Source organism: Pseudomonas sp. SMN11 (genome assembly GCF_052041945.1).
In the GTDB taxonomy this organism is placed as follows: domain Bacteria; phylum Pseudomonadota; class Gammaproteobacteria; order Pseudomonadales; family Pseudomonadaceae; genus Aquipseudomonas.
In genome coordinates, this window is sequence record NZ_JBKGGW010000020.1 from 1 (window position 1) to 53003 (window position 53003).

Annotated in this window: 63 protein-coding genes and 5 tRNA genes (1 of these 68 running past the window's edge); 28 read left to right on the forward strand and 40 right to left on the reverse strand. The window is 61.8% G+C overall.

The features are described from left to right. Positions 1-345 precede the first annotated feature (345 nt). The gene (locus ACLEJU_RS17040; protein WP_435425159.1) at positions 346-1245 is read left to right on the forward strand and encodes an HNH endonuclease; all 900 of its coding nucleotides are present in this window, start codon (positions 346-348) and stop codon (positions 1243-1245) included. Positions 1246-1415: 170 nt separating this feature from the next. Here the strand turns inward: ACLEJU_RS17040 and ACLEJU_RS17045 are convergent. The 9 genes from ACLEJU_RS17045 to thrS form a co-directional block, all read right to left on the reverse strand. Continuing rightward, positions 1416-1492: transfer RNA gene (locus ACLEJU_RS17045), tRNA-Pro, on the reverse strand. A 116-nt stretch (positions 1493-1608) separates the two neighbouring features. Beyond that, complete coding sequence (locus ACLEJU_RS17050; protein WP_008100384.1) at positions 1609-1965, reverse strand: MerR family transcriptional regulator; 357 nt, start codon at positions 1963-1965, stop codon at positions 1609-1611. Continuing rightward, positions 1946-2248 (reverse strand): integration host factor subunit alpha, encoded by a 303-nt coding sequence (ihfA, locus tag ACLEJU_RS17055; protein ID WP_003250679.1) that lies wholly within the window; start codon positions 2246-2248, stop codon positions 1946-1948. Before ihfA ends, ACLEJU_RS17050 begins: the two co-directional genes overlap by 20 nt. 4 nt (positions 2249-2252) lie before the next feature. Then, a complete protein-coding gene (pheT, locus tag ACLEJU_RS17060) occupies positions 2253-4634 on the reverse strand; it encodes a phenylalanine--tRNA ligase subunit beta (protein WP_435425158.1) in 2382 nt (793 codons plus the stop codon). Positions 4635-4667: 33 nt separating this feature from the next. Then, positions 4668-5684, reverse strand: a complete 1017-nt coding sequence (pheS, locus tag ACLEJU_RS17065) for a phenylalanine--tRNA ligase subunit alpha (RefSeq protein ID WP_054887103.1) — start codon at positions 5682-5684, stop codon at positions 4668-4670. Between the two features lie 109 nt (positions 5685-5793). After that, on the reverse strand, positions 5794-6150 hold the full coding sequence (gene rplT / locus ACLEJU_RS17070; RefSeq protein WP_003250671.1) for a 50S ribosomal protein L20: 357 nt from the start codon (positions 6148-6150) through the stop codon (positions 5794-5796). A 27-nt stretch (positions 6151-6177) separates the two neighbouring features. Continuing rightward, entirely contained in the window at positions 6178-6372 is a 195-nt protein-coding gene (rpmI, locus tag ACLEJU_RS17075; protein ID WP_003250667.1) for a 50S ribosomal protein L35, read from the reverse strand. 61 nt (positions 6373-6433) lie between these two features. Beyond that, positions 6434-6985 carry a translation initiation factor IF-3 gene (gene infC, locus ACLEJU_RS17080; protein ID WP_012052879.1) on the reverse strand — a complete coding sequence of 184 codons (552 nt, stop codon included), beginning with the start codon at positions 6983-6985 and terminating at the stop codon, positions 6434-6436. Then, positions 6985-8907, reverse strand: a complete 1923-nt coding sequence (thrS, locus tag ACLEJU_RS17085) for a threonine--tRNA ligase (protein ID WP_435425157.1) — start codon at positions 8905-8907, stop codon at positions 6985-6987. Before thrS ends, infC begins: the two co-directional genes overlap by 1 nt. Before the next feature lie 330 nt (positions 8908-9237). On the opposite strand from thrS, the gene ACLEJU_RS17090 reads away from it, so the two are divergent. Together ACLEJU_RS17090 and ACLEJU_RS17095 are read left to right on the forward strand one after the other, a co-directional pair. Then, a complete protein-coding gene (locus ACLEJU_RS17090; RefSeq protein ID WP_110638674.1) occupies positions 9238-9540 on the forward strand; it encodes a hypothetical protein in 303 nt (100 codons plus the stop codon). Positions 9541-9702: 162 nt separating this feature from the next. Then, positions 9703-9915 (forward strand): cold-shock protein, encoded by a 213-nt coding sequence (locus ACLEJU_RS17095; protein ID WP_003250656.1) that lies wholly within the window; start codon positions 9703-9705, stop codon positions 9913-9915. Positions 9916-10126: 211 nt separating this feature from the next. Here the strand turns inward: ACLEJU_RS17095 and ACLEJU_RS17100 are convergent, their stop codons facing one another. Beyond that, positions 10127-10447 (reverse strand): I78 family peptidase inhibitor, encoded by a 321-nt coding sequence (locus tag ACLEJU_RS17100; RefSeq protein ID WP_435425156.1) that lies wholly within the window; start codon positions 10445-10447, stop codon positions 10127-10129. Positions 10448-10708: 261 nt separating this feature from the next. On the opposite strand from ACLEJU_RS17100, the gene ACLEJU_RS17105 reads away from it, so the two are divergent. Continuing rightward, positions 10709-10921, forward strand: coding sequence for a hypothetical protein (locus tag ACLEJU_RS17105; RefSeq protein ID WP_103446789.1), 213 nt, complete (start codon positions 10709-10711; stop codon positions 10919-10921). On the opposite strand, the gene ACLEJU_RS17110 is transcribed toward ACLEJU_RS17105, so the two are convergent. The 7 genes from ACLEJU_RS17110 to ACLEJU_RS17140 all read right to left on the reverse strand — a co-directional run bounded on the left by ACLEJU_RS17110 (position 10893) and on the right by ACLEJU_RS17140 (position 17941). Beyond that, the gene (locus ACLEJU_RS17110) at positions 10893-11900 is read right to left on the reverse strand and encodes a nucleoside hydrolase (RefSeq protein ID WP_435425155.1); all 1008 of its coding nucleotides are present in this window, start codon (positions 11898-11900) and stop codon (positions 10893-10895) included. The two genes, ACLEJU_RS17105 and ACLEJU_RS17110, sit on opposite strands and share 29 nt — an antisense overlap. Before the next feature lie 178 nt (positions 11901-12078). Then, the gene (gene rbsD / locus ACLEJU_RS17115; RefSeq protein ID WP_435425154.1) at positions 12079-12477 is read right to left on the reverse strand and encodes a D-ribose pyranase; all 399 of its coding nucleotides are present in this window, start codon (positions 12475-12477) and stop codon (positions 12079-12081) included. Continuing rightward, positions 12474-13382, reverse strand: coding sequence for a ribokinase (rbsK, locus tag ACLEJU_RS17120; protein WP_435425153.1), 909 nt, complete (start codon positions 13380-13382; stop codon positions 12474-12476). Before rbsK ends, rbsD begins: the two co-directional genes overlap by 4 nt. 9 nt (positions 13383-13391) lie before the next feature. Beyond that, the gene (locus ACLEJU_RS17125) at positions 13392-14414 is read right to left on the reverse strand and encodes a LacI family DNA-binding transcriptional regulator (RefSeq protein WP_435425152.1); all 1023 of its coding nucleotides are present in this window, start codon (positions 14412-14414) and stop codon (positions 13392-13394) included. A 4-nt stretch (positions 14415-14418) separates the two neighbouring features. After that, a complete protein-coding gene (locus ACLEJU_RS17130; protein ID WP_435425151.1) occupies positions 14419-15414 on the reverse strand; it encodes an ABC transporter permease in 996 nt (331 codons plus the stop codon). Then, positions 15411-16964, reverse strand: coding sequence for a sugar ABC transporter ATP-binding protein (locus tag ACLEJU_RS17135; RefSeq protein WP_435425150.1), 1554 nt, complete (start codon positions 16962-16964; stop codon positions 15411-15413). The genes ACLEJU_RS17130 and ACLEJU_RS17135 overlap by 4 nt, the downstream gene beginning before the upstream one ends. Positions 16965-16984: 20 nt before the next feature. Then, on the reverse strand, positions 16985-17941 hold the full coding sequence (locus ACLEJU_RS17140) for a sugar ABC transporter substrate-binding protein (protein ID WP_435425149.1): 957 nt from the start codon (positions 17939-17941) through the stop codon (positions 16985-16987). A gap of 403 nt (positions 17942-18344) precedes the next feature. On the opposite strand from ACLEJU_RS17140, the gene ACLEJU_RS17145 reads away from it, so the two are divergent. Together ACLEJU_RS17145 and ACLEJU_RS17150 are read left to right on the forward strand one after the other, a co-directional pair. Then, on the forward strand, positions 18345-19433 hold the full coding sequence (locus ACLEJU_RS17145) for an asparaginase (protein ID WP_435425148.1): 1089 nt from the start codon (positions 18345-18347) through the stop codon (positions 19431-19433). 134 nt (positions 19434-19567) lie between these two features. Next, positions 19568-19810: a DUF1654 domain-containing protein gene (locus tag ACLEJU_RS17150; RefSeq protein WP_435425147.1), complete on the forward strand. Its 243-nt coding sequence runs from the start codon at positions 19568-19570 to the stop codon at positions 19808-19810. Positions 19811-19813: 3 nt separating this feature from the next. Here the strand turns inward: ACLEJU_RS17150 and ACLEJU_RS17155 are convergent, their stop codons facing one another. The 4 genes from ACLEJU_RS17155 to ACLEJU_RS17170 all read right to left on the reverse strand — a co-directional run bounded on the left by ACLEJU_RS17155 (position 19814) and on the right by ACLEJU_RS17170 (position 21379). Continuing rightward, on the reverse strand, positions 19814-20239 hold the full coding sequence (locus ACLEJU_RS17155) for a GTP pyrophosphokinase (RefSeq protein ID WP_159411225.1): 426 nt from the start codon (positions 20237-20239) through the stop codon (positions 19814-19816). A gap of 62 nt (positions 20240-20301) precedes the next feature. Beyond that, positions 20302-20874 carry an SPOR domain-containing protein gene (locus tag ACLEJU_RS17160; RefSeq protein WP_435425146.1) on the reverse strand — a complete coding sequence of 191 codons (573 nt, stop codon included), beginning with the start codon at positions 20872-20874 and terminating at the stop codon, positions 20302-20304. 172 nt (positions 20875-21046) lie between these two features. Then, a tRNA-Val gene (locus ACLEJU_RS17165) sits at positions 21047-21123 on the reverse strand. A 179-nt stretch (positions 21124-21302) separates the two neighbouring features. Next, a tRNA-Val gene (locus ACLEJU_RS17170) sits at positions 21303-21379 on the reverse strand. 202 nt (positions 21380-21581) lie between these two features. On the opposite strand from ACLEJU_RS17170, the gene ACLEJU_RS17175 reads away from it, so the two are divergent. After that, positions 21582-22865, forward strand: a complete 1284-nt coding sequence (locus ACLEJU_RS17175) for an NAD(P)/FAD-dependent oxidoreductase (RefSeq protein WP_103446777.1) — start codon at positions 21582-21584, stop codon at positions 22863-22865. A 61-nt stretch (positions 22866-22926) separates the two neighbouring features. Here the strand turns inward: ACLEJU_RS17175 and ACLEJU_RS17180 are convergent, their stop codons facing one another. Continuing rightward, positions 22927-23670 (reverse strand): peptidase C39 family protein, encoded by a 744-nt coding sequence (locus ACLEJU_RS17180; RefSeq protein WP_435425703.1) that lies wholly within the window; start codon positions 23668-23670, stop codon positions 22927-22929. Between the two features lie 156 nt (positions 23671-23826). Here ACLEJU_RS17180 and ACLEJU_RS17185 point away from each other — a divergent pair, with 156 nt between their 5' ends. Continuing rightward, positions 23827-24006 carry a hypothetical protein gene (locus tag ACLEJU_RS17185; RefSeq protein ID WP_435425702.1) on the forward strand — a complete coding sequence of 60 codons (180 nt, stop codon included), beginning with the start codon at positions 23827-23829 and terminating at the stop codon, positions 24004-24006. A gap of 63 nt (positions 24007-24069) precedes the next feature. Here the strand turns inward: ACLEJU_RS17185 and ACLEJU_RS17190 are convergent, their stop codons facing one another. Beyond that, a complete protein-coding gene (locus tag ACLEJU_RS17190; RefSeq protein WP_103446775.1) occupies positions 24070-24822 on the reverse strand; it encodes a TerC family protein in 753 nt (250 codons plus the stop codon). Between the two features lie 30 nt (positions 24823-24852). Beyond that, on the reverse strand, positions 24853-25092 hold the full coding sequence (locus tag ACLEJU_RS17195; protein ID WP_435425701.1) for a hypothetical protein: 240 nt from the start codon (positions 25090-25092) through the stop codon (positions 24853-24855). A 132-nt stretch (positions 25093-25224) separates the two neighbouring features. On the opposite strand from ACLEJU_RS17195, the gene nhaR reads away from it, so the two are divergent. The 3 genes from nhaR to ACLEJU_RS17210 all read left to right on the forward strand — a co-directional run bounded on the left by nhaR (position 25225) and on the right by ACLEJU_RS17210 (position 28225). Then, positions 25225-26118 carry a transcriptional activator NhaR gene (nhaR, locus tag ACLEJU_RS17200; RefSeq protein ID WP_435425700.1) on the forward strand — a complete coding sequence of 298 codons (894 nt, stop codon included), beginning with the start codon at positions 25225-25227 and terminating at the stop codon, positions 26116-26118. 74 nt (positions 26119-26192) lie between these two features. Further along, positions 26193-27404: a serine/threonine transporter SstT gene (sstT, locus tag ACLEJU_RS17205; RefSeq protein WP_435425699.1), complete on the forward strand. Its 1212-nt coding sequence runs from the start codon at positions 26193-26195 to the stop codon at positions 27402-27404. Between the two features lie 173 nt (positions 27405-27577). Next, positions 27578-28225 carry a YceH family protein gene (locus ACLEJU_RS17210; protein WP_440776687.1) on the forward strand — a complete coding sequence of 216 codons (648 nt, stop codon included), beginning with the start codon at positions 27578-27580 and terminating at the stop codon, positions 28223-28225. 5 nt (positions 28226-28230) lie between these two features. Here ACLEJU_RS17210 and ACLEJU_RS17215 read toward each other — a convergent pair whose 3' ends face one another. The 8 genes from ACLEJU_RS17215 to ACLEJU_RS17250 form a co-directional block, all read right to left on the reverse strand. Beyond that, positions 28231-28419: a hypothetical protein gene (locus ACLEJU_RS17215; protein ID WP_060513461.1), complete on the reverse strand. Its 189-nt coding sequence runs from the start codon at positions 28417-28419 to the stop codon at positions 28231-28233. A gap of 166 nt (positions 28420-28585) precedes the next feature. Further along, complete coding sequence (ahpF, locus tag ACLEJU_RS17220) at positions 28586-30163, reverse strand: alkyl hydroperoxide reductase subunit F (protein ID WP_440776688.1); 1578 nt, start codon at positions 30161-30163, stop codon at positions 28586-28588. A 125-nt stretch (positions 30164-30288) separates the two neighbouring features. After that, positions 30289-30852 carry an alkyl hydroperoxide reductase subunit C gene (gene ahpC, locus ACLEJU_RS17225; RefSeq protein WP_004375926.1) on the reverse strand — a complete coding sequence of 188 codons (564 nt, stop codon included), beginning with the start codon at positions 30850-30852 and terminating at the stop codon, positions 30289-30291. Positions 30853-31165: 313 nt separating this feature from the next. Then, positions 31166-32521, reverse strand: coding sequence for a glutathione-disulfide reductase (gene gorA / locus ACLEJU_RS17230; RefSeq protein WP_440776689.1), 1356 nt, complete (start codon positions 32519-32521; stop codon positions 31166-31168). 99 nt (positions 32522-32620) lie between these two features. Then, the gene (gene galU / locus ACLEJU_RS17235; RefSeq protein WP_012273146.1) at positions 32621-33460 is read right to left on the reverse strand and encodes a UTP--glucose-1-phosphate uridylyltransferase GalU; all 840 of its coding nucleotides are present in this window, start codon (positions 33458-33460) and stop codon (positions 32621-32623) included. A 196-nt stretch (positions 33461-33656) separates the two neighbouring features. Beyond that, positions 33657-34577, reverse strand: coding sequence for a c-type cytochrome (locus tag ACLEJU_RS17240; RefSeq protein ID WP_440776690.1), 921 nt, complete (start codon positions 34575-34577; stop codon positions 33657-33659). Next, positions 34574-35224, reverse strand: coding sequence for a c-type cytochrome (locus tag ACLEJU_RS17245; RefSeq protein ID WP_440776691.1), 651 nt, complete (start codon positions 35222-35224; stop codon positions 34574-34576). The genes ACLEJU_RS17240 and ACLEJU_RS17245 overlap by 4 nt, the downstream gene beginning before the upstream one ends. Before the next feature lie 145 nt (positions 35225-35369). Further along, positions 35370-35729: a hypothetical protein gene (locus ACLEJU_RS17250; protein WP_440776692.1), complete on the reverse strand. Its 360-nt coding sequence runs from the start codon at positions 35727-35729 to the stop codon at positions 35370-35372. 159 nt (positions 35730-35888) lie between these two features. Between ACLEJU_RS17250 and ACLEJU_RS17255 the strand changes: the two genes are divergently transcribed. The 8 genes from ACLEJU_RS17255 (at position 35889) to csrA (ending at position 41654) form a co-directional block, all read left to right on the forward strand. Further along, positions 35889-36191: a DUF1883 domain-containing protein gene (locus ACLEJU_RS17255; protein ID WP_008090281.1), complete on the forward strand. Its 303-nt coding sequence runs from the start codon at positions 35889-35891 to the stop codon at positions 36189-36191. An 8-nt stretch (positions 36192-36199) separates the two neighbouring features. Then, positions 36200-36370 (forward strand): hypothetical protein, encoded by a 171-nt coding sequence (locus tag ACLEJU_RS17260; protein WP_165837353.1) that lies wholly within the window; start codon positions 36200-36202, stop codon positions 36368-36370. A gap of 24 nt (positions 36371-36394) precedes the next feature. Further along, the gene (locus ACLEJU_RS17265) at positions 36395-37471 is read left to right on the forward strand and encodes an NAD(P)H-dependent flavin oxidoreductase (RefSeq protein WP_440776693.1); all 1077 of its coding nucleotides are present in this window, start codon (positions 36395-36397) and stop codon (positions 37469-37471) included. Between the two features lie 119 nt (positions 37472-37590). After that, a complete protein-coding gene (gene modA / locus ACLEJU_RS17270; protein ID WP_440776694.1) occupies positions 37591-38349 on the forward strand; it encodes a molybdate ABC transporter substrate-binding protein in 759 nt (252 codons plus the stop codon). Further along, positions 38349-39029: a molybdate ABC transporter permease subunit gene (gene modB / locus ACLEJU_RS17275; RefSeq protein WP_440776695.1), complete on the forward strand. Its 681-nt coding sequence runs from the start codon at positions 38349-38351 to the stop codon at positions 39027-39029. Before modA ends, modB begins: the two co-directional genes overlap by 1 nt. A gap of 1 nt (position 39030) precedes the next feature. Beyond that, on the forward strand, positions 39031-40122 hold the full coding sequence (gene modC, locus ACLEJU_RS17280; protein ID WP_440776696.1) for a molybdenum ABC transporter ATP-binding protein: 1092 nt from the start codon (positions 39031-39033) through the stop codon (positions 40120-40122). 57 nt (positions 40123-40179) lie between these two features. Further along, the gene (locus ACLEJU_RS17285) at positions 40180-41202 is read left to right on the forward strand and encodes a DNA topoisomerase IB (protein WP_440776697.1); all 1023 of its coding nucleotides are present in this window, start codon (positions 40180-40182) and stop codon (positions 41200-41202) included. Positions 41203-41456: 254 nt separating this feature from the next. Further along, complete coding sequence (csrA, locus tag ACLEJU_RS17290) at positions 41457-41654, forward strand: carbon storage regulator CsrA (protein WP_012315047.1); 198 nt, start codon at positions 41457-41459, stop codon at positions 41652-41654. Positions 41655-41724: 70 nt separating this feature from the next. Here the strand turns inward: csrA and ACLEJU_RS17295 are convergent, their stop codons facing one another. The 4 genes from ACLEJU_RS17295 to ACLEJU_RS17310 all read right to left on the reverse strand — a co-directional run bounded on the left by ACLEJU_RS17295 (position 41725) and on the right by ACLEJU_RS17310 (position 44990). Beyond that, entirely contained in the window at positions 41725-42078 is a 354-nt protein-coding gene (locus tag ACLEJU_RS17295) for a response regulator (protein ID WP_103446759.1), read from the reverse strand. Between the two features lie 12 nt (positions 42079-42090). Then, on the reverse strand, positions 42091-43536 hold the full coding sequence (locus ACLEJU_RS17300; RefSeq protein WP_440776698.1) for an ATPase domain-containing protein: 1446 nt from the start codon (positions 43534-43536) through the stop codon (positions 42091-42093). A 5-nt stretch (positions 43537-43541) separates the two neighbouring features. Continuing rightward, on the reverse strand, positions 43542-44702 hold the full coding sequence (locus tag ACLEJU_RS17305) for a two-component system sensor histidine kinase NtrB (RefSeq protein WP_440776699.1): 1161 nt from the start codon (positions 44700-44702) through the stop codon (positions 43542-43544). An 84-nt stretch (positions 44703-44786) separates the two neighbouring features. Then, positions 44787-44990 (reverse strand): hypothetical protein, encoded by a 204-nt coding sequence (locus ACLEJU_RS17310; RefSeq protein ID WP_440776731.1) that lies wholly within the window; start codon positions 44988-44990, stop codon positions 44787-44789. A 284-nt stretch (positions 44991-45274) separates the two neighbouring features. Between ACLEJU_RS17310 and ACLEJU_RS17315 the strand changes: the two genes are divergently transcribed. Next, a tRNA-Leu gene (locus ACLEJU_RS17315) sits at positions 45275-45359 on the forward strand. 104 nt (positions 45360-45463) lie between these two features. Then, complete coding sequence (locus tag ACLEJU_RS17320) at positions 45464-45877, forward strand: DoxX family protein (RefSeq protein ID WP_440776700.1); 414 nt, start codon at positions 45464-45466, stop codon at positions 45875-45877. 1 nt (position 45878) lies between these two features. Here ACLEJU_RS17320 and ACLEJU_RS17325 read toward each other — a convergent pair whose 3' ends face one another. Further along, positions 45879-46073 carry a hypothetical protein gene (locus tag ACLEJU_RS17325; RefSeq protein ID WP_103446755.1) on the reverse strand — a complete coding sequence of 65 codons (195 nt, stop codon included), beginning with the start codon at positions 46071-46073 and terminating at the stop codon, positions 45879-45881. Positions 46074-46690: 617 nt separating this feature from the next. Here ACLEJU_RS17325 and ACLEJU_RS17330 point away from each other — a divergent pair. Further along, positions 46691-47365, forward strand: coding sequence for a polysaccharide lyase family 7 protein (locus ACLEJU_RS17330; RefSeq protein ID WP_440776701.1), 675 nt, complete (start codon positions 46691-46693; stop codon positions 47363-47365). Positions 47366-47420: 55 nt separating this feature from the next. Here the strand turns inward: ACLEJU_RS17330 and ACLEJU_RS17335 are convergent. Together ACLEJU_RS17335 and sohB are read right to left on the reverse strand one after the other, a co-directional pair. Beyond that, positions 47421-47494, reverse strand: a tRNA-Cys gene (locus ACLEJU_RS17335). A 153-nt stretch (positions 47495-47647) separates the two neighbouring features. After that, positions 47648-48667 carry a protease SohB gene (gene sohB / locus ACLEJU_RS17340; RefSeq protein ID WP_294324806.1) on the reverse strand — a complete coding sequence of 340 codons (1020 nt, stop codon included), beginning with the start codon at positions 48665-48667 and terminating at the stop codon, positions 47648-47650. Between the two features lie 195 nt (positions 48668-48862). On the opposite strand from sohB, the gene ACLEJU_RS17345 reads away from it, so the two are divergent. The 4 genes from ACLEJU_RS17345 to ACLEJU_RS17360 all read left to right on the forward strand — a co-directional run bounded on the left by ACLEJU_RS17345 (position 48863) and on the right by ACLEJU_RS17360 (position 51989). Then, positions 48863-49573, forward strand: a complete 711-nt coding sequence (locus ACLEJU_RS17345) for a histidine phosphatase family protein (protein ID WP_440776702.1) — start codon at positions 48863-48865, stop codon at positions 49571-49573. A 54-nt stretch (positions 49574-49627) separates the two neighbouring features. Next, positions 49628-49945 (forward strand): SCP2 sterol-binding domain-containing protein, encoded by a 318-nt coding sequence (locus ACLEJU_RS17350; RefSeq protein ID WP_085676114.1) that lies wholly within the window; start codon positions 49628-49630, stop codon positions 49943-49945. 185 nt (positions 49946-50130) lie between these two features. Beyond that, positions 50131-51198, forward strand: coding sequence for a phosphotransferase family protein (locus tag ACLEJU_RS17355; protein ID WP_440776703.1), 1068 nt, complete (start codon positions 50131-50133; stop codon positions 51196-51198). Between the two features lie 23 nt (positions 51199-51221). After that, positions 51222-51989, forward strand: coding sequence for an SDR family oxidoreductase (locus tag ACLEJU_RS17360; protein WP_110638716.1), 768 nt, complete (start codon positions 51222-51224; stop codon positions 51987-51989). A 104-nt stretch (positions 51990-52093) separates the two neighbouring features. Here the strand turns inward: ACLEJU_RS17360 and ACLEJU_RS17365 are convergent, their stop codons facing one another. Then, the gene (locus tag ACLEJU_RS17365; protein ID WP_440776704.1) at positions 52094-52444 is read right to left on the reverse strand and encodes a hypothetical protein; all 351 of its coding nucleotides are present in this window, start codon (positions 52442-52444) and stop codon (positions 52094-52096) included. A gap of 103 nt (positions 52445-52547) precedes the next feature. Between ACLEJU_RS17365 and ACLEJU_RS17370 the strand changes: the two genes are divergently transcribed. After that, positions 52548-52841: an RcnB family protein gene (locus ACLEJU_RS17370; protein WP_440776705.1), complete on the forward strand. Its 294-nt coding sequence runs from the start codon at positions 52548-52550 to the stop codon at positions 52839-52841. Between the two features lie 159 nt (positions 52842-53000). Then, positions 53001-53003, forward strand: partial view of a hypothetical protein gene (locus ACLEJU_RS17375; protein WP_440776706.1) — the start only. 177 nt of this gene lie beyond the right edge of the window; 3 of the gene's 180 nt are visible here — the first part of the coding sequence; the start codon lies at positions 53001-53003; the stop codon falls past the right edge of the window.

The following is a 53003-nucleotide window of genomic DNA, read 5'->3' on the forward strand; positions in this document are numbered from 1 at the left end:
ATTTCAAATGACGCACCAGGCGGCGCACTGGATACAGCTACCGGATATCGCGAGTCCCCAACAATGCTCGCGCAACCCTGAGTACCCAGCATTGCTACTACTACCGCTGCCCCAATCAACTTCCGAACCATCATCAGGAGTGCTCCATTGCGCCGTCATTGGCAAGGCCGGTCATCGGCCGGACGCAACTATACGCAAGGTGATATCACTTTGATACTACTCATACCATGGAGGAGCCTACGCACTACAGCCACCGCCCCCTATGTTGACTGTAGGAAATTTCCTTTCTCCACATAGGAACTCGCGCTAAAGTCACTGGCGACAGGCCATCATTTAGGACGCGAGATGCAATTTTTTTGGGTGAACCTCGGCGCGACCCACAAGGAAGCCAAGAACGGACAATTTCTTTGGGCCCCACTTAGCTCACAATCCAAGACTGGAAAAGAGCAATTTCGGCTCCACTGGGATAACGTCGCCAAAGTCCAAACTGGTGATTTGATTTTTTGCTACCACGACAATTACATCCGAGGCATTGCGACTGCCAAGGATGACGCCCACATAGCCGACCGCCCTCCTCGACCATCATTTAGAGAGTGGCAGAACAAGGGTAACCGTGTAGATATTAATTACAACGAACTGAAGCGCCCCGTGCGCAGCGATGACATTGCCGAACTCTACATGATGCAATTCGACTCTCGCACTAAACCTCGACTATTCAACAGCGCGGGTGGTATCAATCAGATCTATATGGCTTCTCTGCCTGCTGATGCGGGCCTATTTCTGCTAGAGCAAGCTGGGATCCTCATAGAATATGAAGATCGCATGATTGACAACGGCTCATCTCAAAAAGTGAGCAATACAACCAGAACAGCGCTGATCGAAGCCAGGGTCGGTCAAGGGGCATTCAGATCAGGATTGCTAAGCCGCTGGGCTAGTAAGTGCGCCCTCACCGGCCTGCAAAACCCTAATCTTCTGGTTGCCTCTCATATCCACGCATGGAGCCTTGCTGATAATACCGCACGCCTAGACACCGATAACGGCCTGCTCTTAGCTGCACACATCGATCGCCTATTTGATTCGGGGCTAATTTCATTTTCTCAAAATGGTGAAATTCTTATCAGTGACATGCTGAATGAAGAAGAACGCCACATTTTACGATTGGACGAATACACAAAAATCGACAAATTGAACGATGGGAACCGAATGTATCTTGCGAAGCATCGAAAACGTTTTAGCTTCAGTTGAGTAACGTTACACCCTAGCTATAGAAAGGCTTTGATAGAAAGCGGCTGAGAGAGCCACCGAGTACCACAGTCGCCTTCAACATTGCCGGCCGAAATGCACTTGAATTAATGCCAATCCGCAGCCAACAAAAAAGCCCAATCGTTTCCGACTGGGCTTTTTCGTTTCAATAATGGTCGGGACGGAGTGATTCGAACACTCGACCCCTTGCACCCCATGCAAGTGCGCTACCGGGCTGCGCTACGCCCCGACTGGGCTTGAAGCATGTTCTCAATCCTGCCGAGAACGTTGAGGAATGTACCCTAACCTCCTGATAAATGAAACCTTTTTCTCAAAAAATTTTCCATTCACCAAAACCGCAAAGGCTCACTTCTTCAACACCACCAACACATCCTCCAATTCAACAATCATCTGCCGAATCAGCTGCTTGTACTGGCTCGACTCATCCTTCACCTCATCACTGGAGAGCCGCAACCGCGCCCCGCCAATGGTAAACCCCTGGTCATACAGCAGGGCCCGGATCTGGCGGATCATCAGCACATCCTGCCGCTGATAATACCGCCGATTCCCCCGCCGTTTCACAGGGTTGAGCTGAGGAAACTCCTGCTCCCAATACCGCAGCACGTGTGGCTTCACAGCACACAACTCGCTGACTTCACCGATGGTGAAGTAGCGTTTGCCCGGTATGGGGGGCAGTTCGTCGTTATGGCTTGGTTCCAGCATAGGCCTCAACCCGGGCCTTCAACTTCTGCCCTGGACGAAAGGTGACGACGCGCCGTGCAGTGATCGGGATCTCTTCCCCAGTCTTGGGGTTGCGGCCCGGCCGCTGGCGTTTGTCGCGAAGGTCGAAGTTGCCGAAACCGGACAACTTGACCTGCTCGTTCTCTTCAAGTGCGTGCCGAATTTCTTCAAAAAACAGCTCGACCAGCTCCTTGGCCTCACGCTTGTTAAGCCCCAGCTCCTCGTACAGCCTTTCGGCCATCTCAGCTTTCGTCAGAGCACCCATGCCGTTATTTCCTTAACGTGGTGTTCAACCTTTGTTCGAGCGAGGTGAGGATGTTTTGCAGGGTAGTGTTCACCTCATCGTCGTTAAGAGTGCGCGATGGATGCTGCCAGGTCAAGCCGACGGCGAGGCTTTTTCTATCAGGATCAATGCCTTTACCTTGGTAGACATCAAACAGCCTGAGGTCTGTGAGCCATTCGCCTGCATTGTCACGAATTACTTCAAGCACGTCTTGAGAAGCTACATCACGTCCTGCGATCAAAGCCAGGTCGCGACGGGTTTCCGGGAACTTGGAGAGTTCGCTGAATTTCGGCAGGCGGCCTTCGACCACGTCACCCAGTACCAGCTCGAAGACGAACACCGGGCGGTCCAGGTCCAAGGCCTTGGCCAGCTCCGGGTGGATGGCGCCGAGGTAGCCGACGTCCTTGCCGTCGCGCTGGATCACAGCGGTCTGGCCAGGGTGCAGGGCTGGGTGTTTGCCGGCGGCGAAGGTGAAGTCGCTCAGGGCGCCGCTGTAGCCCAGCAGGGCTTCCACGTCGGCCTTGACGTCGAAGAAGTCGATGGTGTCGCGCCCGTTCGCCCAGCCTTCTGGCAGGCGGCTGCCGGTGACAACGCCGGCGATCATGGGCTGCTGCTGCAGGTTACCGAGCTGGCCGACGAAGCGCAGGCCGCTTTCGAACAGGCGCACGCGGTCTTGCTGGCGGTTGAGGTTGTGCTGCAGTGCCTTGACCAGGCCCGGCCACAACGAGGCGCGCATGGCGGCCATGTCGTTGGAGATCGGGTTGGCCAGCAGCAGCGGCTCGACGCCTGGGCTGAACAGCTCGAACAACTTCGGGTCGATGAAGCTGTAGGTGATGGCTTCCTGGTAGCCGCGGGCGACCAGCAGGCGGCGCAGGTTTGGCAGCTCACCGCGGGTTTCCGGGCGGGCTTGCGGCGCGAGGCGAGCTTGCGGGTAGCGCACTGGCAGGTTGTTGTAACCGTACAGGCGGGCCAGTTCTTCGATCAGGTCGACTTCTAGGCTGATGTCGAAGCGGTGGCTTGGGACGTTGACGGTCCACTGCCCTGCCCCGTTAGCTTGGGTAGCCAGGCCGAGGTTGTTGAGCAGCTGCTCGACCTGGGTCGGGTCCATCTCCATGCCGAGCATCTGGGTGATGCGGTCGGCGCGCAGGGTGACCGGGGCGACGTTTGGCAGATGCTGTTCGCTGACGGCTTCGACCACCGGGCCGGCTTCGCCGCCGACGATGTCGAGGATCAGCTGGGTGGCGCGCTCCATGGCTTCGCGGGCCAGCTGCGAGTCGACGCCGCGCTCGTAGCGGTGCGAGGCGTCGGTGTGCAGGCCGTAGGAACGGGCTTTACCGGCGACGGAGATCGGCTCGAAGAAGGCGCTTTCGAGGAACAGGTCGCGGGTTTTTTCGGTGTTCACACCGCTGTGCTCGCCACCCATGACGCCGGCGATGGCCAGGGCGCGGGTGTGGTCGGCGATCACCAGGGTGTCGGCACGCAGGGCCACTTCCTGGCCGTCGAGCAGGACGAGTTTCTCGCCCTCTTCGGCCATGCGCACGCGGATGCCGCCGTTGATTTCGGCAAGGTCGAAGGCGTGCATCGGCTGGCCGAGTTCGAGCATCACGTAGTTGGTGATGTCGACGGCGGCGTCGATGCTGCGCACGTCACTGCGGCGCAGGCGCTCGACCATCCACAGCGGGGTCGGCTTGCTCAGGTCGACGTTGCGGATGACGCGGCCGAGATAACGCGGGCAGGCCGCCGGGGCGCTGACTTCGACCGGGCGCACTTCGTCATGGGCCGGGGCAACGGCTGGCACCACCGGGCGGGTGACCGGGGTGTCGTACAGGGCGCTGACGTCGCGGGCGAGGCCGGCGATGGACAGGCAGTCACCGCGGTTCGGCGTCAGGCCGATCTCGATGCTGGCGTCGTCCAGGCTCAGGTACTGACGGATGTCGTCGCCTACCGGGGCGTCTGCAGCCAGTTCCAGCAGGCCGTCGTTTTCTTCGCTGATCTGCAGCTCGGCGGCCGAGCAGAGCATGCCGAACGACTCGACGCCGCGCAGCTTGGCCTTCTTGATCTTGAAGTCGCCTGGCAGTTCGGCGCCGATCATGGCGAACGGGATCTTGATGCCTGGGCGGGCGTTAGGCGCGCCGCACACGACCTGGAAGGTTTCCTGGCCGTTGCTCACCTGGCACACGCGCAGCTTGTCGGCGTCCGGGTGTTGTTCGGTGGCGAGGATCTCGCCCACGACGATGCCGCTGAACTGGCCGGCAGCGGGGGTCACGCTGTCGACTTCGAGGCCGGCCATGGACAGGCGGGCGACCAGTTCGTCACGGGAGACTTGCGGGTTTACCCAACCGCGCAGCCACTGTTCACTGAATTTCATGCTGTTCTCCTGAAAGTTGCGTCGGGCATTGACCTAGCGGAATTGCGCGAGGAAGCGCAGGTCGTTGTCGAAGAACAGACGCAAATCGTTGACGCCATAGCGCAGCATGGCCAGGCGCTCGGCGCCCATGCCGAAGGCGAAGCCCTGGAATTCTTCAGGGTCGATGCCAGACATGCGCAGCACGTTCGGGTGCACCATGCCGCAACCCATGACTTCCAGCCAGCCGGTCTGCTTGCACACGCGGCAGCCCTTGCCGGAACACATCACGCACTGGATGTCGACTTCGGCGGACGGCTCGGTGAACGGGAAGAACGACGGGCGGAAGCGCACGGCCAGTTCTTTTTCGAAGAACACGCGCAGGAATTCTTCGATGGTGCCCTTGAGGTCGGCGAAGTTGATGCCGCGGTCGATCAGCAGGCCTTCGACCTGGTGGAACATCGGCGAGTGGGTGATATCCGAGTCGCAGCGGTAGACGCGGCCCGGGCAGACAATGCGGATCGGCGGCTGGGTGGACTCCATGGTCCGCACCTGCACCGGCGAGGTGTGGGTGCGCAGCAGCATGTTGGCATTGAAGTAGAAGGTGTCGTGCATCGCCCGGGCCGGGTGGTGGCCAGGGATGTTGAGCGCTTCGAAGTTGTGGTAGTCGTCTTCGACCTCAGGGCCTTCGGCGATGCCGTAGCCGATGTGGGTGAAGAACTGCTCGATGCGCTCGAGAGTACGGGTGATCGGGTGCAGCCCGCCGGTGGTCTGGCCACGGCCTGGCAGGGTCACGTCGATGCATTCGGCGGCCAGGCGAGCGCTGAGTTCAGCCTCTTCGAAGGCGGCCTTGCGTGCGTTGAGCACGACGGTGACGCGCTCTTTGGCGTCGTTGATCAGCGCGCCGACTTTCGGACGCTCGTCGGCTGGCAGGTTGCCCAGGGTCTTCATCACCTGGGTCAGTTCGCCCTTCTTGCCGAGGTACTGAACCCGGATCTGTTCCAGGGTATTGATGTCTTCAGCGCGCTCGACGGCCTCCAGGGCTTGTGAGACCAGCGCATCCAGGTTTTCCATGTACAGACTCCAGATACGAAAATAGGGGAAGAGCTTTGAAGGCTCTTCCCCTATCGATGACGTTCAATGCCCGGCGCCGCAAGCGCCGCCGGGTGATTGTCGCGGGTACTTAAGCCAGAACGGCTTTAGCTTTCTCGACAATCGCAGCAAACGCCGCTTTTTCGTTCACTGCCAGATCGGCCAGAACCTTACGGTCGATTTCGATCGAAGCCTTTTTCAGGCCAGCAATCAGACGGCTGTAGGACAGACCGTTGGTGCGGGCACCGGCGTTGATACGAGCGATCCACAGTGCGCGGAACTGACGCTTCTTCTGGCGACGGTCGCGGTAGGCGTATTGGCCTGCCTTGATGACCGCTTGCTTGGCTACGCGGAATACGCGCGAGCGTGCACCGTAGTAACCTTTAGCCAGTTTCAGAATTTTCTTGTGACGCTTACGAGCGATGACGCCACGCTTAACACGAGCCATGAGTAACTTCCTCTATCTAAACCAGAATTAACGTACGCGCAGCATGCGCTCGACTTTTGCCACGTCAGACGGGTGCAGCAAGCTGGCACCGCGCAGTTGACGCTTACGCTTGGTCGACATTTTGGTCAGGATGTGGCTCTTGAAAGCGTGCTTGTGCTTGAAGCCAGAAGCTGTCTTCAGGAAGCGCTTCGCAGCACCGCTCTTGGTTTTCATTTTTGGCATGTTGAACTCCGCATTCGAAAAAAATTACACAATAATCATCAGGCCTGCCGTGCCCGGGAGATTACTTCTTCTTTTTGGGGGCGATGACCATCATAAGCTGGCGTCCTTCCATCTTCGGATGCTGCTCAACGGTGCCGTATTCGGCGAGGTCAGCTTCGACCCGCTTCAACAGCTCCATGCCCAGCTCCTGGTGGGCCATCTCACGACCGCGGAATCTCAGAGAGATCTTGGCCTTGTCCCCATCGGTAAGGAAACGTACCAGGTTGCGTAGTTTTACCTGGTAATCCCCATCCTCCGTCCCTGGACGAAACTTGATTTCTTTAATCTGAATCTGCTTCTGGTTTTTCTTGGCTTCGTTAGCCTGCTTCTTCTTCTCGAAGAGGTGCTTGCCGTAGTCCATGACCTTGCAGACAGGTGGTACCGCGTCTGCAGAAATTTCTACCAGATCCAGCTTCGCTTCATCAGCGATACGAAGCGCTTCATCAATCGAGACGATGCCAACCTGCTCGCCATCAGCGCCAATTAACCGAACCTCGCGGGCCGAGATATTCTCGTTGATCGGGGCCTTCGGTACAGCACGCTTATCGTTTCTCATTTCACGCTTAATAGTCATTACTCCGATTCTTGGCGACCACGCCGGGAAACCGCTTGTGTCAGGAGCTCAGCGAACTGGGCGACGGGCATGGAGCCCAGGTCTGCGCCTTCGCGAGTACGCACAGCGACGGTTTGCGTTTCGACTTCGCGATCCCCTATAACCAAAAGGTACGGGACCTTGAGCAAAGTATGCTCGCGGATTTTAAAGCCGATCTTCTCATTTCTCAAGTCCGACTTGGCACGGAAACCGCTGCCGTTCAGAGCTTTTTCCACTTCAAGGGCGAAATCGGCCTGTTTGTCGGTGATGTTCATGATCACCGCCTGGGTCGGTGCCAGCCAAGCTGGGAAGACGCCGGCGTAGTGCTCGATCAGCATGCCGATGAAGCGTTCGAACGAACCGAGAATGGCGCGGTGCAGCATGACCGGGCGAACTCGGCTGTTATCTTCGGCGATATAGCTGGCATCCAGGCGCTCTGGCAGGTTCGGGTCGTACTGCAAGGTACCGCACTGCCAGTTACGGCCGAGGCAGTCGCGCAGGGTGAACTCGATCTTCGGACCGTAGAACGCGCCCTCGCCCGGCTGGTATTCCCACTCCAGGCCCGACTCGTTCAGGGCGTCGGCCAGTGCGCCTTCGGCACGGTCCCACAGCTCTTCGGAGCCGACACGCTTGGCCGGACGGGTGGACAGCTTCATGGCGATGTCGGTGAAGCCGAAGTCCTTGTACACGTCCAGGGTCAGCTTGATGAAGTCGGCGGCTTCTTTCTTCACCTGTTCTTCGGTGCAGAAGATGTGCGCGTCGTCTTGCACGAAGCCACGCACGCGCATGATGCCGTGCAGGGCGCCGGACGGCTCGTTACGGTGGCAGGCACCGAACTCGGCCAGGCGCAGCGGCAGGTCGCGGTAGCTCTTCAGGCCCTGGTTGAACACCTGCACGTGGCACGGGCAGTTCATCGGCTTAACCGCGTAGTCACGGCTTTCCGACGAGGTGGTGAACATGTTTTCGGCGTAGTTCGACCAGTGGCCGGAACGCTCCCAGAGGATGCGATCGACGACTTGCGGGGTCTTGATTTCCGAGTAGCCGTTTTCGCGCTGGACCTGGCGCATGTACTGCTCGAGCACCTGGTACACGGTCCAGCCGTTAGCGTGCCAGAACACCATGCCCGGGGCTTCTTCCTGCAGGTGGAAGAGGTCGAGCTGCTTGCCGATCTTGCGGTGGTCGCGTTTTTCGGCTTCTTCGATGCGCTGGATGTAGGCGGCCAGCTGCTTCTTGTCGGCCCAGGCGGTGCCGTACACGCGTTGCAGCTGCTCGTTCTTGGCATCGCCGCGCCAGTAGGCGCCGGACAGCTTGGTCAGCTTGAATGCCTTGAGGAAACGAGTGTTCGGCACGTGCGGGCCACGGCACATGTCGACGTATTCTTCGTGGTAATACAGGCCCATGGCCTGCTCGTCCGGCATGTCTTCGACCAGGCGCAGCTTGTAGTCTTCGCCACGGGCCTTGAACACGTCGATGACTTCGGCGCGCGGGGTGACCTTCTTGACCACGTCGTAGTCTTTTTCGATCAGCTCCATCATGCGCTTTTCGATGGCGACCATGTCTTCAGGGGTGAAGGGGCGCTCGTAGGCGATGTCGTAATAGAAGCCTTCGTCGATAACCGGGCCGATCACCATCTTGGCGGTCGGGTACAGCTGTTTCACCGCATGGCCAACCAGGTGGGCACACGAGTGACGAATGATCTCCAGTCCCTCTGCATCTTTAGGGGTGATGATCTGCAGGGTGGCGTCGTTGTGGATCAGGTCGCATGCATCGACCAGTTTGCCGTCGACCTTGCCGGCCACGGTGGCCTTGGCCAAGCCTGCGCCGATGGAAGCGGCGACGTCGGCGACGGATACGGCGTGATCAAACGAACGTTGACTGCCATCGGGAAGAGTAATAACGGGCATGGCGCCTCCTCTCCTAGTGGTGACCCCTACCAAAGGTCACGTGGGTTGGGATGAGCCAGTACAAGATCCGACCTGCCTTCCCTGCGGGGAAGCCTGCCTCACAGTGGCAGAAGCCTTTCGGCTTGCCAGGGACGAACCAGAGTGACTGGAAAGAAAAAAGCTCGCAGCAAAGCCTTTGCTGCGAGCCAGGCATGCTAGCACGCGGGTTGCGTGGCTCGTAGAAATATTTGGAAATTACGCCGCTGCGGTGAACTATCGCGGAAAAATTCCTATCAGACCTTGGGAAGCAACCTACTCTTGTTGAGACCTTAACCCAAGGAGTAACTGGTTATGCGAGTACCGTCTCTTCTGGCCCTGGCGGCCGCTGGCGCCCTGCTGCTGCCGATGGCTGCCAACGCTGGCAACTTCCCTGCCGGGAAGGAGGCCCACTACATGACCCAGTGCCAACAGGTGGCCAGCGGCCAGGGCGTCGACGCCGCGACCGCGAAAAAGCACTGCGACTGTGGTGCCCAGGCCATCAAAAAGAATTTCACCGATAAGGAGATCGCAGATCTGGACAGCACCGACGGCGTGGACGCCAAGCTGATGCAGAAAGCACAGACGGTTGTGCAGGCTGCCTGCAAGCCGAAATGAGCCGTGCGCAGGGTGTGATCGACGCATCATTTGCCCTGGATCAACATCCTGCGAAGGTAAAAGGCGCTAGATGCGCAGAATTAGACTATGATGTTGCCCGTGCTCCGTAGCCTCGGCCACATTGCACCACTGAAAAATCTAAATGTTCTGGAGATTCACCTCATGTCCAATCGCCAACAAGGCACCGTCAAATGGTTCAATGATGAGAAAGGCTACGGCTTCATCACCCCAGCAGGCGGCGGCGACGACCTGTTCGTACACTTCAAAGCCATCGAATCCGACGGCTTCAAGAGCCTGAAAGAAGGCCAGACTGTTTCCTTCGTCGCCGAGCGCGGCCAGAAGGGCATGCAGGCTGCGCAGGTTCGTCCGGAGTAATTCGGGCAGCTGTAAAAAAACCCGCCACTTGTGGCGGGTTTTTTTATGGGTGTTTCCCAGCGTGACGTTTTTTTGTAGGAGCGGCCTTGTGTCGCGAAAGGGCTGCGAAGCGGCCCCAGGATCTCAGCTTCGCCGCATAAATTGCCGGGGCCGCTGCACGGCCCTTTCGCGACACAAGGCCACTCCTACAAGGGGCCGCGTTGCAGCGGGGTCAACCGCAGTTGACGCGGGTCACCACACCCTGCTCGTCCACATTCAGGTTCAGGCGCTCGGAGCGATACTCAAGGGTCACCACGTCGTGCGGCTTGAGAATGCGCGCCATCTGCGAACCACTGGCCTTGCGTGCCTGCTCCAGCAGGTCGGCGCTGCCCGGCTTGCCGATGGCGAAGTCGGCACCGCTGGCCTCGCAGCGGCCATCGTTGCCGGCCGACGCCTCAGGCGCCTTGCCACCCCCGGCGTTACCGCCAGAGCTGCAACCAGCCAGAACAGCAGCCACCGCCAGGGTTGCCAGGAAAGCGCGGGTACGGAACATGAATCCTCCTAAAATCTATCTGGGAACTGTCTGATCCGACAGCTCCGCCAGGAATTTGTTGCAAAACCGCGCAAGTCTGCCTGAACACGCCACGCCGACGCCAAAGGCAATCGTGACCGAATTTTACCGCTCAACCGACGAGCCGCTTGGTTTGCGCCGCAAAGTCATGATTTACTTTAGGAAGTGAAGGCATAATGCCTCCTTCGAACACCAGGATTCGGTGTTCGCCCCTCCGCCCCGGGCCCGCAGCGAGAGCCTTTCATGAGCAGCCACAGCATCGACGCCGATATCAAGGTCAAATGGGCCGAAGGCCAGAGCGCCTACAGCCCCAGCACGCCCGAAGAGTTGCTGTTGATCGCCATCGACCTGCTGGTGCGCGACCGCGGTGGCGAGGCGGCACGCAGCTTCATCGACCAGGTGTTCGAGCGCTACGCACCGCACACGGCTATTGCAATCGAGCCAGGCGCGCGCTGAGCAGGTCGAAAAAGCCCTGGGCGTCACCCTCGTTCACCCACAGTACATTGGCCGGCTGCTTGAGCACCCCGTACCAGTCGGCGATGGTCTGGCCGAAGGTCGGGCCTTCGCGGCTGTCGACGCTCATGTGGATGCGCCGGCCGCTGAACAGCTCGGGTTTGAGCAGGTAGGCGATGACGCTGGCGTCATGCACCGGGCCACCGGGCATGCCGTACACGTCCATGTCGTGCTTGACGTAGGCTTCCAGGATATCGACCACCTTCTTGCTTGCTTGGTTGTTCACGGCCGCTAGCTGCTTGAAGCGCGTGTCGCTGGTAATGATCTTGTGGGTGACATCCAGCGGCAGGTAAGTCAGCTGCACGCCGCTGGCCAGCACCACCTCGGCGGCATGCGGGTCGGCATAGAGGTTGAACTCGGCAACGGGGGTCATGTTGCCGCCGTTGAAGTGGGCGCCGCCCATGACCACCACTTCCTTGATGCCTTTGGCGATCTCGGGTTGCTGGATCAGCGCCAGGGCCAGGTTGGTCTGCGGGCCGAGCATGGCGAGGGTGATGCTGTGGGGCTTGGCGCTGCCCAAGGTGTCGACCAGGTATTGCACGGCGTTGCCCTGGGCCAGGGGCATCTTCGGTTCGTGCACCTGGATACCGGTCAGGCCTTCTTCGCCGTGGACATCGGCGGCGTAGATGGGCGCTCGTACCAGTGGGCGCCCTGCCCCGGCGTATACCGGGATGTCTTCGCGGCTGGCCCATTCGCGGGCCAGGCGGGCGTTGCGCGAGGTCTTTTCCAGGCGCACGTTGCCGGCGACGGTGGTGATGGCGCGGATGTTGAGCTCTTCGGGTGAGGCCATGGCCAGGAACAGCGCGACCACGTCGTCGGCGCCGGGGTCGGTGTCGATGATCAGGTCACGCGGGGCGGCCTGGAGAGTGGTGGTGGCAGCTGCGGCCATGAGGGTGAGTCCTTGTAGCAGGGGTTTGAGCATGGGGGCACTCCTGTTGCCATGAAATGTGATGCGATAACTGTAGGAGCGGCGTTGTGTCGCGAAAGGGCCGCAAGGCGGCCCCGGCAATTCAGGCGGCGAAGCTGGAAATGTGGGGGCGCTTCGCACCCCTTTCGCGACACAAGGCCGCTCCTACAAAAAGCGCACCGCGTTTCGCTTGCTAGAAGGTGACGCCAGAAATCAGGGCGATGTTGCTGTAGGGCTGGCATTCGCCGGTGCGGACAATCGCCCGCGCATTGCGCGACAGCTCCTTGAAGGCTTCATGGCTCAGCCATTCGCGCTTACCCAGCTTGCCCTTCAAGCGCTCGACCTCGACCAGCGCTGGCGGCACCACCTTCTGCATCTCTTCGGCCAGCAGGTGCCGCTCCACCTGCAGCTCGCTCAACACCGCGCGCAGCACGCTGGCAAAATCCGGTATCCCCGCCGTCAACGCCAGGTCGATCAGTTCGACACCTGGCGGCACCGGCAACCCGGCATCGCCGATCACCAGGATGTCGCCATGGCCCATCCCGGCAATGGTCCGCGACAGGGCGACGTTGAGCAGCGTGGTCTTTTTCATGGGGTCAGCTCCGCCAGATAGGGAATCGACGGCTGGGCACCGGCGCGGGTGACGGACAAAGCTGCGGCGCGCTGGCCGAAAGCGATGGCCTCGCCCTCCCCCTTGCCCTGCACCAATGCAGCAGCAAAACCGCCGATGAAGGTGTCGCCTGCCGCCGTGGTGTCCAGCGGCTGCACCTGGGGCGCCGGGAAATGCTGGCTGCCGTCGCGACTGACGAACAATGCCCCTAGCGCGCCCAAGGTGACGATTACCTTGCCGGCACCTAACTGCAGCAGACGCTCACCGGCACGACGGGCGCTTTCGAGGTCGGTGACCGACTCACCGGTTAGCGCCTCGGCCTCGCTTTCGTTGGGGGTGAGGTAGTCGATATGGGCGAACCAATCGGCCGGCAGCGGACCGGTGGCCGGCGCCGGGTTCAGGATCACTTGCTTGCCCAGTTCGTGCCCCCTGGCCAAGGTCCAGGCCACGGTTTCGGCTGGCACCTCGAGCTGGCAGATGATCACCTCGGCCGCTTGCAGCAAGGCATCGAAACGCTGCACCGACTCAGGTGTCAGCAGCCCGTTGCCGCCCGGAATGATGACGATGCAGTTCTGGCTGGCAGCGTCCACGGTAATCAGCGCCACGCCACTGGACACGCCTGGGCACACGCTGACCGCCTGGCAATCGATGCCTTCCACTTCCAGCGCCTGGCGCAACTGCTGGCCGTAGGCGTCATCGCCGACATTGCCCACCATCGCCACACTACCCCCCAGCCGCGCCACCGCCACCGCCTGGTTGGCGCCCTTGCCGCCGGGCACGGTGAAAAAGCTTTCCCCGGCCAGCGTTTCGCCGGCTCGTGGCAGCCGCTGGGCGCGGGCCACCAGGTCCATGTTGAGGCTCCCGACCACCACTACCTTGGCATGCATGGCAATTCCTTAGCGGTAATCATTGAACAGGTCCGGGCGCGGCCCGGTGGATTCGCGCAGCACGATGCGCGGGGCGACAATGCGCTGCTCGGCCGCATCGCGACGTGGCGTGACGATGCGCGACAGCAGCAAGGCGGCGGCATTCTCGCCCAGCTCGCGAATCGATTGGCCGACGGTGGTCAGCGGCGGGTACACATAGCGGCTCAGCTCGATGTCGTCGAAGCCGATCACCGACAGCTCGCCCGGCACGTTGATGTTGCGCTCGGCAGCGGCGCGCAGCACGCCGAAACCGATCATGTCGTTGCCGGCGAAAATCGCCGTCGGCCGCTCGCCATCGAGTAGCTGTGCGGCGGCGGCATGGCCACCCGGGCTGGTGAAGTCGCAATGCAGCACACGCCCCGCCAGCACCTCGGCCTCGGCTTCGGCCATCGCCCGGCGATAGCCGCTCAGGCGCAACTGGGTAACGCCGGTCTCGGCCGGGCCGCCGATGTAGGCGATGTCGCGATGGCCCAGCTCCAGCAGATGGCGGGTCGCCAGGTAAGCACCGTGTTCGTGGTCGATGCGCACCAGGTCGGCATCGACGCCTTCCAGTTCACGGTCGACGATGACCATCGGCGTGCGCACGTTGGTCAGGCTCTGCAGCAGGTCGGCATCCTCGCCCACCGACGCCACCACCAGGCCGTCGATGCGCTTTTCCAGCAGCACGCGCAGATAGCTGCGCTGCTTCTGCGGGTTGTCGTCGGAGTTGCACAGGATCACGCAATAGCCGTTGCGCTCGCAGGCATCCTCGATGCCCCGAGCCAGCTCGGCGAAGTACGGGTTGACGCTGTTGGGCACCAACAGACCGATGGTGGCCGTGCTGCGCGCCTTGAGTGAGCGGGCCACGGCGCTGGGCACGTAGTCGAGTTCAAGGATGGCTGCTTCGACCTTGAGCCGTACCTGTTCGCTGACCGGGCGGGTCTTGTTCAGGACATGGGATACCGTGGTGTAGGAAATGCCCGCGAGGGCTGCGACGTCTTTGATGGTTGCCATGTTGTCAGTTCCGCCGGCCTGCACGCCGGCTACGATAAGTGTCGAGCACCACGGCGATGACGATCACCGCCCCGGTGATGATGCGTTTGGTGGGTTCCGACGCGCCGATCTGCGCAAGGCCCGCGGCCAGCACGGAAATGATCAGCACGCCGAAGAACGTACTGATGACCGAGCCGCGCCCGCCCATCAGGCTGGTGCCGCCGATTACCACGGCAGCAATCACCTGCAGCTCCAGGCCGGACCCGGCATTGGGGTCGGCGGCTTCCAGGCGCGAGATCTGGAACAGTGCGGCCAGGCCGGCGAGCAGGCCCATCAGGGCGAATACCAGCACCTTGTAGGGGCGCGGGTCGATGCCGGCCAGGCGCACGGCCTCTTCGTTGGTGCCGATACCGATCAGGTAACGGCCGAATACCGTGCGGGTCAGCACCAGCTGGGCCAGCACTATCACCAGCAAGGCGATGATGAAGGCCGGCGAGATGCCGAAGGCGACCGGGTCGGAGAACCAGGCGTAGGCATCGCCGATATAGGCAGTGCGCGAGTCGGTGAATTGATAGGCCAGGCCGCGGGCCATCTCCAGCACGCCGAGCGAAACGATGAACGACGGGATGCGCCAGGCCACGGTGACGCCACCGGTGATACTGCCGGCCAAGGCAGCGACGGCCATGCCGAGCAAGGCTGAAGGCAGCACGCCCCAGCCCCAGCCGAGGATCGCCACGCTGACCGTGGAGGCCGCCAGGGCCAACACCGAGCCTACCGACAGGTCAATGCCGCCGATGATCAGCACGAAGGTCATGCCCACGGCCAGCACCATCAGGTCGGGGATCTGGTTGGCCAGGGTGCTGAAGGTAGCGTATGACCAGAAGTGGCTGCTCAGGAACGAGAACAGTACGATCATCGCCAGCAAGGCGCCGGCCAGGCCCAGGTAGGTGCCCAGGCCAAAATAAGTGCCGCTGCGGCGCACCGGCGCGCCGCTTGGAGTATCGAGGGGTGTGGTCTTCATGCATCCATCCTGGGCGCTGCTTCGTGCAGCAGGGCATCACGGTTTTGATAGCCGGCGAAGGCGGCTGCCAGCAGTTGATCCTGGCTCCAGTGTTCGCGGTCGAAGGTATCGATCAGGCGGCCGGCGGAAAGCACGGCGATGCGGTCGCAGATCAGCATCAGTTCACGCAGGTCGCTGGACACCACCACCAGGGCCTTGCCCTGGCGCGCCAGCTCGGCCAGCAGGCCATAGATGTCGAACTTGGCGCCGACGTCGATGCCACGAGTAGGCTCATCGAACAGCAGCACCTGGCAGTCGCGCTCCAGCCAGCGGCCGATCACCACCTTCTGCTGGTTGCCGCCGGACAGTTCGCCGACCGCCTGGGCCGGGCTGGCGCTGCGGATGCGCATGGCGCTGATCTGGCGTTCAGCCAGGGCCTGTTCTGCCTCGCCGTCGAGCACCCCGGCGCGGGACACGGCGGGCAAGTTGCCCAGGGCGATGTTGGCGCTGATAGATTGGGTTAGCAACAGGCCTTCGCCCTTGCGGTCCTCGGTGATCAGGGCGATACCGGCTTTTACCGCCGCCTTGGGCGAATCGATGGTCACCGCCTTGAGCGGCTGGCCGATCTCGATGCTGCCGCTATCGGCGCGGTCAGCACCGTAGATCAGCCGCAGCAGCTCGGTACGCCCGGCGCCGATCAACCCGGAGATGCCAAAGATCTCCCCTGCCCTGACCTGCAGCGATACATCGCGCACTTTGTCGCCGCGGCGCAGCTTGTCGACCTTGAGCAACGGCGCGCCGATGGTGCGGCGGCCCAGGTCGATATGCTCACCCAGTTCGCGGCCAACCATCAGGTTGACCAGCTCAGCGCTGCTGTAGCGCTGGATCGGCTCGTCGCACACCAGTTGGCCGTCGCGCAGCACGACGATGCGCTGGGCCACGCGCTGCAACTCTTCAAGGCGGTGGGAGATGTAGACGATGGCCACGCCGCGCTGGCGCAGGCGCTTGATCTGGGTGAACAGCAGCTCCACTTCGCGGGCGGTGAGCATCGCCGTGGGCTCGTCGAAGATCAGCACATGGCAGTCGCCGATCAGGTTGCGGGCGATCTCGACCATCTGCTGATGGCCGATGCCCAGCTCGCCGACCGGGGTGTCCGGGTCGATGGCGTCCAGGCCGACCTGGGCCATGGCGGCCGTGGCCAGCTGGCGCAGGCGCTTGTGGCTGATCCAGCCGAAGCGGCTGGGCAGGTTGTCGAGAAACAGGTTTTCCGCCACGGTCAGGGTCGGCAGCAGGTTGAGTTCCTGCATGACCATGCGCACGCCGAGGCGCTCGGCCTCGCTGCGGCTGGCCGGCGCGTAGGCCTGGCCGCGGTAGGTCATGTGCCCGGTAGTCGGGGTTTCCAGGCCGCAGATGAGTTTGGACAGCGTGCTCTTGCCCGCGCCGTTCTCGCCGGTCAGCGCCAGCACTTCGCCGGCGCGCAGGGCCAGGCTGACCTCGGCCAGCACCGGCTGGGCGTAGCTCTTGCCCAGGCCGCTGGCGACAAGCACCACTTCATTGGCCGATGCTGACATGGCCATCTCTCCTGCTGGGGTCAGGGCTTGGTGATGAGTTCGACCGGGGTCTGGATGACGTTGTCGGCGTCCACGTCCGGTTTCTCGCCCTTGAGCACTTTCAGCGCTGCCTGGATGCCGTACACGGCCTGCTGGCTGGCGGCCTGGTCGAGGGTGGCAAGCACGCGGCCATCCTTGAGCATCGGCTTGATGGCGTTGATGTTGTCGTAGCCCACCACTTGCACCTGGCCGGTCTTGCCGGCGGCGCGCACGGCCGAGACGGCGCCCAGTGCCATGCTGTCGTTACCGGCCAGCAGCGCCTTGAGGTCGGGGTATTCGTTGAGCATGGAGGCGGCGACGGCGTTGCCCTTGTCGATTTCCCAGTTGCCGGACTGCACCGAGACGATCTTCATCTTCGCGGCTTCCATCGCATCCTTGAAGCCAGCGGTACGCTGCTGGGCATTGGTGGTGGTCGGCACGCCTTCGATGATACCAACCTGGTCACCGGCCTTGAGCTTCTGATTGGCCAGGTAATCACCGACCAGGCGGGCGCCCTTGCGGTTGTCGGGGCCGACGAAGGGCACGCTGATGCCCTTGCTCTTGAGCAGTTCAGGGTCCAGGCGGTTGTCGATGTTGATGACGATGACGCCCTGGTCCATCGCCTTCTTCACGGCCGAGACCAGCGCCTTGGAATCGGCCGGCGCGATCACCAGGGCCTTGGCGCCGGAGTTGACCATTTGCTCGACGATGCGGATCTGTTCACCGGTATCGGTTTCGTTCTTGATACCGTTGGCAACCAGGTCGAAATCGCCAGGGTGGGCTTTCTGGTAGTCCTTGGCGCCGTCTTCCATGGTGCGGAAGAATTCATTGGCCAGCGACTTCATGACCAGCGCGACCTTGGGTTTTTCTTCCGCGTGGGCGGCAGACAGCGGCATGGCGAGGGACAGCGAGGACAGGACGGCGAGCGCCAGCAGACGACCGGGGAACGGCAGCTTCATGGGAGATGACTCCGAATCTTGTGATTTTTATCGGATCGCAAACGTTTGCGTTGAGTAACTATGGAAACAAGACCTGGTTTTGTCAAATCCGTTTCGCTGGCGGGGGCAAGACGCGGCTGGTACTGATTATCCGGAATTTTTCCGAAAAACCGAACACCTTTTCCTATGCTTGTTCGGGGTTCCGAAGGGGAATACGCCCTTGTAGGAGCGGCCTTGCGTCGCGAAAGGGGTGCGAAGCGCCCCCGGATCTCAGCTTCGCCGCTTGAATTGCCGGGGCCGTACTGAGGCCCTTTCGCGACACAAGGCCGCTCCCACACGCGACCGCGCACAGCTGGTACGGAATCTGCCTGTCGTCCTGTGCGACACAGCAACCATCTCATTAGGAAGAGAGAGAACAATAATTATGAATGCTGCACTGAAGTCCTTCGCCCCCAGCGCCCTGGCGCTGCTGCTGATCCTGCCCGCCACGGCCTCGGCAAAGGAAGCCGAAACCCAGCAGAAACTGGCCAATGTGGTCATCCTCGCCACCGGCGGCACCATTGCCGGCGCTGGCGCCAGCGCTGCCAACAGTGCCACCTACCAGGCCGCCAAGCTCGGCGTCGACAAGCTGATTGCCGGCGTGCCGGAACTGGCCGACCTTGCCAATGTGCGTGGTGAGCAGGTGATGCAGATCGCCTCTGAAAGCATCACCAACGACGACCTGCTGAAACTGGCCAAGCGCGTCGCCGAGCTTGCCGACAGCAAGGACGTCGATGGCATCGTCATCACCCACGGCACCGACACCCTGGAAGAGACCGCCTACTTCCTCAACCTGGTGGAGAAGACCGACAAGCCGATCGTGGTGGTCGGCTCCATGCGCCCGGGCACGGCGATGTCTGCCGACGGCATGCTCAACCTGTACAACGCCGTGGCGGTGGCCAGCGATAAGCAATCACGCGGCAAGGGCGTGCTGGTGACCATGAACGACGAGATCCAGTCCGGCCGCGACGTGAGCAAATCGGTGAACATCAAGACCGAAGCGTTCAAGAGCGCTTGGGGCCCGATGGGCATGGTGGTGGAAGGCAAATCGTACTGGTTCCGCCTGCCGGCCAAGCGCCATACCACCCAGTCGGAATTCGACATCAAGCAGATCAGCAGCCTGCCCCAGGTGGACATCGCCTACAGCTATGGCAACGTGACCGACACGGCTTACAAGGCGCTGGCGCAGAGCGGTGCGAAAGCGATCATCCATGCCGGGACCGGCAATGGTTCGGTGTCGTCGCGGGTGGTGCCGACGTTGCAGGAACTGCACAAGAATGGCGTGCAGATCATTCGCTCGTCCCACGTCAACCAGGGTGGTTTCGTGCTGCGCAACGCCGAACAGCCGGATGACAAGTACGACTGGGTGGTGGCCCATGACCTGAACCCGCAGAAGGCGCGGATCCTGGCGATGGTGGCGATGACCAAGACCCAGGACAGCAAAGAGTTGCAGCGGATCTTCTGGGAGTACTGATTGCGATGTGACCTTAGGGCTGGTGCGCTGCCTGCACCGGCCCTTGCCCGCGAAAAATCCAGCACCGATGCAGTTGCGAAATACGTTGCCTTGAAATACTGTACGCACATACAGCACAACAAGGAATCGCCTCCGTGGCCAACACCGCCGAAGCAACCGCAAGCAACTACCAGCAACTGGGCCTGCGCATCCAGAAGATCATCAACAACCCCCTCGCCCAGCGCAGCCGCGCCGCGCTGATCTTCCGCCTGGAGCACGAGTCACCCGATGACTGGGCAACCCTGCTCGAGGAAATCGCCGAGAACGACAATGTCACCCTCGCCCACCGCGATGACGGCGGCGTGCAGATTTTCTGGACCGTGCCGAAGGAGGACTGAGCCTCAGGCCAGCGCCTGCAAGTAGGCACTGGCCTCGCGGTATCGGGCCAGCCGCGCCAGGTCGGCGGGGCCTGGGACGGGAATACGCGAAAGGTCGCTATTGTCGGCCAGGTCGGCCAGCTTGACGGTGCGCGCCAGCGGATCACTGCCCAGGCGCACCACGAAGTCCTGATAACTTTCGCCCTTGTTCCGACTCAGGGCCAGCAAGGCGGCGAGAATTTTCAGGGGGAAGCCCTCTCGGGCCAAGTCGGAAAGGGTCAGCGACGTGTCTTCGATCACGTCATGCAGCACCGCGACAATGCGCTGCTCCGGTGTGCTGACCCGCATCATCACTCGCAATGGGTGGAGGATATAAGCCGCCCCACCCTTGTCGCATTGCCCTTCATGTGCCCTGGCGGCCACGGCAATGGCCCGCTCCAGCGTAGACATGAGGCCCTCCCCGTTTGGCTAGTCTCAGGCCAAGCATAGCCGGGGAAGACTACAGATTACAGTTAACGCTGCGCACCATGCTGGATGACGATCGAATCGGTACCCAGCTTGGCCATCACCTCGGCCTTGCGCGCATCGGCTTCGGCCTTGCTCGGGAACGGCCCCATCAGCACCACGGGTTTGCCGTCGCGGTATTCCACCGAGGACGGGATGCCCTTCTCGATCAGGCGTGCGGTCATGTCGGTCAGCGCGCCCATGTTGGCGCCCTGGATCACTTCGACATCCCACCCTTCAGGGGCCGGCTGATCGGCCAATGCCTCGGCACGGCGCTGCAGGTCGGCACCGCCGCAGTATTCACGGATACGCAGGTTGTTGCCGCCGTCATCGACGATGATTTCGTATTGGCCATCGGCACCCTTGATCGCTACGTAGCTGCGATAAGCCTCGTACTGGCCAGCATCGTCCTTGCCACGCACCTGGCCGCAGATGGTGCCCTTGGTGTCGATCCGCACGTTGCCGAACTTGGCAGTCTTGGGGTTGTTCAGGTGCTCGGCAACCTGCTTGTGTACACCCTCGACCTCGTTCTCACAGCCCGCCAGGGCCAGCACTGCCAATACCACTGCCAGTTTGCGCACGCGTGTACCTCCAGATTCGAAGGGGCGGATTCTACCATGGCCGCACGAGGCACCGCCCGCAACCAAAGGTTACACGCTGCTTCGAGGGAGGCTTTTCGAGAGGGAAATGGAATGCAAAAAGGGCGACCCTTTCGGATCGCCCTTTTCGATGCCCGGAAACCGGGACTTTGTTTGGTAGGCACAATTGGACTCGAACCAACGACCCCCACCATGTCAAGGTGGTGCTCTAACCAACTGAGCTATGTGCCTGTCGTGTGGTGCGCATATTAGTGATCGAATGCGTACCTGTAAAGCGTTTTTTTCAAAAAAATCAAAAACTTTCAGAAACCTGCGGACGCCGGTACCCACGACTTCGAAAGCGCCCATAATGCAAAAAGGGCGACCCTTGCGGATCGCCCTTTTCGATGCCCGGAAACCGGGACTTTGTTTGGTAGGCACAATTGGACTCGAACCAACGACCCCCACCATGTCAAGGTGGTGCTCTAACCAACTGAGCTATGTGCCTGTCGTGTGGTGCGCATTCTACGCAATCCAAAAGCCCTGTCAACACTTTTTTTCGCGCTAACTCACTGAATCTTAAACTGTTTATAGAGAAGGGCCCGCTGCAGGCCAGTAAAGGATTTTCAACAGACGACTAGCGGGTGTTTATTATTATTGATAGCATCGGTACATTCGTTAAAAATATAAAACACAGAGGTTCCTGCAGCATGGCTAACACCCCCTACCCCCAGTCCTACTACGCCGCCTCGGCCAACCCGGTGCCGCCACGTCCGGCGCTGCAGGGTGAGGTGGAAACCGATATCTGCATCATCGGTGCCGGCTACACCGGCCTGTCCAGCGCGCTGTTCCTGCTGGAAAACGGCTTCAAGGTGAGCATCGTCGAAGCGGCCAAGGTCGGCTTCGGCGCATCGGGCCGCAATGGTGGCCAGATCGTCAACAGCTACAGCCGCGACATTGACGTCATCGAGCGTACCGTCGGCCCTAAAGAAGCACAGCTGCTGGGCCAGATGGCCTTCGAAGGCGGCCGCATCATCCGCGAGCGCGTGGCCAAGTACAACATCCAGTGCGACCTGAAGGACGGCGGCGTGTTCGCCGCGCTGACTGCCAAGCAGATGGGCCACCTGGAATCGCAAAAGCGCCTGTGGGAACGCTTTGGCCATAATCAGCTGGAGCTGATGGACCAGAAGCGCATCCGTGAAGTGGTCGCTTGCGACAACTACCTGGGCGGCATGCTGGACATGAGCGGCGGCCACATCCACCCACTGAACCTGGCCCTGGGCGAAGCTGCCGCGGTCGAGTCGCTGGGCGGCATCATCTATGAGCAGACTCCGGCCATCCGCATCGAGCGTGGTGCCAACCCGGTGGTGCACACCCCGCAAGGTAAGATCCGCGCCAAGTTCATCATCGTTGCCGGCAACGCCTACCTGGGCAACCTGGTACCGGAACTGGCCGCCAAGTCGATGCCATGCGGCACCCAGGTGATCACCACCGAGCCGCTGGGCGAAGAACTGGCCCGCACCCTGCTGCCGCAGGACTATTGCGTGGAAGACTGCAACTACCTGCTCGACTACTACCGCCTGACCAGCGACAAACGCCTGATCTTCGGCGGTGGCGTGGTGTACGGTGCGCGCGACCCGGCCAACATCGAAGCGATCATTCGCCCGAAGATGCTCAAGGCCTTCCCGCAGCTGAAGAACGTCAAGATCGACTACGCCTGGACCGGCAACTTCCTGCTGACCCTGTCGCGTCTGCCACAAGTCGGCCGTATCGGCGACAACATCTACTACTCGCAGGGTTGCTCGGGCCACGGCGTGACCTACACCCACTTGGCAGGCAAGGTGCTGGCCGAGGCCCTGCGTGGCCAGGCCGAGCGTTTCGACGCCTTTGCCGGCCTGCCGCACTACCCGTTCCCGGGTGGCCAGATGCTGCGTGTGCCGTTCAGCGCCATTGGTGCCTGGTACTACAGCCTGCGCGATCGTCTGGGCTTCTGATGATGTAAGCAGGCCTGGCCTCTTCGCGGGTTTACCCGCGAATGGGCCGGTGCCGGAAACGCTATTTATTCAGGCTGCGCACGGCCTGTTTTGCCGCCACCTCCTGGCCCGCCCGGGCCAGTTCGTCGGCAGCCTGCAGCCAACGCTGGCGGTCCACCTGGGCCGGCAGCTGGCGCGGGGGCTGCACGAGCACCGCCCAACTCCCCTCCTTCGCCCACGCCGAGGTAAAGTCATCGAACGCCATCAGCTGGCGCCGATGCATACCTGAGCGCAGCAGCACGCGCTTCTTGAAGCTGTCATAGCCGATCAGCACCGCGTACCGCGGCTCGCTCCACCACGCCGAACCTTCCTCGTAACGCAGCAGCACTGGGTTGCCAGCGGCCACCTGAGTCAGCAAGGCATCCAGTTGCTTGTCCAGCGGGTACACGACCATGCCGTAATCACGGGCCACACGTGGAATGCTGGTTTCCAGCGCATCGACTGCCTTCGGCAAGTTCAGCGGTTTGTCCAGCAGCCCCGGGGTGATCGGCGCACCCTGCTGCGAGAGCAGCGCGGCCAGGGCCATCGACCCGCTGTGGTTGGCATTGCCGCGGTAGAACGGCACGCTGCTGATTTCGACCCGCTGGGGCATGCCCTTGAGCGTTGTGTGGGGGGCAGTGGCACAGCCGCCCAGGGTCGCGGCGACCAGGCAGGCGGCCAACAGCTGACGTGGGACAGTCGCCCAGCGCTTGCAGGAATATTGCTCCATGGACACTCGCTTGTTCCGATGCCAGGCAGGCAGCGCCCGGCTCTGGCCACCGATCATAGGGCTCCGCGTTGCGCGGGTATAGTCTGACAAGAGATTGGAACCAATCGGCTTAAGCAATCGACCTTTGGTCAATGGAACGTCACGGGCGGGCAGCTAGACTAAAGCTGTGTCTGGAGGGCAAACCGCAGGTTAGCCCAAGAGAAGGAGGCACACATGAGCCTGACCATGGCAATCCTCATGCTGGTGGGTATGTGGCTGAGCGTCGCGGCCGCCATGCTGTGGGGTGTTCTGCGTATCGTGCGGCGTCATTCCCAGCATCACCAGCTGCCACCGCAGGCCCCGGCCAAGGCGCAGCCTGTGCGCAGGGCGCGGCGGCATGTCGGGGTGCACTGAGGTTTCTTCACCTGAATGCAAACGGGGCGCCAAGCGCCCCGTTGTTTTTTTCACCCGCCTTGATCAGCCTTCAGCGGCTTCACGCTTGAGCCGCGCTCGGCGGGCCAGGATGTTGAGGATCTCGATCACCGTCGAGAAGGCCATCGCCGCGTACACATACCCTTTCGGTACATGGGCGCCAAAACCTTCGGCGATCAGCGTCATGCCGATCATGATCAGGAAGCCCAGGGCCAACATCACCACTGTCGGGTTGTCATTGATGAAGTTGGCCAGCGGGTCGGCGGCCACCATCATGACGATGACTGCGGTGATCACGGCAATGATCATGATCGGCAGGTGCTCGGTCATGCCCACGGCAGTGATGATGCTGTCGACCGAGAAGACGATGTCCAGCAGCAGAATCTGGAAGATCGCCGCCGCAAAGCCCAGGGTGACCGTGTTGGATACCTTGGCTTCTTCCTTGGCGCCGTGCGGGTCGACGTTCTCGTGAATTTCCTTGGTAGCCTTCCACAGCAGGAACAAGCCGCCGGCAATCAGGATCACATCCTTCCACGAGAAGGCGTTGCCGAATACTTCGAACACCGGGTCGGTCAACTGCACGATCCAGGCCACGGTGCTGAGCAGGGCCAGGCGCATGACCAGGGCCATGCTGATACCGATACGGCGCGCCTTGGAACGATATTCCACAGGCAGTTTGTTGGTCAGGATCGAGATGAAAATCAGGTTGTCGATACCCAGTACCACTTCCATGGCCACCAGCGTTGCCAGGGCGACCCAGGCGGTAGGGCTAGCGGCGAGTTCCAGCAAGTATTCCATTGTTCAAATCCTGAAGCGGCGGTTGTAGGGTCAGATTTCCTGGGTGTGTGCTTTTTTCTCGGCGTCCTTGGGCTTCTGACCCTCGTGACCGATGGCATCGCTCAACGCCTGCTGGGCGGCCTTGTTGGTGTCGTCGATAGCCTGCTTGGCCGACTTGGCGGCCTGATCGAGCATCTGCTGGGCAGACTTCTCGGCCTGGTCGCAACCGGCCAGGCTGAACAGCGCCAAGGCCAGCACCAACGGAGTGCCAATGGATTTGAGATGCAGCATGGTGTCCTCGCTTGAAAAATCCCGGCGGCGCGAAGCGCCTGATGGGGTCGTATTCTAAAGACGCCAATACTTCAGGAAAATTCGTATTTCCAGTGTGTATACTTCGGTTTTCTCGAATCGGGACTCGTGCGCGTGCTCAACTATCGCCAGCTCCACTACTTCTGGGCTGTGGCCAAGACCGGCAGCATCGCCCGCGCCAGCGAACAGCTGAACCTGACGCCACAGACCATCAGCGGGCAGATCAGCCTGTTCGAGCAGACCTATGGGCTGGAACTGTTCCAGCGCGTCGGCCGGCAACTGGAGCTGACCGAGACTGGCCGTCAGACGCTGGTCTACGCCGAGCAGATGTTCCAGATCGGCGGCGAGCTGGAGGCCATGCTCAGGGCCGGCCCGCAGGAGCAGATCCTGTTTCGCGTGGGGGTGGCCGACGTGGTGCCGAAGTCGATCGTCTATCGCCTGCTGGCGCCGACGATGGAGCTGGACGAGGTGCTGCGCATCAATTGCCGCGAAGACAAGCTCGAACGGCTGCTGGCAGACCTGGCGATCCAGCGCCTGGACCTGGTGATTTCCGACAGCCCGATGCCCAACCACCTCGACATCAAGGGCTACAGCCAAAAGCTCGGCGAATGCGGCCTGAGCTTCTTCGCCACTCCGGCCCTGGCCAGGCAGCATGCCGGCCCCTTCCCCGCCTGCCTGCAGGATGCGCCGCTGCTGATTCCCGGCCCGGAAACCGTGGTGAGCAGCCGCCTGATGCGTTGGCTGACCGAGCAGCAGGTGCAGCCACGCATCGTTGGGGAGTTCGATGACAGTGCGTTGATGCAGGCGTTCGGCCAGTCAGGCAGTGGGATTTTCGTCGCGCCGAGCGTGATTGCCGAGGAAGTCTGCCGCCAGTATGGCGTCGAGCTGATCGGCCAGACCGACGCAGTGCATGAGTCGTTCTATGCCATTTCGGTGGAGCGCAAGGTCAAGCACCCGGGGATCGTGGCGATTACCGAGGGCGCGCGGCGGGAGCTGTTTCACTGGTAGTAGCTGCCGGCGAAAGGGCCAGGCCTGATTGTGCTAAAGTCGCGCCCTTTGAAGATTCCGAGACTCCGCTGCACATGACGCCTGTTTTCCGCCTCATAAACCGCACCAGCCTGGTCACCCAGATAATCATCGGCCTGGTCGCCGGCATCGCCCTGGCCCTGCTGGCTCCTGCCATCGCCCGCGACCTGGGCTTCCTCGGCAAGGTGTTCGTCAGCGCCCTAAAGGCCGTCGCGCCGGTGCTGGTGTTCATTCTGGTCATGGCGTCGATCGCCAACCACCGCCACGGCCAGGAAACCCACATCCGCCCGATCCTCTGGCTGTACCTGCTGGGCACCTTCGCCGCCGCCGTGGTGGCCGTGGTCGCCAGCATGCTGTTCCCTTCGCAGCTGGCCCTGAGTACCAGCGAGGCGACCCTGAGCGCACCGGGCGGCATCGTCGAGGTGATGCAGAACCTGCTGCTGAGCGCGGTCGACAACCCGATCAATGCCTTGCTCACCGCCAACTTCATCGGTGTGCTGACCTGGGCCATCGGCCTGGGCGTGGCCCTGCGCCACGCCGGCAATACCACCCGCACCGTGGTCGAGGACCTGTCCAATGGCGTGACCTTGATCGTGCGTGTGGTGATCCGCTTCGCCCCGCTGGGTATCTTCGGACTGGTCAGCTCGACCCTCGCCCAGTCTGGCCTCAGCGCCCTGCTTGGCTACCTGCACCTGCTGGGTGTGCTGATCGGCTGCATGCTGTTCGTGGCGCTGGTGATGAACCCGCTGATCGTGTTCTGGAAGATCCGCCGCAACCCTTACCCGCTGACCTTGCTGTGCCTGCGCGAGAGCGGCATTACCGCGTTCTTCACCCGCAGCTCGGCGGCCAACATCCCGGTCAACCTGGCGCTGTCGGAGCGCCTGGGGCTGCATGAGGACACCTATTCGGTGTCCATCCCGCTGGGGGCGACCATCAACATGGCCGGCGCGGCAATCACCATCACCGTGCTGACCCTGGCGGCGGTGCATACCCTGGGGATCCCGGTCGACTTGCCGACGGCAGTGCTGCTGAGTGTGGTGGCGGCGATCTGCGCCTGTGGTGCCTCTGGGGTCGCGGGTGGTTCGCTGCTGCTGATTCCGCTGGCGTGCAGCCTGTTCGGCATCCCTAGCGAGATTGCCATGCAGGTGGTGGCGGTGGGCTTCATCATTGGCGTGCTGCAGGATTCGGCGGAGACCGCGCTGAATTCTTCGACTGATGTGTTGTTTACGGCGGCGGCGTGTCAGGCTGAAGAACGGCGCTGTATTTGAGATTGCCGGGGCCGCTTTGCGGCCCTTTCGCGACACAAGGCCGCTCCTACAGGGAACCGCGTGCTCTTGTAGGAGCGGCCTTGTGTCGCGAAAGGACCGCGAAGCGGTCCCAATTGCCTTACACCGCGGCTTTACCTACGCTAGTGGCCTTTCCCCAGCAATGAGACAGGGCCATGTCAGAACACGAAACCGCAGGCGAAGGCCGCTTCAGCAGCATCGAGATCCGCATTCTCGGCGCGCTGATCGAGAAGCAGGCCACCAGCCCGGAAAGCTATCCACTGACCCTCAACGCCCTGGTCCTGGCCTGTAACCAGAAGACCAGCCGGGAACCGGTCATGAACCTCACCCAAGGCCAGGTCGGCCAGGCCCTGCGTGCCCTCGAAGGGCAGGACATGACCCGCCTGCAGATGGGTAGCCGCGCCGACCGTTGGGAACAACGGGTGGACAAGGCCCTGGAACTGGTCCCGGCACAACTGGTGCTGATGGGCCTGATGTTCCTGCGTGGGCCGCAGACCCTCAACGAACTGCTGACCCGCAGCAATCGCCTGCACGACTTCGACGACACCGAACAGATCCAGCATCAGCTCGAGCGCCTGATTTCGCGCGACTTGGCCCTGCACCTGCCACGTCAGGCCGGGCAGCGGGAAGACCGCTATACCCATGCCCTCGGCGACCCGGCAGAAATAGAAGCCATTCTGTCCGCGCGCCAGCAGGAAGGCGGCGTTCGCGGCAGTGGCGGCACTGTTTCGGAAAAGCGCATTGAGGCCCTGGAAGCACGGATTGCGGCGCTGGAGGCACGCCTGGCCGAGCTGGAAGGCTGAGTCGCCTAGGTTTCAGGGTCGGGGAAGTTGCGACAGCTCTTGCGCTCGGCCAGCTCCCGGTCACTGGGGCGCTGGTCGACGAACACGGTGCGGCCGTCGGCATAGATCTCGAGGTAGCCCCAGTGCAGGTCCTGCTCTTTCTGCCCGGGCTTCGGGGGGACTAGCCACCAGGGTTCGCGGCTGATCAGGGTCATGGTGAAGCTCCTGAGGGTGTCTGCGGTAAGCATAGACACCCTCAGATTCAGCTTTGTCAGTGCCGACCCTTCGCGGCTAAAGCCGCTCCTACAGGGACATCACCGCCCGAGGGGCTTGTGCTGTACCTGTGGGAGCAGCTTTAGCCGCGAAGAGGCCGCTACTGGCTTACGCCGGTGCCGACGTGCGGATCAGATGATCGAACGCCGCCAGCGAAGCCTTGGCGCCCTCGCCCACCGCAATCACGATCTGCTTGTACGGCACAGTGGTCACGTCACCTGCCGCAAACACACCCGGTACACTGGTCTGGCCCTTGGCGTCGACGATGATCTCGCCACGCGGCGACAGCTCAACCGTGCCTTTGAGCCAATCGGTGTTCGGCAGCAGGCCGATCTGCACGAAGATGCCTTCCAGCGCCAAGTCATGCACCTCATCGGTGGTGCGGTCCTTGTAACGCAAGCCTGTCACTTTCTCGCCATTGCCGACCACTTCGGTGGTCAGCGCGCTAGTGATCACCTTGACGTTCGGCAAGCTGTGCAGCTTGCGCTGGAGCACCGCGTCGGCACGCAGCTGGCTGTCGAACTCGATCAGCGTCACCTGGGCAACGATACCGGCCAGGTCGATGGCCGCTTCCACGCCGGAGTTGCCGCCGCCGATCACCGCCACACGCTTGCCCTTGAACAGCGGGCCGTCACAGTGCGGGCAGTAGGCCACGCCACGGGCGCGGTATTGCTGCTCACCCGGCACGTTCATTTCACGCCAGCGGGCACCGGTGGCGAGGATCACGGTCTTGGCCTTGAGCGAGGCGCCGCCCGCCAGGCGCACTTCATGCAGGCCGCCGTCAGTGGCCGGGATCAGCGCTTCGCCGCGCTGCAGGTTCATGATGTCGACGTCGTACTGCTTGACGTGCTCTTCCAGCGCCGTGGCCAGCTTCGGCCCTTCGGTCTCTTGTACCGAGATGAAGTTCTCGATGGCCAGGGTGTCGAGCACCTGGCCGCCAAAACGCTCGGCAGCGACACCGGTGCGGATGCCTTTGCGTGCGGCATAGATGGCCGCAGCAGCGCCGGCAGGCCCACCACCGACCACCAGCACGTCAAAGGCGTCCTTGGCATTGATCTTCTCGGCCTGGCGGCTACCTGCGTTGGTGTCGATCTTGCCGAGGATTTCTTCCAGGCCCATGCGGCCCTGGCCGAACACTTCGCCGTTCAGGTAGATGCTCGGCACCGCCATTATCTTGCGCGACTCGACTTCTTCCTGGAACAGTGCACCGTCAATGGCCACGTGGCGCACATTGGGGTTGAGCACCGCCATCAGGTTCAATGCCTGGACCACGTCCGGGCAGTTCTGGCACGACAGCGAGAAGTAGGTTTCGAAGGTGAACTCGCCTTCCAGCGCCTGGATCTGCTCGATCACTTCGGCGCTGGCCTTGGACGGATGGCCGCCGACTTGCAGCAGCGCCAGCACCAGGGAGGTGAATTCGTGGCCCATGGGGATGCCGGCGAAGCGCAGGCTTATGCTTTTGCCATCAAGGGCAGCATCCGGGCGGTTCAGCGAGAACGAAGGGCGACGGGCATCGTTGCCGTCCGCGCTGAAGGTAATGAGGTTCGACAGGCCGGCGATTTCAACCAGCAGGTCGTGCAATTCGCGGGATTTCGCGCCGTCGTCAAGGGAGGCAACGATCTCGATCGGCTGGGTGACCCGCTCCAGGTAGGTTTTCAGTTGCGATTTAAGCGTGGCGTCCAACATACGGGCGATTCCTTTTTCAAAACTCGGATACAAAAACGCCCAGGCGAGGTCGCCCGGGCGCTTTTACGGGGCGGTAGGTACTTCAGCTTTGGCGGCTGCTTACCGCCCGCGACTTCTTCACAGTCTTAGATCTTGCCGACCAGGTCCAGGGAAGGGGCGAGAGTAGCTTCGCCTTCTTTCCACTTGGCCGGGCAGACTTCGCCTGGGTGAGCGGCAACGTACTGGGCAGCCTTCACTTTGCGCAGCAGCTCGGCTGCATCGCGGCCAACGCCACCGTCGTTCAGTTCGACGATCTTGATCTGGCCTTCCGGGTTGATCACGAAGGTACCGCGATCGGCCAGGCCGGCTTCTTCGATCAGCACGTCGAAGTTGCGCGAGATGACGTGGGTCGGATCACCGATCAGCGGGTACTGGATCTTGCCGATGGTGTCCGAAGTGTCGTGCCAGGCTTTGTGGGTGAAGTGGGTGTCGGTCGACACGCCGTAGATTTCCACGCCCAGCTTCTGGAACTCGGCGTAGTTGTCGGCGAGGTCACCCAGTTCGGTCGGGCAGACGAAAGTGAAGTCGGCCGGGTAGAAGAACACGACGGACCACTTGCCTTTCAGGTCGGCTTCGCTGACCTGAACGAACTCGCCCTTGTGGTAGGCGGTGGCGTTGAACGGTTTGACCTGGCTGTTGATGATTGGCATGAGAGACGCTCCTTCATGGGGTTGGAATCAGTTGATGGAAAGAATCCTAACCGCTGGTCCCGATAAAGGCTCATTGGCAAAGCTCATGCTTACGATTGGTTTTGGCTATAACCGCAGATAATTAATAGAAGGGAATCAGCTGAGCGAACGATTGGGGGGCGTGGCGCTGTGCTTGTTGTAGGAGCGGCCTTGTGTCGCGAAAGGGCCGCAAGGCGGCCCCAGCCACCACAGCTTCGCCGCCGATATCCTGGGGCTGCTACGCAGCCCTTTCGCGACACAAGGCCGCTCCTACAAGGGTCAGCACCAGATGCGATCAGCGCGTGACTGTGCGCATGGTGACGAACTCTTCAGCGGCAGTCGGGTGCACGCCGATGGTCTCGTCGAACTGTTGCTTGGTCGCACCGGCCTTGAGGGCAATACCCAAGCCCTGGATGATCTCGCCGGCATCCGGGCCGACCATGTGGCAACCCAGTACCTTGTCGGTCTCGGCGTCCACCACCAGTTTCATCAGGGTCTTTTCCTGGATGTCGGTGAGGGTCAGCTTCATGGCGCGGAAACGGCTTTCGAAGATCTGCACCTTGTGCCCGGCTTCCAGCGCCTGTTCTTCGGTCAGGCCTACAGTACCGATCGGTGGCTGGCTGAATACTGCAGTCGGGATGTTCTGGTAATCCACCGGGCGGTACTGCTCAGGCTTGAACAGGCGCCGCGCCACGGCCATGCCTTCGGCCAGTGCCACCGGGGTGAGCTGCACACGGCCGATCACGTCGCCAATAGCGAGGATCGACGGCGCGGTAGTCTGGTACTGCTCATCGACGCGGATGAAGCCACGGGCATCCAGCTCCACGCCGGTATTCTCCAGGCCCAGGTTGTCGAGCATCGGGCGGCGGCCAGTGGCGTAGAACACACAATCGGCGAGCAGCTCGCGGCCGTCCTTGAGGGTGGCTTTCAGGCTGCCGTCGTCGAGCTTGTCGATGCGCTGGATGTCGGCGTTGAACTGCAGGTTCAGGCCGCGCTTTTCCAGCTCTTCCTTGAGGTGGGTGCGCACCGAGCCGTCGAAGCCGCGCAGGAACAGATCACCGCGATAGAGCAAGGTGGTGTCGGCGCCCAGGCCTTGGAAGATGCCGGCGAACTCGACGGCGATGTAGCCACCGCCAACCACCAGCACGCGGCGCGGCAGGTCCTTGAGGTAGAACGCCTCGTTGGAGGTGATGGCCAGTTCCTTGCCCGGAATGTCCGGCACCTGTGGCCAGCCGCCGGTGGCAATCAGGATGTGCTCGGCGCTGTAGCGCTGGCCGTCCACTTCCACTTCGTTGGCGCCAGTGATGCGGGCATGGCCCTGCAGCAAGGTCACGCCGCTGTTCACCAGCAGGTTGCGGTAGATGCCGTTGAGGCGCTCGATCTCGCGGTTCTTGTTGGCGATCAGCGTGCCCCAGTCGAAGTGGCCCTCTTCGAGGGTCCAGCCGAAACCGGCGGCCTGCTCCAGCTCATCGGCGACGTGGGCGCCGTACACCAGCAGTTTCTTCGGCACGCAGCCGACGTTGACGCAAGTGCCACCCAGGTAGCGGCTCTCGGCCACTGCCACTTTCGCGCCGAAGCCCGCAGCGAAGCGCGCCGCACGCACACCGCCGGAACCGGCGCCAATCACGAACAAATCAAAATCGTAGGCCATGTATTCACTCTCCTAGGCAGGCGCCCAGCATACCGCCGTTGGCCGCCGCAAACAAAAAAGCCACCCCGAAGGGTGGCTCCTTGAACCCGCATTGGCGTATCAGTACGCCTTGCCGGCCTTGTAGAAGTTCTCGAAGCAGAAGTTGGTCGCCTCGATGTAGCCTTCGGCGCCACCGCAGTCAAAACGCTTGCCCTTGAACTTGTAGGCGATCACGTTGCCTTCGGCGGCCTGTTTCATCAGTGCGTCGGTGATCTGGATCTCGCCGCCCTTGCCTGGCTCGGTCTGTTCGATCTTCTCGAAGATGTCCGGGGTCAGGATGTAGCGACCGATGATCGCCAGGTTGGACGGTGCGTCCTCCGGCTTCGGCTTCTCGACCATGGAGTCGACGCGGAAGATGCCGTCCTTGATCTCTTCGCCGGCGATGACGCCGTACTTGTTGGTTTCCTGCGGGTCGACTTCCTGGATGGCGACGATCGAGCAGCGGTACTTCTTGTACAGCGCGACCATCTGCGCGAGCACGCCATCGCCTTCGAGGTTGACGCACAGGTCATCCGCCAGCACCACGGCGAACGGTTCGTCACCGATCAGCGGGCGGCCGGTCAGGATGGCGTGGCCCAGACCTTTCATTTCGGTCTGGCGGGTGTAGGAGAACGAGCACTCGTCGAGCAGGCGACGGATACCGACCAGATACTTTTCCTTGTCGGTGCCCTTGATCTGGTTTTCCAGCTCGTAGCTGATGTCGAAGTGGTCCTCCAGAGCACGCTTGCCGCGGCCGGTGACGATTGAAATCTCGTTCAGGCCAGCATCCAATGCTTCTTCAACGCCATACTGGATCAGTGGCTTGTTGACCACCGGCAGCATTTCCTTGGGCATGGCTTTGGTAGCAGGCAGGAAGCGAGTGCCGTAGCCGGCTGCCGGGAACAAGCATTTCTTGATCATAAACATCCTTAAACATAGGCGAGGCCTGTGGAATTCGGCGCAGTCTAATCAGGCGGCATGCAGCTTACAATGCCCTGCCTGTGACGACCGCTGCCATCATAGAGACAACCTAGTGTAGATAGTTCCAAAAAGTTCGTGAAAATCCCGTCATCCGGCCCCTCCGGAACAGTCGCGAAAAGGCCGGCGGAATGGCGTTTCAGCTACCGCTGCCCTGCCCGATCAGCACTCCGTCGACCTGCTGGCCATACAGGTTGACGCCGTCGTTGGCGTGGAACTTAAGCCGTGTTTTTTCGATGGAACTGTCCACCAGGCGCGGGTCCTGGGGGCGCTCGTGGCGGTTGACCCAGGCGGCCACGTCCCAAGCCTGCTGATCGCTCAGGCTGCCCGGTTTACCCAGTGGCATGTTGTACTTGATGAAGGATGCCGCAGTATTGATCCGGTGCATGCCTGCGCCCCAGTTGTAGGAGTCCTTGCCCCAGAGTGGCGGCATCACATATTCACCGGCTACCTTTTGCCCCTCGCCGTTGTCGCCGTGGCAGATGGCGCATTGGTCGCGGTAGACCTGCTGGCCGCGCTTGAAGTCGTAGCCACCTTTTGGCGGCGCCACTTCGGGGTAACCGCGACCAGCGATTTCCACGCCAGTGGGCGCCTTGGTCGAAAGCCAGTATGCATATACCGAGAGCGCCGTCATCTGCGGGCTGTCGGCGGCCGGCGGCTTGCCATTCATGCTGAACTGGAAACAACCCTGGATACGCTCGGCGAAGGTGTTCACCTTGTCGTTCTTCTTGCGGTAGGCCGGGTACATCGGATAGGCGCCCCACAGCGGCGCGGAATGCGCCAGGCGCCCCTGGTCGAGGTGGCAGTTGCTGCAGTTCATGCCATTGCCGACCGCCTCGGGCATCAACCGACGGGTATCGACAAACAACGCGTGGCCCTCGCGGACCATCTTGCCGAAAGCATTGTCCGGCAGCTCGCTTTCGGCGGGTGGTGCGAATTGCGGTGCGGCCTGGGCATCAGGGACCTTCAGTTGCGACTGGTCTTCCATGGCGATGGGCGCCTGATTGGCCAAGGCAGTGCCCGTGGCCAGCAGCAGTAACGTTGGCAACAAGGTTTTCATGGCTTGACCTCCGGGCTGGCGGGGTGGGCGAAGTACTCGGCAATCGCCTTGACTTCGGCGTCGGTCATGGCCTTGGCCACGCCTGCCATCAGCTGGTTGGGGTCATTGCTGCGGCTGCCGTCGCGCCAGCCGTTGAGCTGTGCCATCAGGTAGGCGGCGGGCTGCCCAGCCAGCGGCGGGAAGTGCTCGCCGACGCCGCTGCCGCCAGGGCCATGGCACTGCACGCATCCCGGGATCTGCCGGCTCCAGTCGCCGTAGAGGGCCAGGCGCTCGGTGGGGTTGGTCGCGATCTGCTGGCGACGAAAGTCTGGGGCAGGATCACCCGGCAGACCGGCCAGGTAACGGCTGACGGCCTCGATCTCATCTTCGCTCAGAGCTTTGGCCAGCGGTGCCATGACCGGCTGCTGGCGGCTGCCACTGCGCCAGTCATGCAGTTGTTTGCTCAGGTAACCGGCCGGCAGGCCGGCCAGGCGCGGGAACCCTGCGGCGGCAATACCCTTGCCGTCCGGGCCATGGCAGCCCAGGCAAGCCATGGCGGCGGGATTGGCCCCGCCCTGGGTGAAGACTTTCTGGCCATCGGCGGCATGTGCCGCAGGCCAGGCCAGGATCAGCAGGCTGCCGATCACGACGCGACTCAACGGTGTCATCACGAATCTCCATTTCTTTTGTTATAAGCTTAAGCTTAAAAAACATAAGCAAATGGATACTAGCCCTGTCAGGGAATTCGCAACAACGCCCAAGCCGACTACCGGCTGGCAATTGGCCTTCTAACCACCGATCCGTTGAGCCAGATCAACTGCCAGAGATGCACTCGGTCGTTGCCTCGCGCACATCACCCGGGCGCAGCGGAAAGTTGTTCAGCCGCTCATGCAGCTTGACACTGCTGCCGCTGCCGCGCTTGTGGATGTCGAGCAAGGCTGCCGGCCCGGCACCTGCCGTGAGCTTTTGCGGCACGATCAGGCGCAAGCCGTCATCGCGCTGTTCTTCCACCAGGGGGTCACGGCTCTTGGCCAGGTGCGCCTTGACGCAATCGGCGTATTCACGCGGCGTCTTGCCAGACATGACGTCCATGGTTTCGTGGGATTGCTCAAGTTCTGAAACACTGACACAACCACCCAGCGCCAGGCAGAACGCCGCCACCATCCACTTCATTTCCCGCACCTCGACTGACATGAGAGCGTAGGACAACAGCCAGGCGGTTTTGCTCCCCGCTTTGGCCGTTTTATCTGCCAAGTGCCATCAGGCGCGGCAGTGCAAGCCGACATCGTGGTATCGTTCGCGTTTGCAGAACCAAACATTGCGGGGCACCCCATGAAATTCGTACACCAGCGCGAGCACCTCAACGAGGACGACATCGTCGTCATCGAGTGCTCCCAGCGCTGCAACATCCGCCTGATGAACGACGCCAACTTCCGCAGCTTCAAGAATGGCGGCCGGCACACCTACCACGGTGGCCACTTCGAGCGTTTCCCGGCCAAGATCACAGTGCCGAGCACCGGTTTCTGGAACATCACCATCGATACCGTGACCACCCGCCCGATCTCGGTAACGCGCAAACCGACCCTGACCCACAAGATCAAGATCATCCGCCGCTCGTCGTCGAAACTCGGATAAGGCCTGCCATGACCCAGAACATCAAGTACGTCATCAAGTACAAGCTCGACGGCCAGCGCCGCTGGGACTTCGCCGTCATGGCCGACGCCTCGCACGAACAGGCCATGGAAGCCCTGCGCAAGATCCACGGCGAAGACGCCGAGAAGATCAGCGACATCCAGGTGAGCAAAGCACTGTAAGGCAACACCGACCAGGAGAAGCGCATGAGCAACTGGCCCGACCGTCGTATCCTCGATCTGCTGGGCATCGAGTTGCCCATTCTCCAGGCGCCAATGGCCGGTGCCAGCGGTTCGGCCATGGCCATTGCCGTGGCCAGGGCGGGTGGCCTGGGTGCCCTGCCCTGCGCCATGCTCACCGGCGACCAGGTGCGTGGCGAGATCGAGGCCTTCCGTACGGCCTGCCCGGGCAAGCCGCTGAACCTGAACTTCTTCTGCCACCAACCGCCAGCGCCCGATCCCGAGCGCGACGCCCGCTGGAAGCAGGCACTGAAAGGGTACTACGCCGAGGTCGGCGCCGACTTCGATGCGCCTACACCTGTTTCCAATCGTGCGCCCTTCGATGAGCAGAGCTGCCTGCTGGTCGAGCAGTTGCGCCCGGAGGTGGTGAGTTTCCACTTCGGCTTGCCGCACGCTGCACTGCTGCAGCGGGCCAAGGCCACGGGCGCCAAGGTGCTGTCCAGTGCCACCACGGTGCAAGAAGCACTGTGGCTCGAAGCCAATGGCTGCGATGCGATCATCGCCATGGGCTATGAAGCCGGCGGCCATCGCGGCATGTTCCTCAGCGACGACATCACCAGCCAGATCGGCACCTTCGCCCTGGTGCCGCAAATTGCCGATGCCGTGCGCCTGCCGGTGATCGCCGCTGGCGGCATCGGTGACCACCGCGGTCTGGTGGCGGCCCTGGCCCTGGGCGCCAGCGCAGTGCAGATCGGCACGGCCTACCTGTTCTGCCCGGAGGCCAAGGTCTCCCCTGCTCACCGTCGTGCACTGGACACCGCACCGGCCAGCGACACCGCGTTGACCAACCTGTTCACCGGGCGCCCGGCACGTGGCATCAACAACCGCATCATGCGCGAGCTGGGGCCGATGAGCGAACTGGCGCCACTATTCCCTTTGGCCGGCGGCGCCCTGATGCCGCTGCGTGCGATTACCGATGCGCAGGGCAACGGTGATTTCAGCAACCTGTGGTCAGGGCAGGCGCTGCGCCTGGGTAGGTATATGCCGGCCGAGCAGCTGACTCGGGAGATTGCCTCAAAGGCATTGGCGCAGATTGCTCGATAAGGCCGGCACGGCCAAAACCTGACTCCCAGGATAGAACTCCTCCCCAGCCCCTTCCCGACAAATGGCCTATCGCTATATAGTCAGCACCATAACGATAACCACCTCAAGGAGCTGTCTTCATGCGTATCCGCCTGTCCCACTTGGCCGCCACTGCCGTGGCATGCCTGATCTCCCTCAACAGCGCCTGGGCCGACGAGGTGCAGGTTGCGGTCGCCGCGAACTTCACCGCGCCGATCCAGGCCATCGCCAAGGACTTCGAGAAAGACACCGGCCACAAGCTGGTCGCTGCGTACGGCGCCACCGGGCAGTTCTACGCGCAGATCAAGAACGGCGCGCCGTTCGAAGTGTTCCTCGCCGCCGACGACAGCACCCCGAAGAAGCTGGAAGAGGAAAAGGAAATCGTCTCGGGCTCGCGCTTCACCTACGCCACCGGCACCCTGGCTCTGTGGTCGGCCAAGCCGGGTTATGTGGATGCCAAGGGTGAGGTGCTGAAGAAGAACCAGTTCCAGCACCTGTCCATCGCCAACCCGAAAGCCGCCCCTTACGGCCTGGCTGCCACCCAGGTGCTGGACAAGCTGAAGCTGACCGAGGCCACCAAGGCCAAGATCGTCGAAGGCCAGAATATCACCCAGGCCTACCAGTTCGTCTCCACCGGCAACGCCGAGCTGGGCTTCGTCGCCCTGTCGCAGATATACAAGGACGGCAAGGTCGAAAACGGTTCGGCCTGGATCGTCCCGGCCAACCTGCACGAGCCGATCCTGCAGGACGCGGTCATCCTCAACAAAGGCAAGGACAACCCGGCTGCCAAGGCCCTGGTCGACTACCTGAAAGGCCCGAAAGCCGCTGCGGTGATCAAGTCCTACGGTTATGAAATCTGATGCCACTGGACGCCAGTGACTTAGGCGCGGTCTGGCTGACCATTAAACTGGCCAGCCTGACCACGCTGATCCTGCTGATCGTCGGCACGCCCATCGCCTGGTGGCTGGCGCGTACGCGCTCGTGGCTGCGCGGGCCGGTGGGCGCGGTGGTGGCGCTGCCACTGGTGCTGCCGCCGACGGTGATCGGCTTCTACCTGCTGATCGCCCTCGGCCCGCACGGCTGGCTCGGCCAGGCGACCCAGGCCATGGGCTTGGGTACCGTGGTGTTCAGCTTCACGGGCCTGGTCATCGGCTCGACGGTTTACTCCATGCCCTTCGTGGTGCAGCCGCTGCAAAACGCCTTCGGCGCCATCGGCCAGCGCCCGCTGGAAGTGGCCGCGACCCTGCGCGCCAGCCCCTGGGACACATTCGTCCACGTGGTGCTGCCGCTGGCCCGGCCCGGCTTCGTCACCGCCAGCATCCTCGGCTTTGCCCATACCGTGGGCGAGTTCGGCGTGGTGCTGATGATCGGTGGCAACATCCCCGACAAGACCCGCGTGGTCTCGGTGCAAATCTTCGATCACGTCGAGGCCATGGAGTATTCGCAAGCCCACTGGCTGGCCGGTGCCATGCTGGTGTTCTCGTTCCTAATACTGCTCCTGCTCTACGCCGGGCGCCGTAGCAAAGCTGGCTGGAGCTGAAATGAGCGGATCGATTGTGGCGCGCCTGAAGCTGGCGCGCGACGACTTCACCCTGGACGTCGACCTGAACCTGCCGGGCCGCGGCGTCAGCGCGCTGTTCGGCCACTCCGGTTCGGGCAAGACCTCGTGCCTGCGCTGCCTGGCCGGGCTGGAACGGGCGGCCAGTGCCTACATCGAGGTCAACGGCGAGGTCTGGGAAGACAGTGACCGCGCCCACTTCCTGGCACCGCACCTGCGGCCGGTGGGCTACGTGTTCCAGGAAGCCAGTCTGTTTCCGCACCTGTCGGTGCGCGGCAACCTGGAGTTCGGCTGGCGGCGCATCGCCCCGGCCGAGCGCAAGGTCAGCCTCGACCAGGCCTGCCAACTGCTGGGCATCGGCCACCTGCTCGAACGCAAGCCGGCTACCTTGTCGGGCGGCGAGGCCCAGCGAGTCGGCATTGCCCGAGCGCTGCTCAGCAGCCCGCGCCTGTTGTTGATGGACGAGCCGCTGGCCGCACTCGATGGGCCACGCAAGCGCGAGATCCTGCCGTACCTGGAACGCCTGCACGACGAACTGGACATCCCCCTGATCTATGTCAGCCATGCCCAGGACGAAGTGGCGCGGCTGGCCGACCACCTGGTACTGCTGGAGCAAGGTCGGGCCATGGCCGGTGGGCCGATCGGCGAAACCCTGGCCCGCCTCGACCTGTCGCTGGCCCAGGGCGAGGACGCCGGGGTGGTCTTCGAGGGCATGGTCGTCGGCCACGACCCGCACTACGACCTGCTCGACCTGCGCCTGCCCGGCAGTGACGCGCCGTTGTTGCGCATCGCCCATCCGGCGCACAGCATGGGCAGTACCTTGCGGGTCAAGGTCCAGGCCCGGGATGTGAGCCTGGCACTGCGTGCCGACAGCACCTCGAGCATTCTCAACCGCCTGCCAGTGCGGGTGCGCGAAGCACGCCCGGCGGACAACCCGGCGCATGTGCTGGTAAGCCTGGATGCCAGCGGCAACGCCTTGCTGGCGCGCATCACCCGCTTCTCGGCGGACCAGCTCGGCCTGCACCCCGGCCAGGCGCTCTACGCCCAGATCAAGTCGGTGGCACTGCTGGGCTGAGCATCTTCGCCGTGGCCGTTGTCCATTGATCAGTGACCTGATCGAGGCCTGCCGCCGATGCTCGACTGCCCCCTGCCACCCAGCCTGCACTATGTTGACGACAGCCAGCCAGGGCTGACCCGGCGTCGCTGGCGCGACCGTTTCATCTACCTCGATGGCCAGGGGCAGCGCATCCGCGACGAGGAAACCCTGGCGCGCATCGCCGCGCTGGTCATCCCGCCGGCCTACACCGATGTGTGGATCTGCAGCGACCCCCAAGGCCACCTGCAAGCCACCGGACGCGATGCCCGAGGCCGCAAGCAGTACCGCTACCACGCTCAGTGGCGCGAACTGCGCGACCAGCACAAGTACGGGCGCATGCTGGCCTTTGCCCAGGCCCTGCCCAAACTTAGGGCACAACTGGAAGCCCACCTTGCTCGCCCTGGCCTGGACCGGGAAAAGGTCATGGCGCTGGTGGTGAGCCTGCTCGACCACACGCTCATCCGCATCGGCAACCAGCGCTATTTGCGCGACAACCAGTCCTATGGCCTGACCACCCTGCGCAATCGCCACGTCGAGGTGAAGGGGAGCACCGTGCGCTTCCAGTTCCGTGGCAAGCGCGGCGTCGAGCACAACGTCACACTGCGTGACCGGCGTTTGGCCAACCTGCTCAAGCGCTGCATGGAATTGCCTGGGCAGGCGCTGTTCCAGTACCTGGACGAAGACGGCCAGCGGCACAGCATCGGCTCCGGCGAGGTCAACCAGTTCCTGCAGCAACTGACCGGCGCCGATTTCACCGCCAAGGACTACCGCACCTGGGCTGGCAGCAGCCTGGCCCTGAGCCTGCTCAGACCCCTGGCCTGGGAGCCGGAGAGCGAGGCAAAGCGCCAGGTCGCGACCATCGTCAAGCAAGTCGCGTCTCGCCTGGGCAACACTCCGGCGGTGTGCAGGCGCTGTTACATCCACCCGGCCGTGCTCGAACACTACGCCCTCGGGCGCCTCGCCGCCTTGCCCGGGCGCCGCGTACGCAAAGGGCTGGATGCCGAAGAGGTGGCCTTGCTGCTGTTCCTTCAGGCCCTGGAAGCACCAGACGGTGATTGAGGCGAACTATTCAGCCGATCATGCAGAGAAATTTCCCATTAAGGCCGAAGCCCCCTATTCTTGCCACCGAGCACCTTCGCCGACACGCTTAGCAGCATTTACCTCGGCACCTGCAACTAAAGACACGCAACAGAATTTGTCTTTCGGGGAATTACTATCCGCCGAAAGCGTCTTTAATGAGAAGGAAGAGGGACAAGCTCCCACCGTTGCAGCCCAATGGCCTGACGGATTTCGACATCACCAAGGAGAACTACATGCTGATACTCACCCGTAAGGTTGGCGAAAGTATCGTCATCAACGATGACATCAAAGTCACCATTCTGGGCGTAAAAGGGATGCAGGTGAGGATTGGCATCGATGCACCCAAGGATGTTCAGGTGCACCGTGAAGAAATCTTCAAGCGCATCCAGGCCGGCAGCCCGGCTCCGGAAAAGCACGACGACCAACACTGACCTGAGCGTCTCGCTTCAAGCCGCACGGACGCGCTTGATCGAATGGCCGGCGCACGCCGCAACCTGAACCTCAGGTGCCGAGCAGCTCGCGCACCTTGGCGATCATCCTGTCCATGTCGAACGGCTTGTCGAAGACCGCAGCGAACAGCCTCGGGTCGGCCTTGTTGGCCTGTGCACCGCTCATGAGAATCACTGGCAAGTCATTTAGCCCCAGTTCGTCGCGGATAGCCCGCGCCAGCTCTCCGCCGTCGAGCACTGGCATCATGTAGTCGGTGATCACCAGCTCCACTCGCTTTTCCTGCAACGCCTCCAGGGCCTTGCGCCCGTTGCTCGCCTTTTCCACCAGAAAACCTTCGTCCTCCAGGGCAAAGCCGAGGATATCGGCGATCAGGTATTCGTCATCGACGATCAGGATGGTGTTCATCGGCAGGCCCCGTCAGCCACCCCCTTGCGGTACCGGAGTACCCGACAGCACACCGCAGGCGCCCTCGAACGCTTTGCGCAGGCTGATACCCTGCAGCCCGATAAGCAATTCGTGCAGCGCGGGGTCGTGATGGCTGTCGCGTACCTTCAGGACCGACAGCATGCGCCGCAGTTGCGAATCCAGCTCGACGAAGCGCATCAGCATGAGGTTGTCGACGATGCTCGACAGGTCTGGTGCCGGGGCGGTGATTTCCGAGCCGAAAATATCCCGCATCTCCCAGGTGAGCATGACGCTGACATCTCGCGCCCGCAGCTCGCCAGCCAGGGCACGGAAGAAGGCATTGAGCCGCGCCGGGTCGGTCGCCAGGCGGCTGAACGCGCCCAGGCTATCGATCAGCACGCGCTTGCTGCCCTGCTGCTCGACCTGCTTGAGCAGGCGCGCGCCCACCTGGTCCAACAGGCCTTCGGTGGTCGGTTGCCAGCAGAGCTGCAAGGCACCTGTGCGCTCCTGCGCTGCGAAGTCGTAACCCAGCGATGCCGCCTTCAACCGCAGCCTGGCGGGTGTTTCGTAGAAGCCAAAATGCAAGGCCGGTTGCTCGGCGCTGGCAGCCGCCAGAAATGCCAGGCCCAGGGAGGTCTTGCCAATCCCCGAGGGCCCCATCAGCAAGCTGACCGAGCCCTGTGTCAGGCCCCCGCCCAGCATTTCATCCAATGCCTCGACACCCGTGGATACCCGGTTCAAGGAGGCACTGCCAAGCTGGCTGGGGTGGCTGTAAAGCGATTCCAGACGTGGATAGACGTGCATCCCCGCCTCATCGATCAGGCACTCATGGCGCCCGGACAACGCCCCGCTGCCACGCGTCTTGCGCAACTGCACATGGCGCACCGCACGGCTACCGACCAGTTGCTCGCCCAACTCGATCACACCATCGACCATGGTGTGCTCCGGGCTGTTGTCATCCAGGCGGGCGCTGGTCAGCAGCAACACGGTACACCCCGCGAACGCTGCATGGCCCTGTAATTCCGAGACGAACTTCTTGGTATCCAGCGCCGTTTCCGCACGCACTCGGGCATTGAGCACGCCATCGACGATGAGCAGGCTTGCCTGCTGCTTGCCGATTTCCTGGCGCAGCAGTTTGACCACTGCATCCAGCCCTTCCTGTTCAAGGGTGTCGAAGGCGCTGACGAACTGGATCTGGTCGCCGACCATGCCTGGATCGAAAAACTCCAAGGTCGCCAGGTACTGAAACAAGCGCTCATGGGACTCGCTGAGCAAGGTTGCCACTAGCACCTTGCCCCCGTCACGAACATGGCCGCAGGCCAACTGGTTGGCCAGGATGGTCTTGCCCGCACCGGGCGGCCCCTGAACGATGTAGGAAGCACCCGCGACCAGGCCGCCCTTGAGCAGCGCATCGAGCCCTTCGATCCCCGTGACCAGCCGTTTGAGTGCTTGCACCATGATCGCTACCTGTTGTCTTGAGCTGCGGCATCGGGCTGATAGGCCGGCAGATACAGGCGCATGCACGTGCCCCGGCCGGGGGTGCTTTCGACAGTGATGGCGCCATTGCTCTGCTTGGCAAAACCATAGACCTGGCTGAGACCCAGGCCAGTTCCCTTGCCGAACGGTTTGGTGGTGAAAAACGGCTCGAAAATACGCGGCAGTACCAGCGGATCGATACCGTCACCACTGTCGTTCACTTCGAAGCACACGAACGTGCCGCGCAGCCCCTCAACTTCACCTGCCAGATCGACCGTGAGCACCGCCAGGTCGATCGTGCCCCGCTCCCCTATCGCGTCGCGCGCATTGAACAGCAGGTTGAGCAGCACCATCTGCAGCTGCCCGGTATCCACCTCGATTAGCGGCAGATCAGGCTGCAGGCATTCCTGCAACACGATTTCCCGTGGTAGCGCATGCTCCAGCAGACCACGCGTGCACTCCAAAAGCCTGGCCGGGGCGATTAATGAAACATCGAGTTGCCGGTAGCGAGCGAAGCTGAGCAGTTGCTGGGTCAGCTCGGTGCCGCGTTGCCCGGCATCGAGGATGTGCTCGAGCATGCGCTGCACCCGCGCCGGGTCCTGACTGGCCTGCGCCAGACGCGCCGAGTTGATGATGATGGTCAGCAGGTTGTTGAAGTCGTGCGCCAGGCCGCCAGTGAGCTGGCCCAGCGCTTCGAGCTTCTGCGCCTGGAACAGCTGGGCACGCACGGCGTCGAGCTGCAGCGCCGATTCGCGCCGGTCGGTTATATCACGGGTGACCTTGGCCAGGCCGACGATCTGCCCCTGTTCGTCACGGATCACATCCAGCGCGGCCAAGGCCCAGAACTGCGTGCCGTCCTTGCGTACGCGCCAGCCTTCATCCTGTGCCACACCCTGCTCCAGGGCCTGCTTGAGCAGGCGCTCCGGGCGCCCTTCGGCGCAATCCTGAGGGGTGAAGAACAGCGAGAAATGCCGGCCTATGACTTCTTCGGCGCGGTAGCCCTTGATCCGTTGGGCACCGGCGTTCCAGGACACCACATGGCCGGTGGGGTCGAGCATGTAGATGGCGTAGTCCACCACCGATTGCACCAGTTGCTCATAGCGGCTGGCGGGCATGACCGGGTGATCGATACAGTCGGCTGAAACCATGCAAACTCCACAGGCACAGCAGGAGGGAATTGATTAGCTTAGCCAAGCGTATACCTGTGCAACAGCGTGCGCTGCAACAGATTATCAATGCTCGGGTTCGACCATGACCGGGCTGATTCGCCGCGGCATCGCTACTTTCAGCAGCCATAGGCCCACCATCACTATCAGACCCCCACCGGCCAGCGCCATCAAGCGTTGCGGTTGCGGGTGTTCGGCATCGAAACCGAGCATCAACAGGTAGCCACCGAGGGTGATCAGGCTGAGGTACAGAAACGCGCCCATCAGCATGACCTGCGCGAACAACACGCGCCAGAACAACCGAGGGCGGACAGTACGCCTGAGGGCAACCGGTGGAGTGGCCTGAGACATGGCATCAAACTCATTGGATCCAATGAAGCGGGTAACAGTGGCCTAATGACAGCAAGGTGTCAATTACCCATTCGATCGACCCCTCATTCCTTTGATCATAGGTGCTGCGATTGACTCAACTATAACAATGGGTTATAAAGCGCACTTGATTGTCAGGCCCTTCTGCCTAGAAGCGCGCCGGTCCATGGGACCCTTTCAAGCGTGCGAGTGTGGTGGAATTGGTATACACAGCAGACTTAAAATCTGTCGGCGTGAGCCTTGCGGGTTCGAGTCCCGCCACTCGCACCAAACTCCTTTGAAAAGGCGCCCTTGCGGCGCCTTTTTGCTGCCCGGCAGCAATCCCCTGCGCAACTGCTAGAGTGGAGCTTGTCCCCATCCACCGGTATGCCGCCATGCGCTACTCCCTGTTCGATGGTCAACGCGACATCATCCTCCTGATCGCCCGCGTGCTGCTCATGATCCTCTTCGTCCTTTCCGGCTGGGCTAAGCTCACCGGCTTCGAAGGTACGGTAGGCTACATGACCTCACTGGGCGCCCCTGCCCCGATGCTGGCGGCAGCAGTTGCGGTGATCATGGAGTTCGTTGTCGGCATCCTGCTGATCCTGGGTTTCTACGCCCGCCCGCTGGCCTTCCTGTTTGCCCTGTTCGTGCTGGGGACCGGGCTGCTTGGCCATCCGTTCTGGAACATGGTCGACCCGGAGCGCGCCGCCAACATGACCCAGTTCCTGAAAAACCTCAGCATCTGCGGCGGCCTGCTGGTGCTGGCGGTCAGCGGCCCAGGGCGCTTCTCGGTCGACGGGCGCTGATTCAGTCGTCCAGGTCGTCGTGCCACGCTGGGTGATCGCGCTCTTCGTCATCGAGGTCATCCAGCAGCTCTTCGTCCTCCTCAACCTCGTCTTCGGCGCCCTGGGCATCCGCTTCAGGGTCGTAGTCTTCGTAGAGGAATTCGTGATCGAGCAGGTGATCGTGCTCGGGTTCGTGCAGGTCGTCTTCGTCGCGCATGGTGGCTCCTGGGAATCTGGCACGCCTGTATAGGCGCATCGTTGGCCGTGGTCAATGGATTGCGCTTAATGCTGACTTAACCAGCGGGCTTCAGGCTGAAATCTCTCCCTTCAAAACGTCTATTGCCCGCCTTCATGGCGGGCTTTTTTTACTCATGAAGAGTGTCGACACGCCATCAACGTGACCTTCACGAGCTCATGACAAGCGCTTCGGCATTCTGACCCTGCTCCGTACGTTCTTTAGGACCCGCCCCTGGTTGGCGAATTTTCTTTTTCCGGGTATTGGAAATGTGTACGGAAGGTTGTCGCACCCTAACCTCGAGCGCACGCAGGCGAGCCCCTCATCGCCATAAAAAACCTGAGCAAAGCCCGGCCCTGAGCCGGGCTTTTCTTTGACTGTCACCCGCAGACCTGAACCACTTTCTTACCTGTCATCACGCCTTACCTGTTTGCAGCTCTTGCAAAAAGATCATTCGCATGTACTGTATATGCATACAGTTATCGCGCATTCCAAATCATCCGCCTGCGCATTCACGAGTGCCCAGCCGGATGCAGAGGAACGCATCACGGTTGGAAGGCAATCGTGCCAGGCCAATGATTTTATCGTCAGGAGTATTTATGACCGTAAACATCAGCAATCTAACGATCGCTACCCCGGTGGCAGTCTCTTCAACGAACCCCGTCGCGCTTGAACTCAATGGCGCCGAGGCCATCGCTGAGTTCCCTAGCGTGGTTAAAGTGCTCAGCGACGGGTCGGTTCAGTTCACGGCACCGACCAAAGGGGCTTCGAGCAAGAGCACTCACAGAACCCGTTGCGAGTGGTCAGAGACGCAGAACTGGACGCTGGGCAGCGCCCCGGATCACTGGAATCGCCAGACCATGACCCTGACCAAGGTCAATTCGGCGCAGAAGGTCGTCGTCAGCCAGATGCACGTCAGGGGTGACGACAGCCCGCCAGTCAAGGTGTTCTGGAACAAGGGCAACATCACCCTGGGCTTCCGGACGTCCTACAACCAGACCACCCCGGTGAACAGCACCCTCCTGCAGGGCGTGCCGCTGGGCACGAGATTCGACGTGATCATTCACGCCACCTCGGCGGGTGTGGTCAAGGTGACCGCCAGGTGCAACGGCGTCTCCAGAACATCGAGTGAACTGCAGCTCGATGACAGCTGGGACACTCGCCTGTTCGAGTTCCATGGCGGGATCTACAACCAGGTCGACTACACCGATGCGACGTCGGCCGATGATGGGTCGGTGTGCATCATCAGTGAGCTTTCGCTCAGCCATGGCTGAATGCCGGGCAAAATGAAAAACCCCGCGGATTTTCATCTGCGGGGCTTTCGAATGGTGGAGGCCGAGGTCGGAATCGAACCGGCGTAGACGGATTTGCAATCCGGAGCATAACCACTTTGCTACTCGGCCTCAAAGTTCGGATCTAGCAGCTTGCGCTTCGCTATCTCCTTGAAACACCGCACCTTTTCAAGGTTTGCTGCGTTTCGATGGGCGCCATTATGTCCGCATTCCTTTCACCTTGCAACCCCCTGAACGAAAAAAAATTTCAACGGGTTCAAGGTGTTAGCGCAAGCGCCCGAGTTTACTCCACAAACCTACCACGGTGTTCTCGACTGTGCCGCTGGCCGCCATGCCAATCCGCTCCTGCAAACTCTTGCGCTCGGCATAGTGCAGGTGAAACAGGTTGGCCGTGCGGGCGCGGTCGCTGAGGTATTCGTCACTGGTCTGCAGAGCATCGACCAGCTTGCGGTTCAGGGCGGCAACGCCGAGCCAGACCTCACCGGTGGCCACTTCATCAATATGCAGCTGCGGGCGGTAGCGGGCGACGAAGTCCTTGAACAGTTGGTGGGTGATGTCCAGGTCTTCCTGGAACTTTTCCCGGCCCTTCTCGGTGTTCTCGCCAAATACGGTCAGGGTACGCTTGTACTCGCCGGCGGTCAGCACTTCGAAATCGATGTCGTGCTTCTTCAACAGGCGATTGACGTTGGGCAGCTGCGCCACCACACCGATCGAACCCAACACGGCGAATGGCGCGCTGACGATCTTCTCGCCGATGCAGGCCATCATGTAACCGCCGCTGGCCGCGACCTTGTCGATGCACACGGTGAGCGGGATGCCGGCCTGGCGAATGCGCGCCAGTTGCGAGGCTGCCAGGCCATAGCTGTGCACCAGGCCACCGCCGCTTTCCAGGCGCAGCACTACTTCATCGCGTGGGGTAGCGAGGGTCAGCAGTGCGGTGATCTCGTTACGCAGGCTTTCGGTGGCGGATGCCTTGATATCACCGTCGAAGTCGAGCACGAACACCCGGCCCTTCTCTTCGGCCTTGCCCTTCTTCTGCTGTTTTTCCGCCTTGGCCTGCTGCTTGCGCAGGGCCTTGAGCTGGGCCTTGTCGAGCAGGCCGCTTTCCAGGCGCTCACGCAGCTCTTTATAGAATTCGTTGAGCCGGGTGACCTGCAATTGCCCACCGGCCTTGCGCCGCCCCTTGCCGCGCAAACCGGCGATGGCGGACAGCACCACCAGGATGGCAATCACCAGGGTGGCGGTTTTGGCGAGAAAGCTTGCGTATTCGGCAAGAAACTCCACGTTGACTCCTTATGAAACTGCGCCAGATCGGCGCGAAACTGTTCCAAGCATACCGTTGCGCCCGTGCCCTCGCCAGCCGAGGTAAACGCTGGCAACACAGTTCAAACAACCTTTTCAAACGCTTGTATGTTTTTTCGTTGACAGCCTGTGTGGCGCATCCTAACCTCGCAGCAACCTTCATCGCCGGATACCGCAGTGGGCAATCTCTACCTGATCCGACATGGCCAAGCTTCCTTCGGTGCGGACGACTACGACGTTCTCTCGCCCATCGGTGTGCGCCAGAGCCAGGCCCTGGGCGAACACCTCGCCCAGCTCGGCTTGCGCCTGGACCGCTGTGTGGCTGGTGATCTGCGCCGTCAGCAGGACACTGCCCGGCACGCGCTGCAGGCGTTGAATGCAAGTGGTTGCGCAGTACCGGCCATTGAGACCGACCCGGCGTTCAATGAGTTCGATGCCGATGGCGTGATTCGTGCCCTGTTGCCTGGCCTGCTGGATGCGGAGCCGAATGCTCGGGAGATCCTGCGCAACGGCGCACAGAACCGCAGCGAGTTCCAGCGCCTGTTCGCCATGATGGTGCAGCGCTGGCACGCTGGCGACCACGCCGATGACGGCCTGGAAACCTGGCAAGCCTTCACCGCGCGGGTCGAAGCCGCCCTGCAGCGCGTGCTGGGGACTGCTGAGAGTGGCGACAACATCGCCGTGTTCACCTCCGGAGGCACCATCGCCGCCCTGCTCCACCTGGTTACCCGAATCACCCCCAGTCAGGCATTTGCGCTGAACTGGCAGATCATCAACACGTCGCTCAGCCAGCTGAAGTTCCGCGGCCGCGACGTGGCACTGGCTTCCTTCAACAGCCAAGCCCATGTGCAGCTGTTGAGGGCGCCGGAGCTCATCACCTACCGTTGAGCCCGGCCCGTTGTGTCCTTGCGGACGCGAATATCACTTAACAAGGAAAACACCATGAGCGATGTAGCTAAAGCCGTCGAGGCGATGAAAGCAAAATTCAACCCAGCTGCTGCGGCTGGCCTGGACCTGGTGTTCGGCTTCAACATCACCGACGAAGACAAGCAATACGCGCTGATCGTCAAAGATGGCACCTGCGACATCCAGGAAGGTGAAAACCCGGATGCCAACTGCACTCTGGTGCTGGACAGCGAAACCCTGAAGGGCATCGTCAGCGGTGAAACCGATGGCATGCAGGCCTTCATGGGCGGCAAGCTGCGTGTCGAAGGCGACATGATGCTGTCGATGAAACTTAGCGAGCTGTTCCCTTCCTGAGTGATGGGCACAACGCACGATAAGAGAACCGAAGCCTGACCGGCTTCGGTTTTTTTTTGCCCGGCATTCGGTGCAGTGATCGACCAGCAACACCCTCGCCTATATGGCAACTGGCACGCTTGTTCCACGGCCGCCAGGCCATTAGATTAGCCAATAGTCCTTGCACCAGATAATAAGGAAAACGCATGACGCTTACCGACCAGTCCACCCAGGTACGCCCCGGCGAAGAACTCGACGCGGCCGTCATCGATCCTTACCTGAAGGCCCACATTACCGGCCTCGAGGGCACACCGAGCATCAGCCAGTTCCCTGGCGGCGCGTCCAACCTCACCTACCTGGTCAGCTACCCCGGCCGTGAATTCGTGCTGCGCCGCCCACCGTTTGGCCAGAAAGCCAAGTCGGCCCATGACATGGGCCGCGAGTTCCGCATCCTCAACCAGCTCAACAGCGGCTTCCCGTATTGCCCCAAGGCCTACGCCCACTGCACCGACGAATCGCTGATCGGCGGCGAGTTCTATGTGATGGAGCGGGTCAAGGGCGTGATTCTGCGCTCCGACATCCCCGCCGAGCTGGGCCTGGACGCCAGCCGCACAGAAGCGCTGTGCAAAAGCTTCATCGACCGCCTGGTTGAGCTGCACCAGGTGGATTACCACGCCTGTGGCCTGGCCGATCTGGGCAAGCCGGAAGGTTACGTGCAGCGCCAGATCGAAGGCTGGACCAGCCGCTACGAAAAAGCCCTGACTCCCGATGCACCACGCTGGGAAAATGTGATCGCCTGGCTGCGAGAGAAGATGCCCGCCGACCACCCGCGCCCGGGCATCGTGCACAACGACTACCGCTTCGACAACGTAATCCTCGACGCCGACAACCCCATGCGCATCATCGGTGTGCTCGACTGGGAGATGGCCACCATCGGTGACCCGCTGATGGACCTGGGCAACAGCCTGGCCTACTGGATCGAGGCCAGCGACCCGGCACCGGTACAACTGATGCGCCGCCAGCCGAGCAATGCCCCGGGCATGCTCACCCGCCGCCAGTTCGTCGACTACTACGCCGAGCGCGCCGGCATCCGCCTGGACAACTTCGATTACTACTATTGCTACGGCCTGTTCCGCCTGGCCGGTATCGTCCAGCAGATCTATTACCGCTATTACCACGGCCAGACCCAGGACAAACGCTTCGCCCAGTTCATTCACATGAACCGGCTGCTGGAGCAGATGAGCCTGCAGGTCATCGGCAAGTCCACGCTCTGACGCCAGACAACAAGGAAAACAGCATGTCCAAGACCCAACTGTTCGACCTCGACGGCAAGATCGCTTTCGTCTCCGGCGCCAGCCGTGGCATCGGCGAAGCCATAGCCCACCTGCTGGCCCAGCAGGGCGCTCACGTGATCGTCTCCAGCCGCAAGCTGGAGGGCTGCCAGCAGGTGGCCGACGCCATCATCGCAGCGGGCGGCAAGGCCACGCCGGTCGCCTGCCATATCGGCGAACTGGAGCAGATCCAGCAGGTGTTCGCCGGCATCCGTGAACAGTTCGGGCGCCTGGATATTCTGGTCAACAACGCGGCCACCAACCCGCAGTTCTGCAACGTGCTCGACACCGACCCGAATGCCTTCCAGAAAACCGTCGATGTGAATATCCGCGGCTACTTCTTCATGTCGGTGGAGGCCGGCAAGCTGATGCGCGAGAACGGTGGCGGCAGCATCATCAACGTGGCCTCGATCAACGGCGTTTCGCCGGGCCTGTTCCAAGGCATCTATTCGGTGACCAAGGCCGCAGTGATCAACATGACCAAGGTGTTCGCCAAGGAATGCGCTCAGTTCGGCATTCGCTGCAACGCCCTGCTACCAGGCCTGACCGACACCAAGTTCGCCTCGGCCCTGGTGAAGAACGACGCCATCCTCAATGCCGCGCTGCAGCAGATCCCGCTCAAGCGTGTGGCTGACCCCAAGGAAATGGCCGGCGCGGTGCTGTACCTGGCCAGCGATGCTTCCAGCTACACCACCGGCACCGCGCTCAATGTCGACGGTGGGTTCCTGTCCTGAGTTTCGGGATGTAGTGGCAGCGGGTGCACGCCTTGGGTGTCGTGTTGGCGCGGATATCGAGCGCCGCCCGCGCGGCGCATCTGCACCACCACAAAACTCAAGCCCTACAAACAGGTCGCCGCCGCCGCCCGGCGCTGCAGGGCCATGCCGTCATTTTTCTGCGCGTAGTAATCCACCCGCGTCCCGACCGCCTGCGGATACACATCCACGAATGACTCCGCCTCGCGGGTATAAACCGTCAACCCGCCCTGCTTGCGTGGCTCCAGGTAGCCACTGGCATCGTCGCCGAACACATCCTCTTTCTGCCAGCTGAACTGGATGCACTGGGCTACCAGCTCCGGTGCCTTGCGCGAATCGAGTTGGGCTGTCGGCTTGCCACCGCGCGCCGCATCCATGGTCGCGCTCGCGCAACCGACCAACACCAGCGCCGCAGCCATCGGCAGAATCGCTCGCATGTTCCATCCTCGGGGCAAAAAAGAAAGCGACTCTAACACCCCGAATGAATTGTCCCAAGCAAGCTGCTGTCGCAAGCAAGGCATGTCAATCAAGGAGATCGTGATGAAAGCCAAACGCCTGTTACCCGCGCTGTTGTTCACCGCCCTGCCACTGGTGGCACTGGCTGCCCCCTCAGCCGAAGAGAGCATCAAGGCGCCGGAAACCCACAACCGCGAACTCAAGGTCGGCGACAAGGCCCCGGACCAGTACAAACGTGACGATCAGGCCATCGCCGACTGGAAAGCCAAGGGCTTGCCTGCGCCGGAGAAAGAAAGCCACTGGGTGCGCATGGGCGAACACTATGTGCTGATTCAGATTACCAATGGTGTGGTGCTGGCCATTCATCCCGCATCCTGAGGCGACCAACGCATTACTCCTGCCTTCAAGTGCTACAGCCGTGCCAGCATGCCATTCATCGCTCGCACGGCATTTTTTTGCGCCCCATGGAAACCAAATGGATCGATACCAGTCTCAGTGAGTGTCCCGTAAACCTTTGCGGATCAAGGACCTATCGTTATG

What these genes read in the sequence shown, in the direction of transcription:
- ACLEJU_RS17300 (WP_440776698.1), bottom strand. Translation starts at nt 43,536, where the DNA reads ATGGTGCAAGCACTCAAACGGCTGGTCACGGGGATCGAAGGGCTCGAT.
- ACLEJU_RS17305 (WP_440776699.1), bottom strand. Translation starts at nt 44,702, where the DNA reads ATGGTTTCAGCCGACTGTATCGATCACCCGGTCATGCCCGCCAGCCGC.
- ACLEJU_RS17360 (WP_110638716.1), top strand. Translation starts at nt 51,222, where the DNA reads ATGTCCAAGACCCAACTGTTCGACCTCGACGGCAAGATCGCTTTCGTC.
- pheT (WP_435425158.1), bottom strand. Translation starts at nt 4,634, where the DNA reads ATGAAATTCAGTGAACAGTGGCTGCGCGGTTGGGTAAACCCGCAAGTC.
- pheS (WP_054887103.1), bottom strand. Translation starts at nt 5,684, where the DNA reads ATGGAAAACCTGGATGCGCTGGTCTCACAAGCCCTGGAGGCCGTCGAG.
- ACLEJU_RS17195 (WP_435425701.1), bottom strand. Translation starts at nt 25,092, where the DNA reads ATGCTGCATCTCAAATCCATTGGCACTCCGTTGGTGCTGGCCTTGGCG.
- galU (WP_012273146.1), bottom strand. Translation starts at nt 33,460, where the DNA reads ATGATCAAGAAATGCTTGTTCCCGGCAGCCGGCTACGGCACTCGCTTC.
- ACLEJU_RS17325 (WP_103446755.1), bottom strand. Translation starts at nt 46,073, where the DNA reads ATGCGCGACGAAGACGACCTGCACGAACCCGAGCACGATCACCTGCTC.
- ahpF (WP_440776688.1), bottom strand. Translation starts at nt 30,163, where the DNA reads ATGTTGGACGCCACGCTTAAATCGCAACTGAAAACCTACCTGGAGCGG.
- modA (WP_440776694.1), top strand. Translation starts at nt 37,591, where the DNA reads ATGCGTATCCGCCTGTCCCACTTGGCCGCCACTGCCGTGGCATGCCTG.
- ACLEJU_RS17285 (WP_440776697.1), top strand. Translation starts at nt 40,180, where the DNA reads ATGCTCGACTGCCCCCTGCCACCCAGCCTGCACTATGTTGACGACAGC.
- modB (WP_440776695.1), top strand. Translation starts at nt 38,349, where the DNA reads ATGCCACTGGACGCCAGTGACTTAGGCGCGGTCTGGCTGACCATTAAA.
- ACLEJU_RS17240 (WP_440776690.1), bottom strand. Translation starts at nt 34,577, where the DNA reads ATGAAAACCTTGTTGCCAACGTTACTGCTGCTGGCCACGGGCACTGCC.
- modC (WP_440776696.1), top strand. Translation starts at nt 39,031, where the DNA reads ATGAGCGGATCGATTGTGGCGCGCCTGAAGCTGGCGCGCGACGACTTC.
- ACLEJU_RS17245 (WP_440776691.1), bottom strand. Translation starts at nt 35,224, where the DNA reads ATGACACCGTTGAGTCGCGTCGTGATCGGCAGCCTGCTGATCCTGGCC.
- rbsK (WP_435425153.1), bottom strand. Translation starts at nt 13,382, where the DNA reads ATGCATGCCAAGGTAGTGGTGGTCGGGAGCCTCAACATGGACCTGGTG.
- ACLEJU_RS17155 (WP_159411225.1), bottom strand. Translation starts at nt 20,239, where the DNA reads ATGTCTACGCTGGAGCGGGCCATTGCCGTGGCCGCCAGGGCACATGAA.
- ACLEJU_RS17140 (WP_435425149.1), bottom strand. Translation starts at nt 17,941, where the DNA reads ATGAAGCTGCCGTTCCCCGGTCGTCTGCTGGCGCTCGCCGTCCTGTCC.
- ACLEJU_RS17365 (WP_440776704.1), bottom strand. Translation starts at nt 52,444, where the DNA reads ATGCGAGCGATTCTGCCGATGGCTGCGGCGCTGGTGTTGGTCGGTTGC.
- ACLEJU_RS17050 (WP_008100384.1), bottom strand. Translation starts at nt 1,965, where the DNA reads ATGCTGGAACCAAGCCATAACGACGAACTGCCCCCCATACCGGGCAAA.
- ACLEJU_RS17330 (WP_440776701.1), top strand. Translation starts at nt 46,691, where the DNA reads ATGACCGTAAACATCAGCAATCTAACGATCGCTACCCCGGTGGCAGTC.
- thrS (WP_435425157.1), bottom strand. Translation starts at nt 8,907, where the DNA reads ATGCCCGTTATTACTCTTCCCGATGGCAGTCAACGTTCGTTTGATCAC.
- ACLEJU_RS17090 (WP_110638674.1), top strand. Translation starts at nt 9,238, where the DNA reads ATGCGAGTACCGTCTCTTCTGGCCCTGGCGGCCGCTGGCGCCCTGCTG.
- rbsD (WP_435425154.1), bottom strand. Translation starts at nt 12,477, where the DNA reads ATGAAAAAGACCACGCTGCTCAACGTCGCCCTGTCGCGGACCATTGCC.
- ihfA (WP_003250679.1), bottom strand. Translation starts at nt 2,248, where the DNA reads ATGGGTGCTCTGACGAAAGCTGAGATGGCCGAAAGGCTGTACGAGGAG.
- ACLEJU_RS17185 (WP_435425702.1), top strand. Translation starts at nt 23,827, where the DNA reads ATGAGCCTGACCATGGCAATCCTCATGCTGGTGGGTATGTGGCTGAGC.
- ACLEJU_RS17370 (WP_440776705.1), top strand. Translation starts at nt 52,548, where the DNA reads ATGAAAGCCAAACGCCTGTTACCCGCGCTGTTGTTCACCGCCCTGCCA.
- ACLEJU_RS17040 (WP_435425159.1), top strand. Translation starts at nt 346, where the DNA reads ATGCAATTTTTTTGGGTGAACCTCGGCGCGACCCACAAGGAAGCCAAG.
- ACLEJU_RS17260 (WP_165837353.1), top strand. Translation starts at nt 36,200, where the DNA reads ATGACCCAGAACATCAAGTACGTCATCAAGTACAAGCTCGACGGCCAG.
- ACLEJU_RS17095 (WP_003250656.1), top strand. Translation starts at nt 9,703, where the DNA reads ATGTCCAATCGCCAACAAGGCACCGTCAAATGGTTCAATGATGAGAAA.
- ahpC (WP_004375926.1), bottom strand. Translation starts at nt 30,852, where the DNA reads ATGCCAATCATCAACAGCCAGGTCAAACCGTTCAACGCCACCGCCTAC.
- ACLEJU_RS17310 (WP_440776731.1), bottom strand. Translation starts at nt 44,990, where the DNA reads ATGCTGATGGGCGCGTTTCTGTACCTCAGCCTGATCACCCTCGGTGGC.
- ACLEJU_RS17255 (WP_008090281.1), top strand. Translation starts at nt 35,889, where the DNA reads ATGAAATTCGTACACCAGCGCGAGCACCTCAACGAGGACGACATCGTC.
- ACLEJU_RS17110 (WP_435425155.1), bottom strand. Translation starts at nt 11,900, where the DNA reads ATGCTCAAACCCCTGCTACAAGGACTCACCCTCATGGCCGCAGCTGCC.
- rpmI (WP_003250667.1), bottom strand. Translation starts at nt 6,372, where the DNA reads ATGCCAAAAATGAAAACCAAGAGCGGTGCTGCGAAGCGCTTCCTGAAG.
- ACLEJU_RS17100 (WP_435425156.1), bottom strand. Translation starts at nt 10,447, where the DNA reads ATGTTCCGTACCCGCGCTTTCCTGGCAACCCTGGCGGTGGCTGCTGTT.
- csrA (WP_012315047.1), top strand. Translation starts at nt 41,457, where the DNA reads ATGCTGATACTCACCCGTAAGGTTGGCGAAAGTATCGTCATCAACGAT.
- ACLEJU_RS17130 (WP_435425151.1), bottom strand. Translation starts at nt 15,414, where the DNA reads ATGAAGACCACACCCCTCGATACTCCAAGCGGCGCGCCGGTGCGCCGC.
- sstT (WP_435425699.1), top strand. Translation starts at nt 26,193, where the DNA reads ATGACGCCTGTTTTCCGCCTCATAAACCGCACCAGCCTGGTCACCCAG.
- ACLEJU_RS17210 (WP_440776687.1), top strand. Translation starts at nt 27,578, where the DNA reads ATGTCAGAACACGAAACCGCAGGCGAAGGCCGCTTCAGCAGCATCGAG.
- ACLEJU_RS17145 (WP_435425148.1), top strand. Translation starts at nt 18,345, where the DNA reads ATGAATGCTGCACTGAAGTCCTTCGCCCCCAGCGCCCTGGCGCTGCTG.
- ACLEJU_RS17180 (WP_435425703.1), bottom strand. Translation starts at nt 23,670, where the DNA reads ATGATCGGTGGCCAGAGCCGGGCGCTGCCTGCCTGGCATCGGAACAAG.
- ACLEJU_RS17135 (WP_435425150.1), bottom strand. Translation starts at nt 16,964, where the DNA reads ATGTCAGCATCGGCCAATGAAGTGGTGCTTGTCGCCAGCGGCCTGGGC.
- ACLEJU_RS17320 (WP_440776700.1), top strand. Translation starts at nt 45,464, where the DNA reads ATGCGCTACTCCCTGTTCGATGGTCAACGCGACATCATCCTCCTGATC.
- ACLEJU_RS17355 (WP_440776703.1), top strand. Translation starts at nt 50,131, where the DNA reads ATGACGCTTACCGACCAGTCCACCCAGGTACGCCCCGGCGAAGAACTC.
- ACLEJU_RS17295 (WP_103446759.1), bottom strand. Translation starts at nt 42,078, where the DNA reads ATGAACACCATCCTGATCGTCGATGACGAATACCTGATCGCCGATATC.
- gorA (WP_440776689.1), bottom strand. Translation starts at nt 32,521, where the DNA reads ATGGCCTACGATTTTGATTTGTTCGTGATTGGCGCCGGTTCCGGCGGT.
- ACLEJU_RS17350 (WP_085676114.1), top strand. Translation starts at nt 49,628, where the DNA reads ATGAGCGATGTAGCTAAAGCCGTCGAGGCGATGAAAGCAAAATTCAAC.
- ACLEJU_RS17215 (WP_060513461.1), bottom strand. Translation starts at nt 28,419, where the DNA reads ATGACCCTGATCAGCCGCGAACCCTGGTGGCTAGTCCCCCCGAAGCCC.
- ACLEJU_RS17125 (WP_435425152.1), bottom strand. Translation starts at nt 14,414, where the DNA reads ATGGCAACCATCAAAGACGTCGCAGCCCTCGCGGGCATTTCCTACACC.
- infC (WP_012052879.1), bottom strand. Translation starts at nt 6,985, where the DNA reads ATGACTATTAAGCGTGAAATGAGAAACGATAAGCGTGCTGTACCGAAG.
- ACLEJU_RS17105 (WP_103446789.1), top strand. Translation starts at nt 10,709, where the DNA reads ATGAGCAGCCACAGCATCGACGCCGATATCAAGGTCAAATGGGCCGAA.
- ACLEJU_RS17190 (WP_103446775.1), bottom strand. Translation starts at nt 24,822, where the DNA reads ATGGAATACTTGCTGGAACTCGCCGCTAGCCCTACCGCCTGGGTCGCC.
- rplT (WP_003250671.1), bottom strand. Translation starts at nt 6,150, where the DNA reads ATGGCTCGTGTTAAGCGTGGCGTCATCGCTCGTAAGCGTCACAAGAAA.
- ACLEJU_RS17250 (WP_440776692.1), bottom strand. Translation starts at nt 35,729, where the DNA reads ATGAAGTGGATGGTGGCGGCGTTCTGCCTGGCGCTGGGTGGTTGTGTC.
- ACLEJU_RS17175 (WP_103446777.1), top strand. Translation starts at nt 21,582, where the DNA reads ATGGCTAACACCCCCTACCCCCAGTCCTACTACGCCGCCTCGGCCAAC.
- ACLEJU_RS17265 (WP_440776693.1), top strand. Translation starts at nt 36,395, where the DNA reads ATGAGCAACTGGCCCGACCGTCGTATCCTCGATCTGCTGGGCATCGAG.